Origin of the sequence: Ciceribacter sp. L1K22 (assembly GCF_017599385.1) — a bacterium.
In the GTDB taxonomy this organism is placed as follows: domain Bacteria; phylum Pseudomonadota; class Alphaproteobacteria; order Rhizobiales; family Rhizobiaceae; genus Allorhizobium.
Map to the genome: position 1 here is coordinate 2,865,979 of NZ_JAGFPK010000001.1, position 57,671 is coordinate 2,923,649.

A 57,671-nucleotide genomic window follows, 5' to 3' on the forward strand; every position below is an offset into this window, starting at 1 on the left:
CTCACTCATCCGGAGACCTCATCCATGTCCCTGTTCGGCCTCGGCAGTGATGCCAGCCTCGTTATCGACGCCCTGAACAAATCGCTCGCCATCATCGAATTCACGCCCGAGGGCGAGATCCTCGATGCCAACGAGAACTTCTGCAAGGCGATGGGATATCAACGCTCCGAAGTGGTCGGCAAGCATCATCGCATGTTCATCGCTGTCGAGGAGGCGAACTCATCTGCCTACCGCGACTTCTGGAAACAGCTCGCGTCCGGCCGCTTTGACCGCCGCCAGTACAAGCGTTTCGGCAAGGGCAACCGCCCGGTCTGGATCGAGGCTTCCTATAACCCGGTGATGCGCGGCGGCAAGGTTTTGAAGGTGGTCAAGATCGCCACCGACATCACCGAGGCGAAGCTCAGGGAACTCGACAGCAATGGCAAGATCGATGCGTTGAGCCGTTCCCAGGCCGTCATCGAGTTCACCCCGACGGGCGAGATCCTGACGGCCAACGAGAACTTCCTCCAGACGCTCGGCTACAGCCTGAACGAGATCGTCGGCCGCCATCATTCAATGTTCTGCGAAAAAGACTATGCGCGGTCGGCCGACTACGCCACCTTCTGGTCCCGTCTGGCCAAGGGCGAATTCTTCGTCGACAAGTTCGCCCGCGTCACCAAAAGCGGCGCCCGCATCCATATCCAGGCGAGCTACAACCCGATCGTCGACGACACCGGCAAGGTCTGGAAGGTCGTCAAGTTCGCCTCCGATATCACCGCCCGCGTCAACGCGCTGACGGAACTGGGTGCAGGACTTACCCGTCTTGCCGACTGCAACATCCGCGTCACGATCGACCATCCCTTCCCCGAGGAATTCGAAAACCTCCGGCACAACTTCAACACCTCCATCGGCCGCTTCCAGGAAACGCTTGAGCTGGTTCTGTCCGAGACCGCGCAGCTGACTTCAAACAGCAGCCAGATGCGCAGCAGTTCCGAAAGCCTTGCCCATCGGTCGGAACAGCAGGCCGTATCGCTGGAGCAGACATCGGCCGCCCTCGAACAGATCACCGAGACGATCCGGGAATCCACGGAGCGGACCCGCAGCACCCGCACATTGGTTCAGGATGCCCGCAAGGCCGCGTCGGAATCGGTCGATGTCGTGAAATCCACCGTCGACGCCATGGGCCGCATCGAGACGGCCTCGAAAGAGATCGGCAACATCATCGACGTGATTGACGAGATAGCATTCCAGACCAACCTGCTGGCACTCAATGCAGGCGTTGAGGCGGCGCGCGCCGGCGAGAGTGGCAAGGGCTTCGCCGTCGTCGCGCAGGAAGTCCGCGAGCTTGCCCAGCGGTCGGCCAAAGCGGCTCAGGAGATTGCCCAGCTGATTGCCAAATCAACTTCCGAGGTCCAGGAAGGCGTGCGCCTTGTGGGCGACACGGGGGATGCGCTGAACCGCATCCAGACCTTCGTGCAGTCCATCGACACCAATGTCGAGGCCATCGCCCATGCCGCGCAGGAACAGTCGAGCCGGCTTGGCGAGATCAACGCCGCCGTCAACTCGCTCGATCAGGCGACTCAACAGAACTCGGCCATGGTCGGCGGGATGACGAGTGTCGGTCAGGCGCTGGCGGAAGGCGCCCGCAAACTCACCGAGATCGTCGCGACCTTCAAGCTCAACCGCCGCAAGGCCATCCGCGAACCCGGTTCGGCCGCGGCCGCAGCAGCACCGCAAAGACGAGCGGCCGCCTAGGCCGATCGCTCTCCGGCAGTGTTCACTCCTGTGAGATGTGACACCGCTCCACAAAGCGCGGCAAATCCGGCTGTTGCCCCTTCGCTCATATGCCTGGCCCGCAGCCAGGCATGCACCATCTGCGGCTCCTCCCGGAACCAGACCTCGACACCCGCCCGCGCCAGCCGCGCCGCATAGGCCCGTCCGTCATCGCGCAACGGATCGAAACGTGCGACGGTGATGAACGCGGGCGGTAGTCCTTCGATATCCGCCGCGAGCAGCGGATAGGCGACGGCATCATCCCCAGGCGCCTGCAGCACCTCGCGGTAATAGCGCACGTCGGACGTCGACAGCCCGGGCGCCTCGGCCATCTCCTCGTAGGAACCCGTCCTCAGATCGCCCCCGAGTGCGGGGTAGACAAGCGCCTGCCCGACGATGGCGCCAGACCAGCCCTCCTGCAACGCCCTGACACAGAGGCCGGCCGCCAGATTGCCGCCGGCACTGTCGCCGATGACCACGACCTTCTCTCCCGCGTGCACAAAGCGTCTGAGCACCGCGAGGCAATCATCATGCTGCGAAGGCCAGACATGCTCCGGCGCGAGACGGTAATCGACCGCGGTGAGTTCCGCGCCGACGGCGTCGGCGATCTCCGCACAGATCGAGTCGTGGCTGTCGAGCGAACCGACCACGAACCCGCCGCCGTGCAGATAAAGCAGCCTGACCGCCGTCCTGAGCCGAGAGGGTCGGTACCGCCGCACGGGAATGCGATTATCGATCAGGAAATCGTCGGTGACCACTCCGTCCGGATGCGCCGGCGAAAACTCCGCGCAGAGCGCATTGTACCATTCCCGCTGCTGCCCGATCGACGCATCAACCGCATCGGCGGGATAGAAGGCGTCGCATTTTTCGAGAAAGGCCAGGATGCCCTCCTCGCTCGGCATTGGCTTAATCCCGTCGGTCACTGCTTTCCCCGTGTCGATTGCGCATTGGATCGACAATGTCACGCGACAAACCGGCGTGTCTCGCCAAAAGCGACAGCGACGAGGCCACTGAGCTATGCCCCAGCAGATTCCCGATCAGGTTCAGCGCGCCACGTCACGCCGCATCGTCCACAGCCGCATCCGGCTTAGCGGGAATGTAGTTGAGCACGGGCCCCAGCCACCGCTCCACCTCCCGAACCGCCATGCCCTTCCGTGTCGCATAGTCCTCGACCTGATCGCGCTCCACCTTGGCAACGCCGAAATAGTAGCTGTCCGGATGACCGATATAGAGACCGGACACCGAAGAGCCTGGCCACATCGCCATGCTCTCGGTGAGCGTCACCCCGGTCGCCTTCTCCGCGTCCAGCAGGCGGAACAGCGTGGTCTTTTCCGTATGGTCCGGCTGGGCCGGATAACCGGGCGCGGGTCGGATGCCCGCATAGGGTTCACCGATCAGGTCCTCCGGCGCGTAGGCTTCGTCGGCGGCATAGCCCCAGAACTCCTTGCGCACCCGCTCATGCATGTGCTCGGCAAAGGCTTCCGCGAACCGGTCGGCCAGCGCCTTCACGAGGATCGACGAATAGTCGTCGTTCGCTCGCTCGAACCGCTCGGCGATGGCGATCTCCTCGAAGCCCGCCGTAACGACAAAGCCGCCGACATAGTCCTGAATGCCGCTGTCGAGCGGCGCGACGAAATCGGCGAGCGCAACGTTCGGTCGCCCGTCACGCTTCGACAACTGCTGGCGAAGCGTGAAGAATGTCGCCAGCTCTTCCCGCCGCGACGGATCGGTGAAAAGCCTGATGTCGTCGCCGATGGCGTTCGCCGGCCAGAAGCCGATGACAGCGCGCGGCCGGAACCACTTCTCGGCAATGATCTTCTGGAGCATCGCCTGCGCATCGGCAAACAGCTGCCGTGCCGCCTCCCCTTGCGCCTCGTCATCGAGGATCGCCGGGTAGCGGCCCTTGAGTTCCCAGGTCTGGAAGAACGGCGTCCAGTCGATGTAGCGGGCAAGCTCCGCGAGGTCGTAGTCGTCGAACACCTTCGTTCCAAGGAAGCGGGGCGCCACGGGTTTGTGGGCGGGCCAGTCGATCGTCACCTTGTTTGCCCGCGCCGCCGCCAATGGTAGCCGCTGCTTCTCGGCTTCCGCCCGCGCGTGGGCGTCCGCAACTTTCCGGTACTCATCGCGAATTCCGGCCAGATACGCATCTTTGTTGTCGGGCGAGAGAAGCGATGACACCACGCCGACCGCACGACTGGCATCGGTCACATAGATCGCCTGGTTGCGCCGGTACTGCGGTGAAACCTTAACCGCCGTGTGCACGCGACTCGTGGTGGCCCCGCCGATCAGCAACGGGATGTCGAAGCCCTGCCGCTCCATTTCCGAGGCGACATGCACCATCTCATCGAGCGAGGGCGTGATGAGGCCGGATAGGCCGATGACATCGACCTTCTCCTTGATCGCCGTCTCAAAGATCTTCGTCGCCGGCACCATGACGCCAAGGTCAATGATCTCGTAATTGTTGCAGGCGAGCACGACGCCGACGATGTTCTTGCCGATGTCATGCACGTCGCCCTTCACGGTCGCGAGCAGGATCTTGCCGGCACTTTCACGTTCGCCGCCTCCGTTCGCAAGCTTCTCCGCCTCCATGTGGGGCAAGAGCACCGCCACTGCCTGCTTCATCACGCGGGCGGACTTGACGACCTGCGGCAGGAACATCTTGCCCGAACCGAAAAGGTCGCCAACCACGTTCATACCGGCCATCAGCGGCCCTTCGATCACATGCAGCGGCCGTTCCGCCGAAAGCCGCGCCTCTTCCGTGTCGGCTTCGATATACTCGGTGATGCCATTGACCAGAGCATGTTCGAGCCGCTTCTCGACCGGCCATTCGCGCCAGGCAAGATCCTGCGCCCTCGCCTCCTTGCCGGGACCGCCGCGGAACCGCTCGGCAATCTCCAGCAGCCGCTCCGTCGCGTCGGCACGACGGTTCAGCACCACATCCTCGCAGGCCTCCCGCAATTCCGGTTCGATGCTCTCGTAGACCGCCAGCTGACCGGCGTTGACGATACCCATGTCCATACCGGCCTGGATTGCATGATAGAGGAAGACGGCATGCATGGCCTCGCGCACCGGCTCGTTCCCACGGAAGGAGAAGGAGAGGTTCGAGACGCCACCAGAGATATGCACCAACGGCATCCGCTCGCGGATCGTCCGGGCGGCCTCGATGAAATCGCGGCCGTAATTGTTGTGCTCCTCGATACCCGTCGCCACCGCGAAGATGTTCGGGTCGAAGATAATGTCCTCGGGCGCGAAGCCCGCTTCCTCCGTCAGCAGCCGGTAGGCTCGCTCTGCGATTTCCACCTTGCGCTCGTAGGTGTCGGCCTGCCCCTTCTCGTCGAAAGCCATGACGACGACCGCAGCACCATAATTGCGCACGAGACGGGCTTGCGCGAGAAAGCTCTCCTCGCCTTCCTTCATCGAGATCGAATTGACGACCGCCTTTCCCTGAACGCACTTCAGTCCGGCCTCGATGATCGAGAACTTGGACGAATCGATCATAATCGGCACGCGGGCGATATCCGGTTCGGCTGCGATCAGGTTGAGGAACTCGACCATCGCCTTCTCGGAGTCGATCAAACCCTCGTCCATGTTGATGTCGATGATCTGCGCACCGTTCTCCACCTGGTCGCGCGCGATTGCCAGCGCCGAGGCATAGTCGCCGGCGGTGATCAGTTTGCGGAACTTGGCCGAACCCGTGACATTGGTGCGCTCGCCGACATTCACGAACGGAATGTCCTTGGTCAGCACGAACGGCTCGAGACCGGACAGCGACATGAACGGTTTGTGCTCGGGCACCTGACGCGGCTTGAACGGTGCCACCGCCTCGGCGATGGCCCGGATATGCTCGGGCGTCGAGCCGCAGCAGCCGCCGACCACGTTGACTAGACCGTCTTTCGCGAAACCCTCGATCTGCGCCGCCATCATCTCGGGCGTTTCGTCGTACTGGCCGAATTCGTTCGGCAGACCTGCGTTCGGATAGGCGCAGATGAAGGTATCGGCAACACCGGACAGCTCCTGCAGGTGCGGCCTCATGGCATCGGCGCCCAGAGCGCAGTTCAGACCGACGGTGAAGGGGTTGGCGTGTCGCACCGAATACCAGAAGGCCGATGGCGTCTGGCCGGAGAGTGTACGGCCCGAAAGGTCTGTAATCGTCCCTGAGATCATCACCGGCAGGCGGATGCCTTTCTCGGCAAACCGCTCCTCGCAGGCAACGATGGCCGCCTTCGCATTCAGCGTGTCGAAGATCGTCTCGATCAGGATGATGTCGGCACCGCCGTCGATCAGGCCGTCGATCTGCTCGGCATAGGCGAGCCTCAGATCATCGAAGGATACCGCGCGATAACCGGGATTGTTGACGTCGGGCGAGATGGAGGCTGTCCGGTTCGTCGGTCCGATGGCGCCGGCGATAAAGCGGCGCTTGCCGTCCTCGCGTTCGGCCCGGTACGCGGCCCGCCGCGCGACACGGGCGCCTTCGAGATTCAGGTCATAAACCGCCCCCTCCATCGCGTAGTCGGCCTGCGCGATCTTCGTCGAGGAGAAGGTGTTCGTCTCCAGGATGTCTGCCCCGGCCATGGCGTAGTGAAAATGAATCTCCTCAATCGCGCTCGGCTGGGTCAGGATCAAAAGGTCGTTATTGCCCTTCTGGTGGCAGGCACAACCGAGAAACCGCTCGCCGCGAAACTGGTCTTCGTCGAAGCCGAGCCCCTGGATCTGCGTGCCCATCGCACCGTCGAGGATCAGGATGCGCTCCCGCGCCGCCTTGGCCAAAGCCTCGGCAATCTCCTGCCCATCCCTCAGTCCCCTCTCCGGTCCAAAAAGATTGTTGAGCATGAGCGAATTTCCTTATTCCATAAGCGACACGATTTCAAAAGCACATAAAGACATGTTTATGTCAACATGCCTTTATGCTGTTCGTCAAGTCTTTCCGCCGGCCGACGGCGCCGTGACAAAGCTGCGTAGCGCCGCTATACGAACCATCGGATTGCAGATGCGGCGGAGGAATGCGCATGGAACAGGGCACTATGACGGGCACGCTGCCCAGGCATTGGACCGACCGGCCGCACCACCGCCGCTGGCTCCTGCAGCAGGCCGCAGGTCTTTTTGATTTCTTCCAGTTCGCATCGATCAATCCGAAAGGCGGCTTCTACGACCTCGACCGTCGCGGCAAGCCGCTCAAGCTGGACAATCCGGTGCGGGGCATCCACGCCAGCGCCCGCATGGTCCACTGTTTTGCAATCGGCGATCTCCTCGGCCAGCCGGGCTCCGCCGAGGTCGTCGATCATGGCATAACTTTCCTGTGGAAGCGCCACCGCGATCAGGACAATGGCGGCTACTACTGGCAGGTCGATGACAACGGCGCGATCGATCCGTCGAAGCAGGGCTACGGCCATGCCTTCGTGCTACTTGCCGCCGCCTCCGCGAAATGTGTCGGCCATCCGCTTGCCGACGACATGCTGGCCGATATCACCGAGGTTCTCGAAACCCGCTTCTGGGAGCCGGAGCACGGCGCCATCGCCGAGGAGTTCTCCGCCGTCTGGACGCCGGTGCCCGGCTATCGCGGCCAGAACTCCAACATGCACCTGACCGAAGCGCTGATGGCAGCGTTCGAGGTTACCGGTGAGCGCCATTATCTCGACAAGGCGGAAAGCATCGCCGACCTGATCATCCGCCGCCGCGCCACCGAATGCACCTACCGTCTGCCGGAACACTTCGACGAGCAGTGGACCCTCGACCGGAACTACTATCATCGCAACGAAATGTTCCGACCGGCCGGCACCACGCCGGGCCACTGGCTGGAATGGGCACGCCTCGTGCTGCAACTCTGGACGCTCGGCGGCAAGGTGCACGACTGGATGCCGGAGGCGGCACGCGGCCTCTTCTTCCAGTCGATGAAGCTTGGTTGGGACAAGGAGCGCGGCGGCTTCTATTACACGCTCGACTGGGACAACGTGCCGGATAAGAAGATGAAACTCTGGTGGCCACTCTGCGAGGGGGCCGCAGCTGCGCACTATCTGAACCAGCACGCGCCCAGCGACTTCCACGAGGAAAGCTATCGCAAGATCTGGGGCTTTATCTCGCGCTACACGCTCGACCGCGAGAACGGCGGATGGAACGAGGAACTGAGCGACGACCTGAAACCGTCAAATACGCTCTTCCCCGGCAAGGGCGACATCTACCATGCCCTCCAGGCCTGCCTGATCCCGCTGTTCCCGGCCGAAGGCAGCCTGACGAAGATGATCACGGAAATGCCTGACGCGGCAGCCTGAACGCGCTTACTGCGGCGGCGTGCCGTCCGTGCGGAAGGACGCCACGAAGGACGTGCCCTCGGCCAGCGCACCGACGCACCGGATCGTCACGGGGCCGCGGCTCGGATCGGTATAGCTGCAGCGTCCCGTCGCACGAACCGCCTGTGGCTTCACGGCCTCCTCGCCGGTGTTGAACACAACCCGGTCGATCGGGAAACCACCGCGCTTGTCGGTCGCCTTGCCGCTGAACGTCACGATGTGATTGTTGGCCATCAGGAAATAGATGCCGTTGCGGCCATCCGCGTGCTCGGAGCCGCCCAGCATGCCCGTGCAGGCCGGCGTCATGTCCTGCTTGCCCATGGCGACGCGCAGGCATTGCCCGGAGAACGTGACGAATTCCGGCGCTTTCAGCCCGCTTCTTGCCTGCCCGGTCGAAGGTGCGGCGAGAAGGACTGTGGCGGCCATCAGAGCCAGGGCGATCTTCATTGGCGATCTCCGGATAGATACAATGTGCTTCCAAGACTATCGCGGCCGCCTTTCGTGAAGCTTGGCCAGGCCTCGTCAGATACATACATGCAGCATGTATCAAAAGAAAAAGCCGGACTCTCGCCCGGCTTTCTTCGTGATCGTTGCGACGGCTCAGTTCATCGCGGCGGCGGCTTCCCGCATCCGGCGCTTGGCGCGCCTTGAAAGGAAGACCGGGAACACCGCGACCGCAATGGCCATGCACCACAAAACGATGCAGATCGTGCTGCTGAAGAGGATGGAGACCTCCCCGCCACTGATTGCCAGCGCGTTGCGCAGGTTCACTTCCATGACCCGCCCGAGCACGAAGCCCAGGATGATCGGCGCCATATCGAAGCCTGCCTTGCGCAATAGCCAGCCAGCCATTCCGATCGCGAACATCAGGTAGATCGAGAAGATCGACGCATGGGTGGAGTATACCCCGACGATCGACAGGACCAGGATGCCGGGTACCAGCAGCCAGTTCGGCACCGTCAATACGCGGGCGAAGATCTGCACCAGCGGCAGGTTGAGCGCCAGCAGGATCAGGTTGCCGACGAACAGCGATGCCACGAGGCCGCCCACGATTTCCGGCCGTTCCGTCAGCAGCATCGGACCCGGCTGGATGTTGTAGAGCATCAGCGCGCCCAGCATGACGGCGGTGGTACCGGAACCCGGAACACCGAGTGTGAGCATCGGCACGAATGCGCCGCAGGCCGTGGCGTTGTTCGCGGCTTCCGGCGCGGCGAGCCCACGCACGTCACCCTTTCCGAACGTGCCTTCGGTATCGGAAATACGCTTTGCTGTTGTATATGAGATCGCGCTCGACACCGAAGCGCCCGTGCCGGGAAGAACACCGACGACGAAACCGATGATGGCGCTGCGCACGGTAGTACCGGCGCTTTTGGTGATGTCGGAGAGACGCGCGGTCATCCGGCCGAGTTCGCGGATCACCGTCATCCCACGCCCCTGGTTTTCCAGGATGATGAGCGCCTCGGATATCGAGAACAGACCGATGACGAGAACGACAAACTCGATGCCGTCGCCGAGTTCCGGCTCGTTGAACGTGAAGCGGTAGGCGCCGGACGTCGGATCGAGACCGACGGTCGCCAGCATCAGGCCGAGCGTGCAGCCGATCAGCGTCTTGACCGGCTGGCTGCCGACCATCGAGCCGAGCGTCGCGAACGCGAACACCATCAGCACGAAGTATTCGGCAGGGCCAAAACCGATCGCCAGACCGGAGAGGATGGGCGCAAAGAGCGCAAGACCCGCCGCCCCGAACATGCCACCCACGAACGAGGCGAGACCCGACAGCGCCAGCGCCTCGCCGGCGCGGCCCTGCTTGGCCATCGGATAGCCGTCGAGCGCCGTCATGACGGCACCGGCGTCACCTGGAACGTTGAGCAGGATGGAGGAGATGCGGCCGCCATATTCGGCACCGCAATAGATGGCGGCAAGCAGGATCATCGTGCTTTCCGCCGGCAGGCCCATCGTATAGGCGATCGGCAGGAGAAGCGCGATTCCGTTGATCGGACCGATGGCCGGCAGTGCGCCGACCAGTGTGCCGATGAAGCAGCCGACGAGACCGATCAAAAGGTTCTGAAAGGTGAGCGCGACGGCGAAACCCTGCCAGAGATATTCGAAGTTCATGGAATTGATCCTTTCCGGTTCCGGTCCCGAGCCTCAGCCGAACAATGCGCCGACGGGCAGATAGACCTCCAGAAGATAGGAGAAGACGAACCACCACAGAGCCGCATGACCGACAGCGCCGATAAAGGCCTTGACCGGTGGCGCGCCGAAGATGAGCGCCGCTCCGAAGGTGAGAACAAAGATCGAGATGGCAAAACCGGCCGGCTCGAACAGTGCGACCGAGACGATCAGCAGTACCGGCACCGAGAGGACGCGAACGAGAAGCGCGCCTGAAGGGAAGCCTTCGGCCGATCCCGGCGAAGCGATATACCAGATGCACAGCAGCCCGAGGACGATCGCGAGCGCGACCGGAAAAACCCGGGGGCCGAGCGGATCGGAGGAGAAGGCGTATTCGATCATGCTGCCGCCGATACCGTAGGCGAGTGCAAGCAGGATAAGGCAAAGCGCCGCGCCACGGCCGATCAACTGCACGGCCCGGGCTGATGGATGATGGTTTTCTGACATGGTGTCACCCCCTGTTCTTATGAATAAGCCGCCGGATCGTGATCGCCCGGCGGCGCAGGTCTGGATGAATGTCTTCGCCCTCGTTTCCCTCCGTCACCTGACGATGCAGGTGACGGAGGGCGGTCCGCCTCGTGTCTTGGGAGGATCGTCGAGGGGAGTGGAAATTACATGCCGGCTTCCTTGGCGAGGATCTTGAAGCGCGCCACGTCTTCCTTCACGCGGTCTTCGAAGGCCTTGCCGAGCAGGGTGAACTCGAAGAGGCCGCGCGCTTCGCGTTCCTTGGCGAACTCCGGCGTGGCGGCGGCCGTTTCGAAGGCCTTTACCCACCAGTCGTAGTCAGCGTCGGACACGTCCTTGCCGACGTAGTAGCCGCGCCAGACCGGCCAGTCGATGTCGTAGCCCTGTTCGCGGGCGGTCGGGACGTCGGCCAGTTCACCGGGCAGGCGCTCGGGCGCCATGACGGCGAGGATGCGGACCTTGCCGGCAACGTGGTGCTTGCCCATTTCGGCCGCGTCACCGGAGCCAACCTTGATATGGCCGCCTTCAAGCGCGGTCAGAACGGCTCCGCCGCCCTCCAGCGCAACGTAACGCATGGTCTTCGGATCCTGGCCGGCAGCCTTGGCAAGCAGCGAGCCCTTCATCCAGTCCTGCGAGCCTACGGCACCGCCGCCACCGATCGGGAACTGCGTGGAGTCTGCCTTGAAGGCCTCGATGAGTTCACCGAGCGTTTTGTAGGGCGAATCGGCGGATACGACGAGAACGCCGTAGTCGGCACCGAGCGCGCCGAGCCAGCGGACCGCATTCTCGTCGTACTGGCCGAACTTGCCCTGGGCAATGAGGAGCGCCGAGCCGGAGGAGGCAGCGGTGATCAGATTGCCGTCAGAGCCGCGCTTGCCGATCACATGGTTATAAGCAACGGCGCCGACGCCGCCTTCCATGTAGGTGACCGCCATCGGCTGCGAGATCTGCTTGGTCTCGAGCAGGGCGTTGGCTGCCAGACGGCAGGTCAGGTCGAAGCCACCGCCGGGCTTCGCGCCGGCAAGGCATTCGGGCTTCGAAGGCTCGGCAGCGGCGGTCGCGGCGAAGGCGGCGACAGCAATCGCTGCGCCGAAAAGGGTCTTGCTGAAATCTCGGATCATGGATGTCTCCCGTTTATCCTGTAGCACCGAAAAGAACCGGAAACGGCGACTGGCCCGCTTTTCGCAAGGCAGCGGCGACAAGGCGCACATCCGTTGGGTTCCCTCCCGGACCGGCTTCCTGCTCTCTCCCTGAAACCGGCAGCGCCAAACTAGGACACGTTCCTGTCACCATCCTGTCAAACTTCCGCCCCACCGGTAAACGCGCGTAAACCGGATACTTGCGAGCCCTCGGGCCACATGCGATCATTGCGCGTGCGCATACTTTTGGTCGAAGATACCCTCGATGTGGGCGAAGCAATTTGCCGGCGCTTCCAGCAGACGGGGCATACCGTCGACTGGGAGACCGACGGAGCGGCTGCGGCCGACATTCTGGCATTCACGGAATACGACCTGGTGATCCTTGATGTCATGCTGCCCGGCATGGACGGGTTTTCCGTCCTACGCGGCCTGCGCCAGTCAAAAAGCAGCGTACCCGTGCTCGTTCTGACGGCCCGTTCCGAGATCGATGACCGGGTCGGCGCCCTCGACCTCGGCGCCGACGACTATCTCGTCAAACCCTTCGACTTCCGCGAACTTGAGGCCCGCGCCCGCGTTTTGATGCGTCGGCGCAGTGGCGGGGAATCGACCAACACGATCGTCTGCGGCGACGTGACGTTGGATCGGACCAATCGCTCCGTCACGGTCGGCAAGCGGGAAGTCCAGCTGAAGCGCCGTGAGATGACGCTGCTGGAAATTCTCGCCTCGCGTCCCGGCAAGGTGTTCAGCAAGGAGGAACTGCTCGACCAGTTGTTCGGCTTCGAGGAGGCGGCCGGCGCCAATGCGATCGAGCTCTATATCGGACGCCTGCGCAAGAAGCTCGAAGGCGCGAAGGCCCGAATCGTGACACTGCGCGGTGTCGGTTACCAACTGGTGTCCGATGACTGAATCAAGAAGCTCGCTGTTCTCGCGCCTCATGCGGCGTGTGGCGATCGTGCTCGGACTGGGCGCGGCCTGCCTGATAACCGCTGCATGGTTCTACGCCCGCGCCGCCGCCGACGAGGCCTATGACCGGCTACTGCTCGGCGCGGCATTCCAGATGTCGGAAAATCTGGTTCTGTCGGACGGCGAACTCGATTTCAACTTGCCGCCCTCCGCGTTCGAACTGCTCGGGCTTGCGCAGCGCGACCGGATTTTCTACCGCATCATCACGCCGACCGGCGAGACGCTGACGGGTTACGGCGACCTTTCACCCGACCTCGATCTTGCCGATAGCCGCGCAGTTCCGCTCTTCGGTCGCATCACCTATCGCGGCGTCGAGGTACGGACCGTCACCACCGCGCGGGCCATTACCTACGGCGAGGGCACCGGCTGGGCGTATGTGATCGTGGCCCAGACCACCGATGCGCGCCGCTCGCTCGCCGCGGAACTGACGACCCGCGCCACCCTGCTCGTCCTCGTCATGAGCCTGCTGGCACTCGTCGGCACGGCACTTGCCGTGCGTCATTCGCTGCGCCCGGTCGACGATCTCGGCGAGGCGCTGCGTCAGCGCGACCCGCAGGACCTAACGCCGCTCGCGCTCGCGGTGCCGCGCGAGCTTTCCCCCTTCGTCACCTCGATCAACCATTTCATCACCCGGCTCGACGAGCGCGTGAAACTCCTGCAGCGCTACGTCGCCGACAGCGCGCACCAGATCCGCACGCCGCTGACGGCGCTGACCTCGCAGGTCAGCCTCATCAACGAGACAAAGCTGGCCCCGGAGGACCGGCGGCACTTGGAACGCGTGCGCGACCGCACCGCCGAACTCGCCCGCTTCACCAACCAGTTGCTGAACCATGCGATGGTGATCCACAGGATCGATTCGACCCATCTCGTACCGGTGTCGCTGAACGAGGTGGCGCGCCTCGCCTTCCGCGCTGCCGTGCCGATCACCGTCGATCCGGATATCGTCGTTTCCTTCGAGGCGGCCGAACCGGACGCCTCGGTGCTGGGCGACTCGCTGAGCCTTAGGGAGGCTATCGTCAACATCATCGACAACGCGCTGCGCCACGGCGCAAAAGCCCGGCTCGACGTGCGCGTGACCCGCACCGAGACCCACGGTCTCGTCGAGGTGCGCGACGACGGCCCCGGCATCCCCGCCGCCGAGTGGAGCAACGTGACACGGCGCTTCTATTCCAGTCGCTCCGACAAGGGCGCATCCGGCCTCGGCTTCGCCATCGCAGCGGAAGTTGCGGCCACGCTCAAAGGACGGATCGGCTTTCGCGAGAAGACCGACGACCAGCTCTTCTGCGTCTACATCGAGCTTCCCTTGCTGGAGGAGAGCCCATGAGAACAACGCCGATCTATCTTGCCTTGACGCTCTGCCTCCTTCCCTCCCTCACCCAAGCGCTTGAAGGCGATCGGGAGATATTCTCGGCAAAGGGCGAGGAGACAGCCCGCCTCGTGGTACATGCAGCAACCGATCTGGAGGCCATGCGCCCGCTGATCGAGGATTTTCAGACGAAGGAACCGGGTGTGACCGTGGAATTCGTCGACTACGTCACCAACGACCTGTTCCGCGAGGCGCAGGACGCCTGCGCCGGCAGGGCGCGCGGCGGCGACATCCTGCTGTCGTCCTCCGTCGACCAGCTGGTGCGGCTCGCGAACGACGGCTGCGCCCAGCCGCACACCTCGCGCGAGACGCAGACCACGTCGAGCTGGGCGAACTGGCGGGACGAAATCTTCGGCTTCACCTTCGAGCCGGTCGTCTTCGTCTACGACCGTCGATCCGTGCCGCCGGAAGATGTGCCCCAGAGCCACGAGGCGCTCGCCGACCTTCTGCGGCGCAAGCCCGAGGTCTATAGCGGCCGCATCGGCACCTATGACATCGAGGCCTCCGGCGTCGGCTATCTCCTCGCCTTCAACGATTCGCGGCAGGCGCCAACCGCCTATGGCCGGCTGATCGAAAGCCTGAGCCGAATCGATACGGTAATTCGCTGCTGCAACAACGAGGTGCTGGGCGAACTCGCCGCCGGCCGCGTTCGCCTCGCCTACAACGTGCTCGGCTCCTATGCCTACGGCGCGGCGCTCAAGAACCCCGATTTCGGCATCGTTCTGCCGGAGGATTACACCTTGGTGCTGTCGCGCGGCGCGATGATCCCCTCGACGGCTCCTAACCCTCTGCTCGGCAAGATCTTCTTGGATTACCTGCTCTCGCCGCGGGGCCGCCAGCTGGCGCGCGAAAAATCCTTCTTCTTTGCCGAGGGGCTGGCGCTGCCCAAAGGCGTCGAAGGCCCCCCGTCCCTGATGGAGTCAGGCATCGGCCGCCCCATCCGCATCGGCCCCGCGCTGTTGGCGGCGCAAGACGAGATCCAGCGGAGGCAGTTTATCGAGGACTGGAAGGGATTGATTGGGCGGTAACCGGTCTGGCGGCGAAGTAGCGTTAAAGTGGCTGGGCGATATCGCCGAATATAGTTTGAGTGCAAAACAAATCAGCCCAAAAAACATAGCTGAATGTCGCAATTGACTTTCAAACACGCGTCAAGAAACTGCGTCTCTTGAAAAGAGCGGATCTTGAAGCGGTACTCGATCACAATGTATTAGATCATGATACGCCTCACCGCCTCGATGCCGCATTCCAGTACATAGATGACGATGGCGAGGATAGAGGCAAAATATGAGCAGAGGGACACGCCCTCAGTGTCGATGATGGCCAATAAAGAGTGCGCCCCGAAAAACAAAGGCACAAACTGCAAAAACTGCCCACCTGTATTCATCAATGCTTTCAGATCGAGATTTTTTCTCCCAGCCAATCAATTTCAATTTAGATTTAATTATAGAAAATATTAGATAAACATATCGGGAAAAACAGTCCAGAATACCCACCAAGGATCATGACGATCATGGGTAAATTGGCAACAATCATCCACCGAAACAGAGTTTTCTTCATGCACGTATATTCTTTATAACGAGCGGGCGAATTAACGTGCTTTGAGGAGAATTTAACTTCCCGCCTTACCGAAAAACAACATCCAAGAGTAGTTTCTGTCGCGTTGCAAAGGGTTGACACAAAGCTTGAGATACAAGCCGCCAAAGCCAACTCATCTAGCCGGTTACAAAATCATCGGACACCGATATCTCCACCGACCTCGCCGATATATAAAAATCGCTGAACTGAATATCCTCTAACGTGCCTTCATTTGGGAGATCGCCCCAGCAGTCGAAATTCATATAAAACATGTCATCTGCCTGAAAAAAGGACACCCCGAACGAAACGACGGCCATGCTCGTTTTAGTTGGCTGAAAAAGCTTGTATTCTCCAACATCCGAAAAGAGAATTGTACACCGTTTGCGCCGATGCTGGTCGTCTTGATCGTCTTGGCAAATAAACACGACAGATACAGTTCCGGAAGGTGACGACGCGTAGTCAATACGGATGCTTTCCAGGACGGAATCATTGAAGAAATCAAACCTGTAAAGAACATCGTTGATCAAACGGGAAATCGAGTTAGCCGGTTTACGAAGTTTTGGGTATCTCATCACTCTCTCGGCATGACGCAGCGGGACAAGCGTCCTCGGAAACCAATTCGGTGGCAGCGAGCATAAATGAGTTTTGAACCTCGCCATAGATTTTTCGACACTCTTCTTTCGGAATGGATCGAACGGGTACCGAATGAGCTTGACGTCGATGCCGTCGGCCTGTGGCAGATCGTGGGTTCTGGGCGAGACGGCTTCTCGTTGCAGGGAAAGGAGTTAGCGGACTTCGTAAACGGCTGTGTTCTCGCTTTGCTACGCAATGGCGCGGTCCCTGTGCGACCCAGCGCACAACCGAATGAGTTTTGGCGAAGGGACATTCGCTACGAAGGCTGCGATGAAGAGATTGCCCTCTCAATCGTCAACGAGTGGACCATGTCGGGCAGCGACCCGGATCATGACGGACTGTGGTTTTTTCGCTTCCATTCCGCAGGAATGCAATACCGACGTCAATTGACAATTAAACAAGATCAGAAAACAGAAATGGTGGGCCCGGAGGGACTCGAACCCCCAACCAAGCGGTTATGAGCCGCCGGCTCTAACCATTGAGCTACAGGCCCCGGCCGGCATTGCGCGGCGGTGACGGACAATGGTAACCCGTCGCGGACACGCTCTAACCGAATTCTTAGGCAGCGACAAGCCGTTGCCGTATTCGCTACACAATCGATCGCCAAGACTGCGCCATCATCAAGCCGGAGGACATCCCGAATGAAGACTACCCTGAACGCCACTCTCGCGGCTGCGGCCCTGTTCGGCCTAACCGCGGCGGCAGCGCCAGCCTTGGCGGAGACGCCGCGCGAGGCGACGGTGATCGTCTCCGGCGAAGGCGAAGCGACGCTGACCCCCGACATGGCGATCCTCACCATGGCCGTTGTACGCGAGGCCGAGACGGCCGCGGATGCGCTCTCGGCCAACAACGAGGCGATGGCGGCCGTGCTTGCCGACCTCAAACAGGCGGGTGTCGAAGAGCGCGACGTGCAGACGAGCGGCTTTTCCGTCAGCCCGCGCTACCGTCAGGATCCCTCGACCGACGGCGGCTACGAGGCGCCCGAGATCGCCGGCTACCAGGTGAGCAATTCGGTAACCGTCCGTGTGCGCGACCTCACCGCGCTCGGCGGCATCATTGACCGGTCGGTGAAGCTCGGCGTCAATGACGGGGGCAATATCGCACTCACCAACGACAATCCGGATGCAGCGGTCGCCGAAGCCCGCAAGGAAGCCGTCGCCGATGCCGCCGCCAAGGCAAAGGCGCTGACGGACGCCGCCGGCGTCAAGCTCGGCCGGATCATCGAGATCAACGAGAATTTCGCCCGACCGATGCCGCAGCCGATCTATCGGGCCGCGATGGCCAAGGAGATGAGCGACGCGTCGGTTCCGATCGCGAGCGGCGAAAACAGCTACACTGTCACGGTCAACATCACATACGCCATCGAGCAGTAGACAAGACGGCACTATAGACAAAAGCCGCTCCGGCCGATTGGCGGGAGCGGCTTTTTCATGGGCGTTACCCGGATCAGCGGCGGATCAGCGGGCAGCCGTGACGATTGGCGAACACCATCCGGTCGAAGCGGTGATGCCGGTGGCCAGCCACGACCACTTTATAACGCGAGACGTGCTCCACATGCGCACGGCGCAGGCCGTTCCAGCGGGCCTTCTCGACCGCCATCATCGGCCGGCAACCGCGCTCGCGGTCGCCGTGCCATCCATGGTGTCCGCCGGGGCGACCCGGTCCGCCGATGTGGAAGCTGAAGCCGGGGGCATCGTAGTAGTATCCGCGTCCGCTGGCACTAGCCGTGGTGGCGAATGCGGTCAGCGACATCAGGGCGCCCAGCATGGCTGCGCCGATCTTGATCAAGGTCTTCGTCATGGCTGCTCTCCTCAGGTTCGATCTCCCGCGTCCGTGGCGGTGACAGGGACCCTAGGACAGGCCGGCTGAACGCCCGCGTAACCCTCCATTCAGCCAGGGTTCATTGTAAACGAGATCAGCCGGAAAGATGCAGCACCACCTCGCGCCGGTGCGGCCGGTCGCGATGCTCGAAGAGATAGATCCCCTGCCAGGTTCCGAGGAGCAGCCGGCCACTTGAGACGGGAATCCCGAGCGACACCTGCGTCAGCGCGGCCTTGATGTGGGCCGGCATGTCGTCCGCCCCCTCGTCCCGGTGCACGAGATAGGACATGGTGGGATCCGTTGCCGGCGGCACCAGCCGCGCAAAGAAGGCTTTCAAATCGCGCTGCACGTCCGGATCGGCGTTTTCCTGGATGATCAGCGAGCAAGAGGTGTGGCGCACAAAGACGGTCAAGAGCCCCTCGCCCCGCCCGGTCCTTTCAACGAAGTCGGAAGCGGCGGAGGTGAATTCGTAAAGTCCCTGCCCCCGGGTATCGATCGTCAATTTCGTCTGCGGCATGCGCGTCTATCCCTTTCGCGCAAGGCCGGTGGCAACCGGTTGGCATAGCCTTGCGGTAAAAAGGATAGTGCACGTCGGGGGCTGAGACCATGCTCAACAGACCACGTCAGTCGCTCAACCGCTGGGGCACGGGCGCCAACCGGTATTGCGACCAGAAAAATGCGTTCGCGGCATCCTGGTCGGCCGACAGGTTCGTCGCCTCCACGATCTTGCCGTCCTCGATTCGGTAGATCAGCGCCCAGGTGGTATTAACGTTTGAAGCGCCCTCGACGGTCGAATAGCCTTTGTGGACATCGACGACATACGCGTCATCCGCGCCAAAATAGATCGGCTCCGCCTTGAAGCCGGAAACGGCAAGCTGGCCGAAGAAGGCCAACACCTCGTCACGTCCCTTAAGCGTACCGGAGAGTGGATGGCGACCGGGGATATGCCAGCGAACATCCTCGGCCATCACGGCGGCGATCGCGCCCAGATCGTTTGCCGCATAGGCGGCAAAGAAGTTCTGGACGACCTTTATATTGTCCTCCGGCGTTTGCGCCATGGCTATCTCTCCTTGCAAAAGGCAGGCAACTGCAACAATTGAAAACAGGCAATTTTTCATCTCGGTTTCCTTGATGGTTCAGGAATTGAGCGATGACGTCGGCGTAAGCTAACCTTATGGGCTCGCACGAAAGTCGAAGGCGATTGCGACATGGCCTCGCGCCGAAGCTTCGCGTGCATAGGGGCCGGTATTCTGTTGCGTGAATGTCGTCCGCGCGGCCATCACAATAATGGTTGGAAATGCCGCCACCGCGTTGTCGAGCATGGAGGACGCCTCCAAACCACATCATGGCTTAAGACCTGCACGCGGCGGAAGATGCCTCCTTTGTGTATTGGTGTGTTCTGTAAACTCATGTGCGCCGCAACCATGATGAGTTTAACGAACCACCCGCTCCGTGATTGCAACGCAGCAAACGCTAAAACGAGCACTCGCATCCCGATAGCCCCCTAAAGGCCAACTCTTTCGTGTATGAAATCGAACGATCGGGCCATGGGAGGACAGTTTTGCGATTGCCACTCATCACACTAGAAGTTTTCCTCGCTATCGCGCGCCACGGCAGTTTGCGTGCCGCCGCTGCCGCGCTTGGACTAAAGCCGTCCACGATCAGCCATCAACTCAAATCCTTGGAGGACCAGCTGGAGACAACGCTGTTCATCCGGTCGACACGGGCTTTGAGCTTGACGGAGGCGGGACGCGCGCTTCTCCGGGGCTCCGACCCCGCCTTTCAACAGCTGGCCGTAGCTGTGGAGACTGCTCGCAACACGGGCCGCTCAGCCCGCGGCACCTTAAAACTGACGATGCCTGATTTCGTCTATCACCTGGTCGTGGGCCCTGCGTTGAAATCATTTTCGGCGGCGTATCCGGACATAAAGCTCGAGCTCTCGGTAACGGATGCCTTTTCCGACATCCTTGGGGAGGAACTGCATGCGGGTTTTAGACTGGGCGACAGGATTGCCCCAGATATGGTGGCTGTTCGACTGACCCCGCCATTGAAGCTGGCCGTCCTGGGGAGCCCGGCTTACTTTTCAGCCCACGGGTTGCCGTCTGCGCCCACGGATCTGCTGGGGCACAACTGTATCCGGTATCGCTTTCAGACGTCGGGAAGAATCTACCCTTGGTCGTTTATCGGTGAAGAAGGAGAATATTGTGTCCAAGTCGACGGCACGTTCACCGTCAACACCCTTCCGTCCGTGATCGATCTCGCTGTGAACGGGCTCGGCCTAGCCTATACCTTCAGGGATTTTGCCATACGGGAACTGGAGTCCGCGGCGCTTGTGTCCGTGCTGGAGCCACAAGCTCTTACCGTGCCTGGACTTCACATGTATTTCCCTGGCGAATATCGCAGCATGGTGCCGTTGCGGTTGTTCCTCGATCACCTGAAGGCGCAAACGGCTTTCGGCGGCTTTGACCACGGCACCGATTGAAGGCTATGGCCACTGGCAAATCTGCCCATCCGCTGTCTCGTGCACACCCATTCCGCTTATCCTTCATATCGGTTAGTGTCGCGGCGCAATTGCGATAAGGGAAGGAAAAGGCGTGGCCAGCGAAACCAATCTGATTGACGTTCTTGCGGAACAGGAAACCCGTCTCGTCTTCCCCGCTTTCGATGAAACTGTGGCCTTGGCGGTCGGGCTCGAGCTCGTGGACATCGCGAAAGCGGAAAAGGCACCCGTCGTCATCAACATCCGCACCCCGAACCGCACCCTCTTTCATGCCGCCATGCCGGGCTCGGCGCCGGATAACGATGTCTGGGCCCGTCGCAAGAGCAATGTCACGCTGCGCCTGCACAAGGCGTCGATGTGGGTCGGCGAGAACAACCGGCTGAAGGGCCGCACGCTCGGCCCGGACCATGGCTTCGATCCGATGGACTACGCCGATCACGGCGGCAGTTTTCCGATCCGCGTGAAGGGTACCGGCGTCGTGGCGGCCGTCACCGTCTCAGGCCTGCCATCGGCCGACGACCACGCGATGATCATCAAGGCGCTGGAAGCCCAGCTTTCAACTCGCTGATTTCGATCACGTACACGGAAAGGCCCATGTTTCTCACCAACCAGGACCTCGTCTCGCTGATCGATCTCAGGCACGAGCTGCACCGGTTTCCCGAAGTGTCCGGTGACGAGCGGGAGACGGCCGCCCGCGTCGTGACGTTTCTGAAACCGCTCTCGCCCGCCCGTATTTTGACGGACCTTGGAGGCCACGGCGTGGCGGCCGTGTTCGATAGCGGCTCACCCGGCCCCACGCTTCTGTTCCGCTCGGAGCTCGATGCGCTGCCGATCGAGGAACTGTCGGACGCGCCGCACCGCTCCACCATCGCCGGCAAAGGTCACCTTTGCGGCCATGACGGCCACAGCACGATCCTCACCGCCATGGCGATCGGCCTTTCCCGCCAGCCACCGAAGCGTGGCCGTGTCGTTCTGCTGTTCCAACCGGCGGAGGAAAACGGCGCGGGTGCCGCGGCCGTGATCGCCGATCCGCGTTTTAGCGAGATCGTTCCGGATTTCGCCTTCTCGCTCCACAACATGCCCGGCCTGCCGCTCGGCCACGTGGCGCTGACGGATGGCCCGGTCAACTGCGCCTCGCGTGGCATGCGCATCCGGCTGACCGGAAAGACCTCGCATGCGTCGGAGCCGGAAAAGGGCGTCTCCCCCATGCAGGCCGTCGCGCGCCTGATGCCGGCTCTTGCCGCTCTCTCCCACTCCAGGCCGCCCGCGCCCGACTTCCTACTGGTGACGATCACCCACGCCGAACTCGGAGAACCGGCCTTCGGCATTTCGCCCGGCGCGGCGGAGATCTGGGCGACGCTGCGCACACTGACGGACGACCGTATGGATGCGCTGATCGAAGCCGCCGAGATCCTCGTCCACGACGCTGCACGCAAGGATGGTCTGCAGGTCGAGATCGGTTACGAAGACGTCTTCCACCACTGCGAGAACGCACCGGAAGCCGTGGCGCATCTCGAACGTGCGCTCGCGACGGAAGGAATACCGTTTGGTCCGGGAGACCTGCCGATGCGGGCATCAGAAGACTTCGGCCGGTTCCGCCAGCATGCGCCGACGGCGATGTTTTTCCTCGGCGCCGGTGAACGTCACCCGGCCCTCCACAATCCCGACTACGATTTTCCCGACGACCTGATTTCAACAGGATCACGAGTCTTCATGCGGGTCGTACGCGATATCCTGGGCTGACGACCGGTCCGGTCAGAAGCTCGGAAAACCGCGCCGCGCCCATTCGCTGCGCGGTATGGAAGGGCCGACGTGAAACGCAAACGACAGGACGCGGGTGGCATCCTGATCGACCTCGCAGCGGAAGCTCAGGTCGTGCCACTCGCCCTCTGCCCGGAAGGCCGCACGACGGATTTCGTAGATTGTGCCCTCGCCGAGCCGGTGTGACGGCAGGAGGTCCGGCCGGTAGCGCGGCGTTGAATTCAGGAGCTGCGCGCGGAGCTCCGTTAGGCAAAGCTGATCCGCTCTGACACCCCGCGGTAGGTTGCCCATGGCGGTCATGGCGATCGGATCCTCGCTGACGCGGGTCGAGAACAACCGCTCGGCTCGGTCAAGTGGCGGGTCGTCCGCCGTCGCCTCAGAAGCGTCCGGCTCCGCCTGACCCGTTGCGTCCGATTGCGACGGATCAGGCACGCTTTCTGCGGGCGCCGCCAAACCTGCGTCGGCCTGTCCGCCTTCCGCCGTCAGCAAAGCGAGATCGGTCCGCAACGGCTCTTCCGGCAACGGCTCCTCGGCGTCCGCGTCCTGTGTCTCTGGCTCGACCTCGGCTTCCTCTAGCGTTTCAGCCTCCGGTTTGGCCGCCTCTTCGACCGCCGTTCCGTCAAGCGCCTCACGCCCGCCCTGATCCCGCTCCCCAAACTGCACCACCGGCCTCAACCTCGGAAGAGGAACGCGCGCTGGCGGTGGCGGCTCCTCCAGTGACTCTGCCTGCTGCTGCTCGGTTGGCGATGGAGGCGGAGGCGGTTCTTCCGGCTCGGCCGCCTGCTCTTCCTGCGGCTGTTCTTCCTCCGTCTGTTCCTCCGGCGCCAGCGGTTCTTCCGCCTCCGGTTCCGGTGGTGGCACGAGGGTCACGGCGACTTCGGTCTCCTCCGGCGCAGCCTGCGGCCAGGAGATCGGCACGATCATCACCAGCACGAACAGAGCGTGCAGCGCCAGCGAGCCGGCGATTCCCCATCGCAGGTTCCGCCGCCAGGTGATTTCACTATCGTCCGCCTTCGACAAGAAGCGCCTTTCCGGGAATTGCCTTCGCTACCGCATATAGTGTGCCGCCGACACCGTAGAAACATCTTTTCGGCAGACATGCGGCAGTTCACTACCATGACAGCATTCCGTGCGGCGAATTCCCGGTTGAAATTTTCGCGAGGCGGCATCTGTCGAGAAAGCCATTCGCCGACAGCCAGCTGAAAACCTGTCAGGATCGCGCCAACTCAGATGATTTTCAGGGAGACACGCCATGAGCCTTCGCATCAACCAGACCGCTCCGGACTTCACCGCCGAGACCACCCAGGGCACGATCAGCTTTCACGAGTGGATCGGCGACAACTGGGCCGTTCTCTTCTCACACCCGAAGAACTTCACTCCGGTCTGCACCACCGAACTCGGCACCATGGCCGGCCTTGAAGGCGAATTCCGCAAACGCGGCGTCAAGATCGTCGGCATCTCCGTCGATCCGGTCGAAAGCCATGGCAAGTGGAAGCAGGATATCCGCACCGCCACAGGCTTCGACGTCGAATATCCGCTGATCGGCGACAAGGACCTGAAGGTTGCCAAGCTCTATGACATGCTGCCGGAAGATGCCGGCTCAAGCTCAGAGGGCCGCACGCCGGCCGACAACGCCACCGTGCGATCGGTCTATGTGATCGGCCCGGACAAGAAGATCAAACTGATCCTCACCTACCCGATGACGACCGGCCGCAACTTCGATGAAATCCTGCGCGCGATCGACTCGATCCAGCTGACGGCGAAGCACCAGGTGGCGACCCCCGCCAACTGGAAGCAGGGCGACGATGTCATCATCACCGCCGCCGTTTCCAACGAGGATGCCATCACGCGCTTCGGCTCCTTCGACACGGTGCTGCCGTATCTCAGGAAGACGAAGCAGCCGACGGCTTGAGGCTAATTCGTCCAACAAAAAACCCGGCGCAAACGCCGGGTTTTTTATTACGTAAAGCAGGTTTGCATCAGCTATCCAGGAACGAGCGCAGCTTGCGGCTGCGGCTCGGGTGCTTCAGCTTCCGAAGCGCCTTCGCCTCGATCTGGCGGATACGTTCGCGCGTGACCGAGAACTGCTGGCCGACTTCTTCCAGCGTATGGTCGGTGTTCATGCCGATGCCGAAGCGCATGCGCAGCACGCGTTCTTCGCGCGGCGTCAGCGAAGCGAGGACGCGAGTGGTGGTCTCGCGCAGGTTCGCCTGGATGGCGGCGTCGATCGGTAGCAGCGCGTTCTTGTCCTCGATGAAATCGCCGAGATGCGAATCCTCTTCGTCACCAACAGGGGTTTCGAGCGAGATCGGCTCCTTGGCGATCTTCAGGACCTTGCGGACCTTTTCGAGCGGCATGGCGAGCTTTTCGGCCAGTTCTTCCGGGGTCGGCTCACGGCCGATCTCGTGCAGCATCTGGCGCGAGGTACGCACGATCTTGTTGATCGTCTCGATCATGTGCACCGGAATACGGATGGTGCGGGCCTGGTCGGCGATCGAGCGGGTGATCGCCTGACGGATCCACCAGGTTGCATAGGTCGAGAACTTGTAGCCGCGGCGATACTCGAACTTGTCGACCGCCTTCATCAGGCCGATATTGCCTTCCTGAATGAGATCGAGGAACTGCAAGCCGCGGTTGGTGTACTTCTTGGCGATCGAAATCACAAGACGCAGGTTCGCCTCGACCATTTCCTTCTTGGCGATACGCGCCTCGCGCTCGCCCTTCTGCACCATCGAGACGATGCGGCGGAATTCGGTGATCGAAATGCCGGTTTCCTGGGCGAGATTCTGGATCTCGCCGCGGATGTCGCGGATCGTCTGGTTTTCTTCCTTGGCGAATTCCTTCCAGCCGCGGGCGGCAAGGTTGGAGATCGACTTCATCCAGTTTGGATCGAGCTCGGCGCCCTGGTACTGCTCCAGGAAAGAGTCACGCTTCACGCCATAGGATTCGGCGAGACGCAGAAGGCGTCCCTCGTTCTGCATCAGCCGCTTGGAGATGTCGTAGAGCTGCTCGACGAGCGAGTCGACGCGGTTCTGGTTGAGCGACAGCGACTTTACCGCGGTGATGAGCTGGTCCTTCAGTTCCTTGTAGCGTCGCTCCTGACCGGAAGACAACGTGCCGGCACAGGCCAGACGTGCCTCCACCTGCTGGTCCTGCAGCTTGCGCAGCTTCTTGTAGGTGTCGGCGATGGTGTCGAGGGTCTCCATGACCTGCGGGCGAAGCTCCGCTTCCATGGCGGCGAGCGACAGGTTGCTCTCGTCCTCGTCCTCTTCCTCCTCTTCCGGAGGAGCGCCATCGCCGCCGACATCGGTGATGTCGTCGTCGCTGGACGAAGCGCGGCTCCGGCGAGCCTTTTCCTTTTCCTCGGCGGCCTTGCGGTCGGCCTCGATCTTCTCCGGGCTCTGGAACTGCGGAGCAGCCTTCGCTTCGGGACCCGAATAGGTCGTTTCGAGATCGATGATCTCGCGCAGCAGCGTCGTGCCTTCGTTGAGCTCGTCACGCCAGATGATCAGCGCCTGGAAGGTCAGCGGGCTCTCGCAGAGCCCGGCGATCATCGTTTCGCGGCCGGCCTCGATGCGCTTCGCGATCGCGATTTCGCCCTCGCGCGACAGCAGCTCGACCGAACCCATTTCGCGCAGGTACATGCGCACCGGGTCGTCGGTACGGTCCGTCGGCTCCTTCTTCTTGGTGGTCGCGAGCGCGCCGCCGGTGGAAGTAGCCAGTTCGCCGCCTTCGCTTTCGGTATCGTCGGCGTCATCGCTGTCTTCGGCGGCAGCTTCTTCCGCCTCCTCGTCCTCGATGACGTTGATGCCCATGTCGGAGAGCATGGCCATGGTGTCCTCGATCTGCTCGGAGGTTACTTCCTCCGACGGCAACACCGAATTCAGCTCATCCATGGTCACGTAGCCGCGCTTCTTGGCGGCCTTGATCATCTTCTTGACAGCATCATCCGAAAGGTCGAGAAGCGGACCATCCGTAGCGCCGTCGCGTTCGCCGTCTGCTTCTTCGTTTTCTTTGACTTTCGTTGCCATCTATCTCGTCGCTTTCCCTGACGCGTATCCATGCCATGTTCTTCGGTGAGACGTTACGGGACGATAAGCCCGCCACGAATCCCGCCCATGACCTAGTGGAACGGTATTAATTCCTGCTTAACCACGATGGTTCCCGCCGGCACGTGGTCCCTTTGCGCATCCGATAAACCTGTCATGCTTAGCTGAAAGTGCATGACGTGTTTCACCTAAAAGTGCCTGCAATGGTGATTCCCACAATTTTTCCCGACGTCAAGCTTTTCCGCCGCGAATGCCCATCATTTTTAGAGATTCCGACGGGCTTGCAGCTTTTGCTGCCGAGACAAAACCATCACGTCGACCAGACATTTAGGAAGACTTCAGCAAAGAACAAGGCTGCAATCCCGACAAAGACGACATCAGGCCGCGACGACGGCATCCCATACCGCCCCATAGCGGTCGAAGTCGCTACGATCAGTTATCGTCAGACGCCGTGACTAGACGCAGCGCCCTTCACACGCCCCGACATGATACCGAAGCCGTCGATGATGGCCTCCTGGTTTTCCATCCGGACGATTTCGAGCTGAACCTGCTGAAGCGCGCCGATCAATTGATCCATGCGGTCGGCGTCGCCGTCCTCCGTGGCAGTCGCGACCTCCTGCTCAAGGTCCAGCCGCTGACGCTTCAATGCCTTGGCGCGCTTCTGGAGAGACAACGCTTGGCGGTAGCCTTCCCGTGCATCCTCCAGTGCCGCCACGGTCGTGGCGGTCCACAACCGCGCATTCCGTATCTGCTGGTCGAGACTTGAGAGAATACCGCCTAGCCCCTGCGCTTCCAGTTCGAGGACCAGAGCCTCGCGATCAAGCTTGGCACCGCTCGTCATCGCCACTGTCAGCACCGCGGACCAGAGGCGCTGCAGGTCGCGGTGGTCGAAGTCGATACTGGCGATTTCGTCATACTCTTCCTGCAGCAACTGGGGATGATTGACGATGGTCAGTGCCAGAACGCTGTCGCGCAGCGCCGGGTTGCTTTGGTAGCCCTTCACCAAGCCGGAGCGGGCAAGCCGGTCTGAAATTCCACCTGCGGGGGAGTTGCCGCCCGGCATCCCGCGCCCGGCCCCTTGCCCGCCGCGATTGCCATTGCCTCTTTCGAAGCGCTTTCTCCCGTCACCGCTGAAACCGCCTGCGGGCCGAAACAGGCCGTTGAGCCGGTCGCGCATGTCCTGGGAATAGTGACGTCGGACGCTTTCATCGCCGACCGTCGCGACGATCTGCTTCAGCCGTGCTTCGAGCTCCGCGCGTTTTTCCGGCGTATCGAACCCGCCCTGGCCCGTCTCCCGCATCCAGATCATCTCGGCAAGCGGTCTTGCATCGGCGAGAACGCGGTCGAAGGGTCGTCGGCCCTCATGCCGAACCAGATCGTCCGGGTCCTTGCCCTCCGGCAGGAGGGCAAACTGTACGGAGCGGCCGGGCTTCAGATGTGGCAAGGCCAGATCGGCGGCGCGATTGGCGGCGCGAAGGCCAGCCTGGTCGCCGTCGAAACACAGCACCGGCTGCGGGGAGACCTTCCAGAGGAGGTCGAGCTGGTTCTCGGTCAGAGCTGTACCGAGCGGCGCCACCGCATTTTCGACACCCGCCTGGTGAAGCGCGATGACGTCCATGTACCCTTCGACTGCGATCAACCGTGCATCACCACCGCTTCCCTGCGCGGCACGGCGTGCGCGGGCAAAGTTGTAAAGCACGGTCCCCTTATGAAAGAGCTCGGTTTCCGGCGAGTTCATGTATTTCGCCATGGCATCGGGCGCCATTGCCCGGCCGCCGAATGCGATGACCTTCTCCCGCGACGACAGGATCGGGAACATGATTCGGTCCCGGAACCAGTCGTAGGAAACGGGAATATCGGGCCCGTGACGGACAAGACCGCAGGCTTCGATCTGCTCCTTGGGCACGCCTTTCCCCGCCAGATGCTCCTTCAACGCATTGCGGCTTTCCGGAGCGTAACCGAGGCGGAAGGTTTCGATGGTTCGGCCGGAAAGCCCGCGTTCTCGCAGATAGGCGCGCGCCTTGGCCCCACCTGCTGACTGAAGCTGCTCCTGGAAAAACCGGGTTGCCATCTCCATGACGTCGAGCAGCGTCGTGCGCTCGCGTTCGCGCTGTTCCGCCTGGGGATCGGCCTTGGGCATGGCGATACCGGCCATGTCGGCAACACGTTCGACGGCCTCGGGGAAGTTCAGACCTTCAAGGTCCGTCAGGAAGCGGAAATGATCGCCCGATACGCCACAGCCGAAGCAGTGATAGCGACCCTTGCGATCCTCGCAGTGAAAGCTCGGCGTCTTCTCGCCGTGAAACGGGCAGCAGGCCCAGTAGTCGCCCTTGGCGGCATTGGTCTTGCGCCTGTCCCACGACACACGCGTCCCCACCACGGCCGATATCGGCACGCGGTCACGGATCTCGTCGAGGAAGCTGTTAGAAAAACGCATGAGCGTCCCTGCTGTTGGCTCATTCATATAGAGCTACGAACGAGCAGGCGCCAAGACAATCGGATTGCCTTACCCGCTATTCACAGACCAAAGACCGATGGCAGAAACGAAAACTCCGCCCGAAGGCGGAGTTTAGGGTCTCGACCGTTCAGGCCGGGCTACTTCAAAAGGTCCTTCACCACGCCGGACGCCTTGGCAAAATCCATCTGGCCGGAATAGCGCTCCTTCAGTGTGCTGATGCACTTGCCCATGTCGCGCAAGCCTTGCGCGCCGGTTTCGTTGATGACGGCAGCGCAGAGTTCGCGCACCTTCTCCTCCGGCAACTGCTCCGGCATGAAGCTCTTGATGATCTCGATTTCCTCGCGCTCCTGGGCAGCGAGTTCCGGACGGGCGTTGTCCTCGTAGATCTTGGCGGACTCGTCGCGCTGCTTGATCATCTTGACGAGGATTTGCATGATTTCGTCGTCGCTGACGGGGTCCTTGCCCACGCCGCGATTGGCGATGTCGCGGTCCTTGATCGCCGTCTGGATCAGACGGACAGTCGAGGTGCGGCGAACATCCTTGGCTTTCAGAGCGTCCTTGAGGACATTGGCGAACTTGTCGCGCAGCATGATTTTTCTCCATGAAAAGCCCGTTTCCGGGTTCGCCGAATTGTGGCTTTTCCTTGTCAATTTTGCCGAAGTCATAACGACAGCCGCGCGGCCACGCAAATCAATTAGCCAAGCCTTTGAATTTCATTGGAAGAAATTCCACGCTTTCCACAAACGCGAATTGACCTGTCGAGCCTATGCGACTATTTTCCGGCACCTGCACCAAATACAGTCGGGACGAACCGGCGCGACTTCGCGCCTCCCTTTGCCTGCGCTTAAATGGCCCTCCGCCGCCCGTCCTTCAAGGGCGGCCGCGATCGGCCGGAAACGGATTAGACCATGACCACGACAGCCCCGTGGACCTCCCGCAAGCCCACCGCCCTGCTCGTTCTCGCCGACGGCACCGTCATCGAGGGACAGGGCATCGGCGCCACCGGCAAGGTCCAGGCCGAAGTCTGCTTCAACACCGCCCTCACCGGCTACGAGGAAATCCTGACCGATCCCTCCTATCTCGGCCAGATCGTCACCTTCACATTTCCGCACATCGGCAATGTCGGCACGAATGACGAGGACATCGAAGACCTGACGCCCGCCGCCCGCCACGGCGCGGTTGGCGTCATCTTCAAAGCCGATATCACCGATCCCTCGAACTACCGTGCCGCCAAGCACCTCGACGCGTGGCTTAAGGCGCGCGGCGTGATCGGCCTTTGCGGCGTGGACACGCGTGCGCTGACTGCCTGGATTCGCGAAAACGGCGCGCCAAATGCCGTGATCGCCCACGATCCGAACGGTGTCTTCGACATCGAGACGCTGAAAGCCGAAGCCAAGGCCTGGAGCGGCCTCGAAGGCCTCGACCTCGCCAAGGTCGCTTCATCCGGCCAGTCGTCGCAGTGGTCGGAAAAGCCATGGGTCTGGGACGAAGGCTTTGCCGAGCTGAAGCCCGAAGATGCGAAATACCATGTGGTCTGCATCGACTACGGCGTCAAACGGAACATCCTGCGCCTGTTCACCGGCCTTGATTGCAAAGTTACCGTCGTCCCCGCGACCACGAAGGCGGAAGACATCCTGGCGCTCAAGCCGGACGGCGTGTTCCTGTCGAATGGACCCGGCGACCCGGCAGCGACCGGCGAATATGCCGTTCCTGTGATCCGCAAGCTGATCGATAGCACCCTGCCCGTCTTCGGAATCTGCCTCGGCCACCAGATGCTCGGCCTCGCGGTCGGCGCCAAGACCGAAAAGATGCACCAGGGCCATCACGGCGCCAACCACCCGGTGAAGGACTACACCACCGGAAAGGTCGAGATCGTCTCGATGAACCACGGTTTCGCGGTCGATACGAAGACCCTGCCGGAAGGTGTAGAGGAAACTCACATCTCGCTGTTCGACGGCACCAATTGCGGGCTGCGCATCGTCGGCAAGCCGGTCTTCTCGGTTCAGCATCATCCCGAGGCTTCACCCGGCCCCCAGGACAGCCACTACCTCTTCCGCCGCTTCGTCAACATGCTGCGTGAGAAAAAGGGCGAGCCGGCGCTCGCAGAGCGCTGATAAGACTCATCTTATCGGAATGGTACAAACGGCTGGCGCCTCAGGCGCCGGCCGTTTTCATTTCGTGCCGGACCAGCAGAACGAAGCGAAGGCTGAGCATCAGCGCAGCGCTCGCAAGACCGATGAGAAAGCCGAGCCAAATGCCGATGCCGCCGAACTCGAGCGGAAATGCCAGGAGCCAGGCGAGGAAGAACCCGATTGGCCAGTAAGAGACCAGCGCCAGCAGCATCGGCACGCGCGCGTCTTTCAGGCCCCGGAGCAAGCCGGACGCAACAGCCTGCAGACCATCCATCAGCTGGAAGAAGCCTGCCACCACAATGAACGGTCCGGCGATCTCCAGGACGCGCGCGGCATCCGCCGTGCTGGTGTTCAGGAATGGGCTTCCGAGCGTCGTCGGAATCGCCGCAAACAGGATGCCGCCCACCAGCGCGATCAGCATCGCAATGAGCGTCACCGTGATCGCCGCCCGCACAAGGTTCGGATAGTCGTTCCGCCCGTGGGCGATACCGATGCGGACAGTGGCTGCCTGCGACAGACCCAGCGGGATCATGAACGCGATGGATGCCAGTTGCAGCGCGATACCGTGTGCCGCGAGCTCCAGCGTGCCGATGCGCCCCATCAGCAGCGATGCTGCTGCAAACAGGCTGACCTCCGCCAGCACGGTGACGCTGATCGGTAGCCCGAGATGAATGACCTCCCAAAGCGCGTGCCAGTCCGGCCGCCAGAAGCGGACGAACAGTTCGTATCCCCGGGTCTCGGGTCGCCTCTGCAGATAGACGACGAGGAAAAAGAAGCTCGCCCAGTGGATGACCGCGGCGACGATCGCCGCACCCAGCATTCCGAGCGCCGGCAGGCCGAAATGGCCGAGCACCAGCGCGTAGGCAAGGATGGCGTTCATCACCAACATCACCAGCGTCGCATAGAGGATGATCCCCGCCTTGCCCGTGGCACTGATAAGCGATCTGAGAACGGCAAACAGCAAAGCCGGCAACAGCCCGAGATGCACGATACGGACATAGTCGGCGGCCAGTGTGGCGACGTCAGTCTTCTGCCCGAGCGCGAGCAGGATGGCTTCCGCATTGTAGAACAGCGGCGCCGTCAGCAGCGTGTAACCGATCGATGCCCACATGCCCATGCGGATCGAGCGGCGGACGGAAACGGCATCGCCACGGCCATAGGCCTGGGCGACCATCGGCACAACGGCGATTGAAAAGCCCGAACCGAAGATGAAGATCGTGAAGAAGAACTGTCCGGCGATCACCATGGCGGCGAGCGGCACGGGACCGAGCTGGCCGACGATGACCACATCCGTCGTGTGAATGCCGAGCTGGGCGAGTTGGGCCCCGATCAACGGCACGCCAAGCGATAGCGTCGCGCGAACGTGCGCCATCCAGCCGTCCGCCACCTGTTTGGGGCGCAGAAGTGTGGCGGTGTGATCCATGATCGCGTTTCCAGAACGAAAAAAGCCGCTTTCCAGATCGGGCTGGCGGAGCGGCGGTCCCCACCTCGATAGTTGAACAAAATTTAGGCCGCAAGCCCGAAAACCAATCAAGAAATAATATTGGCCGCACGATCACGCCGATTGATGCATCGCTGCAATGTCACAGCCGGTCGACAACATTGAGGAAAACGACTCTTCCCATCCAGAAGCTGCGATTCTTAACTTGACTATTTTTATCTTGTTTAAATAGGTTCCGCCCACGGCGACGGTGCGGCCTGCTGTCGCCACATGATTGATCAAGGAAGGGACAATAGAATGACGACGGAACGGGGCAAGGTTCTGATAAGGCGACTAACGGCGAGCAGTGCGATAATGACGATCGCGTTGCTGGGCATCAGCGGGTTCGCCAGCGCCCAGGACGCAACCGAGCTTCAGACGATTGTCGTCGATGGCAAGTCGAATCGCCCGGTTGGCCCGGACACCACGATCGTAGCCGAACAGGCCGCGACAGGCACCAAGACCGACACCCCGGTCATCGACGTCCCTGCCTCGGTGTCTGTGGTAACGCAACAGGAACTCGAGAAGCGCCAGGTGGACAGCCTGCAGCAGGCAATCGGCTATACATCCAGCGTATTCGCCGATGAGTTCGGCAGCGATGATCGCTATGACTACTTCCGCATCCGCGGTTTCGACCAGACCACCTTGGGAACCTACCGTGACGGTCTCGCGGCCCGCATTCCCGCCTGGTTCACGGCAAGCCGGCTCGAGCCCTACGGCCTGCAGCGAGTAGAGGTGCTCAAGGGATCGACATCGACCCTGTTCGGCCTCAACGGTCCCGGCGGTCTTGTCAATGCAATCACCAAGCGCCCGCAGGATGAAAAGCACGGCGAGGTGTTCACGTCCTACGGCGACGGCACGAAGACGGTCGGCGTCGATTTCGGCGGACCGATCGACGAGGAAGGGATCTGGAGTTACCGCCTCACCGGTTTGGCAAAGGAAGGCGATCTTGGCTGGGACTATTCGAATGATGACCGCATGTACGTCGCGCCAGCCCTTACAATCAAACCCGAAGAAGGCACGTCGCTGACGATCCTGACCGACTATTCCAAGCGCGACGGCACAGGCGCGCGCGGCTTTCCGACCGGTGCTGATATCGACATCGACACGTTCACGGGCGAACCGGACTTCAACCGCTTCAACACCGAGCAGGTCGACATCGGCTACCAGTTCGAGCACGAGTTCAACGAAAGCCTGACGTTCCGCTCCAACGGCCGCTATACGCATCTCGATCTCGACTATGCCGAGGTCTACGGCGCTTCCACGGATCCGACGGCCGACCGCACCGCCTTTTCCGTCGATGGCATGTCCAATCGATACGCCTTCGACAATCAGTTGCAGTACGACGCGAGTTGGGGTCGCTTGGATAGCAAGACACTCGTCGGTGTCGACTACACCAACGACAACACGCGCGAGGAGATCCTCTACGGCACCGCCGGTCCGATCGACATCTATGATCCCCAGTATTGCGGCATGTCGTGCATCGCCGTTGGGCCCTACGTGAACTGGCAGGTCAAACAGGAGGCCGTTGGCGTCTACGCGCAGGAGCAGTTGACGATCGACGACCGGTGGATCGTGACGCTCGGCGGACGCTGGGATCACGTCAACACCGTCGCCGACTATCTGGACACCGGAACCCGGGATGACGAGACAGCCTCCGCCTTCACCTCCCGCGCCGGATTGACCTACAAGGTGACGCCGGGGCTCGCACTCTACGCGAACTATTCCGAGAGCTTCCAGCCGCTCGTGGCCCCCACGGCAAACGGCTATGCCGTCGACGGCTCGTTGAAACCTCAGGAGGGTGAACAGTTCGAGGTGGGACTGAAATATAAGCCGGAGGGCTTCGACGGCCTCTTCACAGTTTCCTTCTTCGACCTCACCCAGACCAATGTCCCGAGCTATGTCTCGCCGACGGAACAGCGGCAGATCGGCAAGGTCGGCGTTCGCGGGATCGAACTCGAGGGCAAAGCCGCGTTGACAGACAATGTGAATATCACCCTCGCCTATTCCTATTGGGATGCGGAAATCCTGGAGGACGGTATCAGCGGAAATGTCGGCAACAGACCTGAGCGGGTGCCGCAGCAACTCGCATCGGCCTGGCTCGACTACACCATTCCGGGCGACGGGCAGCGCGGCGACCTGACGATTGGCGGCGGCGTGCGCTACATCGGCCAAACCTACGGCGATGCAGCGAACACTGTTTCGGTGGAGGGTTACACCCTCGTGGATGCAGCGGTCAGCTACAAAGTCACAGAAGACGTCACCCTGGCCGTCAATGCTACCAACTTGTTCGACAAGGAATACGTCTCGACCTCCTACTACGGCACCGAATACTACGGTGACCGTCGCAAGGTGATCGGCACGCTGAAATACACCTGGTAGGAGCGGCTGGCTTCTGTGAAAGCAATCCGGTCCCGGAGGCAATGTCTTCGGGACCTCCATCAGCGACGTTCCGCAGCCTTCCCCTCCTGCCGCACGAAATCGACGAACGCCTTCAACGGCGCCGGCATGTATTTTCGGCTCGGATAGTAAAGATACGGCCCGGTAAAAACCTCGGTCCAATCGTCCAGGATGGACACCAGACTGCCGTCGTCGAGAGCGGGACGGACAAATTCCTCGAAGGTCGCCAGAATTCCCAGGCCTGACACAGCCGCGGCAAGCTCGACCTCGAACGCTTCACATATCAGTCGCGCCGGCGGCGTGACTGTCAATGACTCCTCTCCACGCTCGAAATACCAGTTGAGCATCCGTCCGTTGGGGAAGCGGTGAAGGACCGACCGGTGGGCGACCAGATCGCGCGGATGAGCCGGACGACCGTACTCGGCAAGATAGGTAGGCGATGCCGCGCAAACATAGCGCTGCCGCCGCGGCCCGATTGGAACGGCAATCATGTCCTGATGCAGGGATTCCTCATAACGGATTCCCGCGTCATACCCCTCGGCCAGGACATCAACGAGCGTGTCGTTCACGGAAAGCTCGACCACGATATCCGGATAGTCCGCCAGGAAACGCGACAGGATATCCGGAAGGAATGTCCGCGACGCCGCGCCCGGCACGTTGAGGCGCAGCCGGCCCATCGGCCGGTCGCGAAATTCGTTGACGTCATCGAGCGCTGTTTCCAGTTCGCTCATCAGCGGAGCCACGCGATCGAGAAGCCGCATGCCTGCATCCGTCAGTGTCACGCTGCGGGTCGTGCGGTTGAACAACCGGACTCCAAGCCGTTCCTCCAGCCGCCGCATCGCCTCGCTGAGCGAGGAAGCGGAAACGGCTCTCACCTTGGCGGCCCCACGGAAACTGCGAAGCCGTGCGACGGTCGCAAAGGCATCAAGGTCGGCAAGGGGAATATCGCGCATTGTTCTATTTTCCGCACAACTTGTACAAATAATGCATGATTATCTCACAATCCAAGCTGGAGTAAAACCCCTTCCGTTCCCGATGCGGGTTCGACGAACCCGCCAACGCCTGATGGAGACCCCTATGAAGACGACAAAACTTGGCCAGACTGGCCCGAATACCTCTCGCATTGGCCTCGGCTGCATGGGCATGTCCGATATGTACGGACCCTCCGACCGGACGGAGAGTATCGCCACCATCCATTCGGCGCTCGACGCCGGTATCACTCTGCTCGACACGGGCGATTTCTACGGCATGGGCCACAACGAGATGCTGATTGGCGAGGCGGTCAGCGGCCTCAGCCGCGATGCGTACCAGCTTAGCGTCAAGTTCGGCGCACAGCGCGATCCGTCGGGAGCCTGGATCGGCTACGACGCCAGCCCCAACGCCTTGAAAACAGCTCTCACCTATACGTTGAAGCGGCTTGGTGTTGACCATATCGACATCTATCGACCTGCGCGCCTCGACCCGAAGGTGCCGATCGAGGACACAGTCGGCGCCATAGCCGAGATGGTGAAAGCGGGATACGTGCGCCACATCGGCCTCTCGGAGGTCGGCGCCGACACGATCCGCAAGGCGGCGTCCGTCCATCCGATCGCCGACCTACAGATCGAATATTCTCTGGTATCCCGCGGCATCGAAGACAAGATCCTGCCTGTTTGCCGAGAACTGGGAATTTCAATCACCGCCTATGGCGTCCTCTCGCGCGGCCTCATATCAGGACACTGGGATCCGTCGAAGGTCGGCCAGACCGATTTCCGCGCCCACGGCCCCAGGTTCCAGGGAGAAAACATGGAGAAGAACCTGGCGCTTGCCGCGGCGCTCGGCCGGATCGCCGCCGCCAAGGGCATGACGACGGCCCAAGCCGCCATCGCCTGGGTTCTTGCTCAGGGTGAGGATATCGTCCCGGTCATCGGAGCCCGCCGTCGCGACCGGCTGGCGGAATCGCTCGGTTCCCTTGATCTGGAACTCACTCAGGCAGACCTCGAGAAGATCGAAAACGCCGTACCAAAGGGATCGGCATCTGGCACCCGCTATGCCGAGGCGATGATGTCCCACCTCGATAGCGAGAAGTGATCAACACCGAACGCAGGGCGCAACCACGTTCGCGCCCTGCGTCTTATACCTCGGCAAATCACACGGGTCCGGAGAATGTATCGCAATCGGAAAAGCGTCCGCTCTCAAAACCGCGACGGAACCACTTTGCCCTTTGCTCGGAGGTGCCGTGGTTGAAGCTGTCGGGCACGACATAACCCTGGCTGCGTTTTTGCAAGGTGTCGTCGCCGATCTGGTGGGCGGCGTTGAGCGCCTCCTCCAGATCGCCCTGCTCCAGCAGCCCCTTCTGCTCGGTGAACTTGCCCCAGATACCCGCGAAGCAATCGGCTTGCAGTTCGACACGCACGGACATCTGGTTAGCCTCGACTTCGCTCATCGAGCGGCGCATCTCGTTGAACTTCGGTAAGACGCCGGTGAGGTTCTGCACGTGATGGCCAACCTCATGCGCGATCACATAGGCCTGGGCAAAATCGCCGGACGCACCGAACTGCCGGTCAAGTTGGCGAAAGAAGTCCGTATCCAGATAAACCTTCATATCCGCAGGACAGTAAAACGGCCCGGTGGCCGACGATGCGGCCCCGCAAGGCGAGGACGTTCGGTCGGAGAACAGGACCAGTGTCGGCTCGCGGTAGGTTTCGCCGTCGGCCTGGAAGATGCCATGCCATACGTCTTCGGTCTCGGCCAGTACCGTCCGCACAAAAGCCGTCATCTCGTCGCTTGCAGGTGAGCTCGGCTGCGACCCGGCCGACTGCTCGTATCCGCTACCGGAGTTCGAACCATCGTCGAGCACCTGCAGCATGTCGATACCCATCATCTTCAGGACGAAGTAGATGACGACGAGGAAGATGATCGTCGAAATTGACAAACCGCCACCGCGCCCACCCGTCGGAATACGCATGCCCCGCCCGCCGAACGGATTGCCGCCCATGCGCCCGCGACCGAGCGAGGTCCCGCGCCGGTCCTCGACATTGTTGGATTGCCGACGGCCTCTCCATTCCATCTTTCTGCCCTCTCCTGAAGCACACGAGCCCGAAGAACAATCTACAGGTCAATGGGTTCCGGGCGCCACCGGAAAAAATCCGTCAAAAGCGACGTCAATCCGCAGCCCGCAGCGACTATGCCCTGCAACCATTGAAGCAAGGGTTTGTTAACGACGTTTACCTACCGTTGTCGCCGGCTGGATCCAATCACCGAGGGAGCGAGGGGTGTCATGATATTCAGGTCGGCGACAAGCAGGAACGTGTTCTCGATCGTTGCCCTGGGATTGGCGACAACCATGACGGCGGCCGGAGCACTGCTCTACGTCACCTATTCCGGCATTCGCGACGCAAGCATCACCGAGATGACGCTCGCTGCGGCACAAAACGCAGCCGAGATCGAATCCGACCTGCGCAAGGACTATCAGCTGGTTGCGGACATGGAAGCCGCGATCAGTGCCGTTCGCACTTCCGGCACCGCGACGCGCGACAACGTCATGGCCTTGATGCAGGAATTCCTGGCCCGCGCACCGAACCTGGTGGGTGTGTCGACCGGCTGGGATCCCGACACCTTCGACGGCAAGGACAGCGAGTTCGTCAACGCCCCCGCACACGATGCAAGCGGACGCTTCGTGCCGTATATCTTCCGAAGCGGTGGCGCGATCCAGACGGATGTGCTGGTCGATTACGACAAACCGGGTGCCGGCGATTACTACATCCTGCCGCACGATACCGGCAAGCCCGTCCTGCTCGAACCCTATGTCTATCCGGTCGACGGCAAGGACGTCTTGATGACGACGATCTCTGTGCCGGCAAAAGCCGACGGCAAGGTCGTCGGCTATGTCGGAGCCGATATCGATCTCGCCGAAGCCTCGCAACAGCTTGCGGAAAAGAAACCCCTTGGCGACGGCTTCATCGCCATGCTTTCCGCCGCCGGCGCCGTTGTAGCCCATCCCGACAGCACGATCGTCGGCAAAAGCCTCGCCGAGTCCGGCCTGGATGCCGCCGCCTGGCAAAAGGTTGTCGCGACCCCCGGCGATGCTGTGGCCCTGCCGGCAAAGGACGGAACACCCCTTCTCGCCGTGGCAGTGCCCATCGAGCCCTTTGAAGGTGCAAGCTGGTTTGCCATCGCCGCGGTGCCGGAAGCCACCGTCTTTGCCAAACTGAATAGCCTCATCGCAACGGCCGCCCTGATCATTGTCGCGGGCGTCGTCGTCCTCAGCGTCGCGGGTTGGCTGATCGCGCGCCGCTTCGTGCGCCGGATCGCCGATGTCGTCGACCAGACCACGCAGATTGCCGAAGGCCGCTTCGATGTCACGCTGACCAATGTCGATCGCACCGACGAACTTGGCGACCTGTCGCGATCACTGGAAATCCTGCTCAACAACAGTCGCGAAAAGCTCGAACTGGAGAAGAAGGACGAGGCCCGACTGGAGCAGGAGGAACTCGATCGTCAGGAACGCTCCAAGGAGCACCGCGCCCGCGAAGCCGATATCCGTTTCGTCGTCGACGAATTGAGCGCCGGGCTTTCGCGTCTGGCAAACGGCGATATGACTGTTCGTCTCGAGCGTCCGTTTACCGCCAACCTCGATTCGGTTCGCACCGATTTCAACCAGTCTATCGAGAAGCTGCAGGCGGCGATGGTGTCGTTCTCGGAAAACGCCGCGACCATCCGCAGTGGCTCGGAAGAAATCAGTGCGGCTGCCGATGACCTCGCCAAGCGAACCGAGCAGCAGGCAGCGTCTGTCGAGGAAACTGCGGCCGCGCTCGACGAAATCACCAAGTCGATCAAGGATTCCACCCGGCGCGCGGAGGATGCCGGTGAGCTTGTGAACCGCACCAAGGATGGCGCGGAGCGCTCGGGCGAGGTCGTCCGCCGGGCTGTTGCCGCCATGAGCGAAATCGAACAATCGTCCGAGTCGATCTCCAACATCATCGGCGTGATCGACGAGATCGCCTTCCAAACCAACCTGCTGGCGCTCAATGCGGGCGTCGAGGCCGCTCGTGCCGGGGAAGCAGGCAAGGGCTTCGCCGTCGTGGCTCAGGAAGTTCGCGAACTCGCCCAGCGTTCCGCCAATGCCGCCAAAGAGATTAAGTCGCTGATCACCGCCTCGGGCGACCATGTCAAACACGGCGTGGCTCTTGTCGGAGAAACCGGCGAAGCGCTGGAAGCCATCGTTGCGGAAGTGCAGGACATCAACAGCAACGTCCAGGCCATCGTCATGGCCGCGCGCGAACAGTCGACTTCGCTCCAGGAAATCAACACCGCGATCAACGTCATGGACCAGGGCACGCAGCGCAACGCCGCGATGGTCGAGGAAACGAATGCCGCCTCCCACACGCTGGTGCAGGAGGTGTCTGCACTTTCCAACCGTCTGGCCCAGTTCAACCTGGGCCTCGTTGGCGCGTCGCAGCCCGCGGCGATGCCTGCGAGGGGGGCGCCCGCCGCACCCGCAAGCCCGTCTGTCGCCGGCGCCCAGTCCCGTCCCGCGCCATCGCCGGCACGTGCGCTCGGCAACAAGATTGCCGCGGCCTTCACCAAGACCGCCGGCGGGAACACCGCCGAAGAATGGCAGGAGTTCTGACGACCAACCGCGGAACGCGTGGCAGCCGGCGTGACCGGCGGCCTTGCGTCTTAACAGCGGTCAAGTCTCCGAATAGGCGTAGAGCCCTCCCCGCTCCAGTGCCCGACTGTAGGCGCCACGGGAGCGGATTGCGTTAAGCCACGCACGAAGATTTCGGGTATCAGCCGCCCCCGCATAGCGGCTCATCGCCGTCTCCACCGGAAAGCTCATCGCGATGTCTGCCGCCGAAAACGCCTCACCCGCGAAGTAGCCGCCGCGCGATACCTCGCTCTCCCAGAACGCCAGATGGTTGGCGAGTTGCGGGTCGAGAAGCTTCGCCGACACGCCGTTCGAAATCAGGCCTGCAACGGGACGAATGAGGAGCGGCACCTGTCCGGGCAGCTTCGAGAAGATCAGCTTCATCACCAGAAGCGGCATGGCCGAGCCTTCCGCGTAGTGAAGCCAGTACGTGTAGCGCAGCGCCTCATCTGTTCCCGGTCTTGGTCGCAGGGCGTCGCCGCCATAGGTCTGCACCAGATATTCGATGATCGCACCGCTTTCGGCAATGGTCCTGCCGTCATCCTCGATCACCGGCGACTTGCCGAGCGGATGCACCGCCTTCAATTCCGGCGGCGCCTGCATGTCAGGACGGCGCCGGTAGACGTTCACCTCGTAGGGAACCGCGAGTTCCTCCAGCAACCAGAGTATCCGGTGGGCACGTGAGTTTTCGAGATAGTGAACGAGGATCATGAAGGTCTCCGGTGTTGGCCGGAGATGATCCGGCGGCGATGAGGGGTGCACCTTAATACGCCCGAGACCGGCCTGCGGTTTCCGAACCGTCCGTTTCCGTTCAGCCGGACACCGGCAACACGATGAGTTCCTCAAAGTGGTTCATGTCCTCAAATGAACAGAATGTCGGCGGCTTCAGCTCCAGAACGGGTGCGCGCCGTTGGATATCCTTAGCAACCTCGTCGAGCATCGCATGCCACCGCGCCAGCGCCTCCTCGTCGAACCAATCGGTGACATAGGCGAAGGTGATATGGAAGACATAGGTATCGTGGTCGGGATGACGGTAGCCGAACAGATCTGCGAGACGGTTGCGCCAGTCCATCAAAGCCCTGCGGTCAGCCTCCGTCGCGCCCTCGAGCGTCAACCCGGTCGGCAGCGCCTCGACGACTTTCATCTGGAAGGCCGGACCGGGGGAGAAGCCCGCCACCCTTTGCGCCAGGATCGCCGTCATATCCTCGATCGGAGTCTCTAGCGGCACATCCACCGGCCAGTAACCCTCCGTCCGCCGATACTCGATGATCCCCTGAAAGAGCGTCATGTGCAGGCTGGAGAGCGGTGTGAACGCCAGCTGCCTTGCCTCCGGCATGTCGAGATATCTCTGACGCGCATCTGCGAGCGCCCTTTCCGTCTCCGTTCCCGGCATCAGGTGGCAGACGACCGTATTACCCGGTTCGGGCAGGAAAGTGCCGCTCGCGTCGTACCGCGTGCCGAAATGCCGGGGCGGCGCAGCGTTGCTTTTCCTTGCGTATGTCTGGAGGCGGGCGGCGAGACTGGTCTGGTCCATGATCGTTCCTGCTTGAACTGGAAAATGCCGTCTAGGCAAACAGTGCAACGTCGGTGTGACGCCTTCAGAAATCACATCGTCAGATGCGCGAATAAATCATGCGGGATTCGTCATTTCCGGGGTTCCGCTCCGGCAAACATTTCCCTATAAGCCGCTTCTAGCCTGAAAAGACCCTCCTTGCGCGCCCCGGCCGGTAAATTGCCCTGGCCGGTTTTTCGCGCAACAAGAAATTGGAAGACGCCGATGCCGAAGCGCCAAGATATCAAGTCCATCCTCATCATCGGCGCTGGACCGATCGTCATTGGCCAGGCATGCGAATTCGATTACTCCGGCACGCAGGCCTGCAAGGCGCTAAAGGAAGAAGGTTACCGGGTCATCCTGGTGAACTCCAACCCGGCGACGATCATGACCGATCCGGGCCTCGCTGACGCGACCTATGTCGAGCCTATCACCCCTGAGGTTGTCGCCAAGATCATCGCCAAGGAGCGCCCGGACGCGCTGCTGCCGACCATGGGCGGCCAGACCGCGCTCAACACCGCCCTCTCCCTGAAGCGCATGGGCGTTCTGGACCGCTACAATGTCGAGATGATCGGCGCCAAGCCGGAGGCGATCGACAAGGCGGAAGACCGCGCGCTCTTCCGTGAGGCCATGGCGAAGATCGGGCTCGAAACGCCCCGCTCCATGCTGGCCAACGCCACCGACATCAAGGATGCAGACCGCAAGACGCATGAGGCCGCTCGCGCCGAACTGCGCGCCAAGCTCTCCGGCGCAGATCTCGACAAGGCGCTCGACGAACTCGAAAATCAGTGGAACCTCGGCGAGAGCGACCGCAAGCAGCGCTACATGAGCCACGCTATGGCGATCGCCGCCCAGGCGCTCGACCATGTCGGCCTGCCGGCCATCATCCGGCCCTCGTTCACGCTCGGCGGCACCGGCGGCGGTATCGCCTACAACCGCTCGGAATTCTTCGACATCGTCGGCGGCGGTCTCGATGCGTCACCGACGACAGAAGTGCTGATCGAGGAGTCCGTGCTCGGCTGGAAGGAGTATGAGATGGAGGTCGTCCGCGACAAGGCGGACAACTGCATCATCATCTGCTCGATCGAGAACATCGATCCGATGGGCGTCCACACCGGCGATTCCATCACCGTCGCGCCGGCGCTGACGCTGACCGACAAGGAATACCAGATCATGCGCAACGCCTCGATCGCGGTGCTGCGCGAGATCGGCGTCGAGACCGGCGGCTCGAACGTTCAGTTCGCCGTCAACCCGAAGGACGGCCGCCTCGTCGTCATCGAGATGAACCCGCGCGTCTCGCGCTCGTCCGCCCTTGCGTCGAAGGCGACCGGCTTCCCGATCGCCAAGATCGCCGCCAAGCTCGCGATCGGCTACACCCTCGACGAACTGGAAAACGACATCACCGGCGGCGCGACGCCCGCTTCGTTCGAACCCTCGATCGACTACGTCGTCACCAAGATCCCGCGCTTCGCCTTCGAGAAATTCCCGGGCGCCTCGCCTGTGCTCACCACCGCCATGAAGTCTGTCGGCGAAGTGATGGCGATCGGCCGTACCTTCGCGGAATCGCTGCAGAAGGCGCTGCGTGGCCTCGAAACCGGGCTGACCGGCCTCGACGAGATCGAAATCCCCGGCCTCGGCGCCAACGGCGACGGCGCCGACGACAAGAACGCCATTCGTGCCGCGATCGGCACGCCGACCCCGGATCGCCTCCGCATGGTCGCCCAGGCGCTGCGCCTCGGCATGTCTGAAGCCGAAGTGCATGAAGGCTGCAAGATAGATCCGTGGTTCATCGCCCAGTTCAAGGCGATCGTCGACATGGAGGCACGCATCCGCGAGCACGGCCTGCCGCAGGATGCCGAAAACCTGCGCATGCTGAAGGCCATGGGCTTCTCCGACGCGCGCCTCGCCTCGCTGACCGGCAAGCGTCCGAAGGAAGTTGCCGAGCTGCGCAACGGTCTTGGCGTGCGTCCCGTCTACAAGCGCATCGACACCTGCGCCGCCGAGTTCGCCTCGCCGACGGCCTATATGTACTCGACCTACGAGACGCCCTTTGTCGGGGCAACGCGCTCCGAGGCGCAGGTCTCCGATCGTAAGAAGGTCGTCATCCTCGGTGGTGGTCCCAACCGCATCGGCCAGGGGATCGAGTTCGACTACTGCTGCTGCCATGCCGCCTTCGCGTTGAAGGACGCCGGCTATGAGGCGATCATGGTCAACTGCAACCCGGAAACAGTCTCGACCGACTACGACACCTCCGACCGTCTCTATTTCGAGCCGCTGACGGCCGAAGACGTGATCGAGATCATGCGTGCCGAGCAGGAAAAGGGCGAACTGGTCGGCGTCATCGTCCAGTTCGGCGGCCAGACCCCGCTGAAGCTTGCCGAAGCGCTGGAAAAGAATGGCATCCCGATCCTCGGCACCGCGCCTGACATGATCGATCTCGCCGAAGACCGCGACCGCTTCCAGAAGCTCCTGACGAAGCTCGACCTGACCCAGCCGAATAACGGCATCGCCTACTCGGTCGAGCAGGCACGCGTGGTCGCAAGCGAGATCGGCTTCCCGCTCGTCGTGCGTCCGTCCTACGTGCTCGGCGGCCGCGCCATGCAGATCATCCACCAGGAAAGCCAGTTGCAGGCTTACCTGCTCGATACCGTTCCAGAACTCGTTCCCGAGGATATCAAGCAGCGCTATCCGAACGACAAAACCGGCCAGATCAACACGCTTCTCTCCAAGAACCCGTTGCTGTTCGACAGCTACCTGACCAACGCCATCGAAGTCGATGTCGACTGCCTGTGCGATGGCACGGACGTCTATGTCGCCGGCATCATGGAGCATATCGAGGAAGCTGGCATTCACTCGGGCGATAGCGCCTGCTCGCTGCCGCCGCGCACGCTGTCGGCGGAAATGACCGACGAGCTTGAACGTCAGGCGAAGGCCATGGCGAAGGCGCTGAATGTCGGCGGCCTGATGAACGTCCAGTTCGCCATCAAGGATGGTGTTGTCTACGTTCTCGAGGTGAACCCGCGCGCCTCGCGCACCGTGCCCTTCGTCGCCAAGACCATCGGCGCGCCGATCGCCAAGATCGCCGCCCGCGTGATGGCCGGCGAAAAGCTCGATCCGGTCTTTAAGGCCTATGGCGAGAAGCCCGATCCGCGCGCGCTGAAGCACATCGCCGTCAAGGAAGCGGTGTTCCCGTTCGCCCGCTTCCCAGGCGTCGATACGCTGCTCGGCCCGGAAATGCGCTCGACCGGCGAGGTCATCGGTCTCGACACGAACTTCGCGCTCGCTTTTGCCAAGAGCCAGCTCGGCGCCAATGTCGAACTGCCGCGCGACGGCACCGTCTTCGTGTCCGTCCGCGACGAGGACAAGGAGCGTGTTCTGCCCGCCATCCGCATCCTGACCGAAATCGGCTTCAAGGTCATGGCGACCGGCGGCACCCAGCGCTTCCTTGCCGAAAAGGGCATCGAAGCGATCAAGATCAACAAGGTGCTCGAGGGCCGTCCGCACATTGAGGACGCAATCCGCAACCGCCAGGTTCAGCTGGTCATCAACACGACGGACGGCAACAAGGCGATCTCGGATTCGAAGTCGCTGCGCCGCGCCGCGCTGATGCAGAAGGTGCCCTACTACACCACGATGGCCGGCGCGCTGGCCGCGGCGGAAGCGATCCGCGCGCTGAAGAGTGGCCAGCTTGAAGTGCGCCCGCTGCAGAGCTACTTCTGAGAAAACACCGCCAACTCATTGAAAAGGCAGGTCTCAAGCCTGCCTTTTTTGTTTTGCGAGAATGGCGAACGCAATACCGCCAAGGACGACAGCACCTGCGATAACAAAATGCAGCGTCAGGCTCTCTCCAAGCAATAGGATCGCACCGGCCGCCGCGATGACGGGAACCGAAAGCTGGATCAGTGCTGCCCGGAAGGTCGTCAAACCACGAAGCGCGCTGTACCAGACTGCATAGCCGAGACCGGAGGCGACGATACCAGAGGCGAGCGCAAGCGTGACGCCGGCGGTTGTCGCAGTTTCGTCAAACACCGCATAAAACCCAAGCGGGATGCAGAACGCGGAGGCACGAGCGAAATTGCCTGCGGTCTCCCCTAGCGGATCGACAGAACCACGACCAAGCAGCGTATAGGCTCCCCAAGCCACGCCAGAGACGATCATCAACAGACTGCCAAAGAGATCCGGGCGGCCTGCGCCCGGAAGGACGAGATAGACGAAGGCAGCGAACGCGACGGCAAAACCGAGCGCCTCGTTAAGGTTGGGCCGATCGCCCCGCGCGACGGCATAGACCAGCATCGTCGCCTGTACCGAGGAAAACAGGATCAGCGCGCCCGTTGCCGCACCCAGGTCGACATAGGCCGCCGAAAACGCGATGGCATACAGAAACAGCGCCAATGCCGCCGGCCAGCTTCCGGGAATGCTGCCACCGTGGGTCAGTCCGCGCCTCCGCCGAAACAGCAGGAAGAGAACAATAGCGCCGGAGATGACGCGCAGCGCCGTATAGCCGGCGGGATCGATCGCTGGCACGCCAAGTGCTTGACGGGCCAGAAGCGAATTGGCCGCAAAGGCGACCATGGCCACCGCTGTCAGAATAAATGTCGACCGCAAACATCCCTCCCGCTCCGTCACGGGGGCGGCTTTCCTCGTCCGGCGACTATCTCCACACCTCATCTCGCTGTCAAATCGGATGCGTGTTGACACAAGGTTTTTTCGACACTAATTAGCTATCAGGTTAATTAACCGATGAGATAACTATGGCTCCGGATCCTCTGTCGGAAACCCTCTCCGCCCTCGCCGACCCAACCCGTCGTGCCATCCTGGCGCGCCTGGCTCAAGGCGAAGCGACAGTGAACGAACTCGCTTCGCCCTTCTCGATGAGCCTTCCGGCGATTTCCAAGCACCTGAAGGTTCTGGAACGCGCCAAGTTGATCTCGCGTGGCCGCCATGCCCAGTGGCGACCATGCAAACTTGAGGCGGAACCTTTGCAGGCGGTGGACGGCTGGCTCGCGGACTACCGCAAGCTCTGGGAGGACCGGCTGGAGCGCCTCGATACCTATCTCGCGACTTTGCAGGACAAGCGCACACAGAAGGGCGACATCAATGACTGACAAGATTGAAATCCTCAACGACCGCCTCTTCCCGGTCAGTCGGCAAACGCTGTTCGACGCCTTCGCCGACCCGCAAACGCTGGAAATCTGGTGGGGACCTGACGGCTTCACAAACCGCATTACCGCATTCGACCTGCGGCCCGGCGGCGACTGGCTCGTCACCATGATCGCATCGAACGGCGACGAGTTTCACAATCGCTGGAGCTTCGAGGAGGTGGTCGCCGGAGAGCGGATACGGGCATTCCATCACGGACCTGTCCACGCCTTTCCGCTGGAGATGACCTTCGTAGAAGAACCGGACGGCACACGTCTTTCCTGGCGCATGGTGTTCGAGCGGACGGAGGAAAACCTGGAAATCGAACGCTTCCTCCACGCCGCCAACGAACAGAACTTCGACAGGCTCCAGGTCGTTCTTGAAAAGGGAGCAAACTGACATGTCCGCCGAACTCGATCCCGCCAAGATCCTCCGCGTCGAACGCCTGGTGTCGGCACCCCGGCCACTCGTGTTCGAAGCCTTTTCCGACGCCAGGCATCTGGACGCCTGGTGGGGACCAGACGGCTTCACCAACGATACACATGAGATGGAATTTTCGGTCGGAGGCCTTTGGCGCTACACGATGATCGGGCCAGACGGAAAACACTGGCCCAACTGGATTCGCTACACCGAAATTTCCCCGCCCTCCCGCATCGTCTACGACCATGGTGGCGAGATGGGAGAACCGGCGCATTTCATCGGAATCGTCTCGTTAGAAGAACGGGGAGACAAGACCATGGTCTCGCTGACGCTGGTCTTCCCGACGGCAGAAGCCCGTAACGCAACGCTGAAGTTCGGAGCCGTGGATGGCGGCCGCCAAACGCTCGCGAAACTGGATGCTTACGTCCAGAAACGGGCCGCCTGACGCTCATCCAGCGGCCGATAAGGCCGCCATACGCCCGGCGATCGCCCGGAAATCCTGCCGGAAACGTTCCATCTCCTGCATACGGCGATCCTCATCCGGCAAACGCAAAAGGTAGGAGGGATGGACGGTGACGAACAGCCGCCGCCCATCCTCCAGCATGCGCTCGCCCCGCATGTCGCCCAGTGGCCCGGTCTCGCCGGTCAGGGCGGCGACAGCGGTCGCGCCCATAGCGACGACCATGCGCGGTTTGACGAGGTCGATTTCCTTGGTTAGCCACCACCGGCATTTCTGCACCTCGCCCGCATTCGGACGCTGGTGGATGCGGCGTTTGCCGCGCGGTTCGTACTTGAAGTGCTTGACGGCATTGGTGAGATAGAGCGCACGGCGGTCGATTCCGGTCTCCTCCAGCACGCCATCGAGCAACCGGCCGGCCGGCCCGACGAACGGCCGACCCGCAAGGTCCTCCTCGTCGCCCGGCTGCTCCCCGACCAGCATGACGGAAGCTCGCTCTGGCCCCTCGCCGAAGACGGTCTGGGTCGCCTTGCAATGAAGCGGGCACAAGGTGCAGGTATTCGCCTCCTGACGCACCGCTTCCAACGTCTCCCCCGCGACGACGGGCGCGGGTTCCTCCTCCCGTCGCAGTCGGTGATGAAATGCCGGCGGCATCGTCGGCGCCTGGGCCGCCATTTCGATGACGCGCGCCTCCGCCGAGGCGATGAGGCCGGGAATGAGATCGGCCTCCGGCAGGTTCTTCCAGTATTTCTTGGGCATCTCGGTCGTCATCATTTTGACCTTTAGCCGCGCCGGATTGAAGATCGAGGCATAATAGGTGCGCCAGAGATCGTCGGTGTCATCCGACAGATCGGGTTTCTCCGCACCCTCGTCTGTCGCCCGCAACGTCGCCCCGTCCCACGATGCCGACCCTTTGGGAGATGCGATCAGCCAGTCCATGTCGGTGAACCGGCGCTGGAAGAACGGTGCGGTGCGGGCGACGATGAAATGGTCCGGCTCGAACCATGCCACGAACCGTCGCCGCCCCGCCTCTCCCGGCGCAAGCGGCATCTCCTTGAACCGCACAAACGCCGTCATCTTATGGCAATCCCGTCGCACCGATTTTGCCAGCCGATGCGCCGCCACCACGTCCACGTCCGTGCGCATGCCGAGCAGAGCACGGTCACCGGCCAATCGCCACAGCAGACGATAGAGCAGCGAAAAGCGTCCAGGATCGGAATGACAGATGACCGCTTCGGCCAGGTGAACGAAGGGCGCCGGAACCGTGGGCGGCCTCGCACCGGGTCGCGGTGAGGGCAAGACGCTGCCCGCGCTTGCGAACAGCCCGCCGCCCGCTCTGTCCGCACACAGCCAGGAGACCTTGTCTGGTTCGATCTCCCCCATCAGCAGAGCTCTGGCGGCGTCACGCCATTCCGCAAAATCACCCCTGCCCCTGAGCACGACCTCCTGCATCAGAACAACGCAAGCTGCTCGGGCGGCGGCGCGAAAAGCCCGCGAAGATCGCCCCGATCGGCAAGCCGCATCGGCGTCCAGCTCTCCGCGACAATGAACGGGCGCACCTTCTTCAGCGACACCCCGAGACGTTTCAGGTCATCAAGCCGCAACCGCCGGAAGCGGCGCGCCGCCAGAATGCCTGCCACCGTCTTCGTGCCGAAGCCAGGCACCCGCAGCAGCATCTCCTTCTCCGCCCGGTTGACGTCGACCGGAAAGCGGTCCCGGTGCGAGAGCGCCCAGGACAGTTTCGGATCGAGGTCGAGATCAAGCATGCCATCAGGTCGCGCGGACGTGATCTCGCCGATGTCGAAGCCGTAAAACCGATAGAGCCAGTCCGCCTGGTAGAGCCTGTGCTCCCGGATCAGCGGCGGCTTGACCAATGGCAGCTTGCTCGAGGCATCCGGGATCGGACTGAAGGCCGAATAGTAGACGCGTTTCAGATGGTAGCTGCCGTAGAGCCGCGCACTCGTGCCGAGAATGGTGGCATCGCTTGCCCCATCGGCACCGACGATCATCTGTGTACTCTGCCCCGCAGGCGCGAACACGCGCCGGCGTTTGGTCTTCAGCGTCGGCTCCGCCATGTCCTCGATCTTCAGCCGCAACGCGCCCATCGACCTGCGAATACCGGCCGGCTGTTTTTGCGGCGCGTAATCGGTAATTCCCTTGTCTGTCGGCAGTTCGATGTTGATCGACAGCCGGTCGGCATAAAGCCCCGCCTCCTCGATCAGCGCCTGCGATGCCTCAGGAATGGTCTTCAGGTGGATGTAACCGCGAAAATTATGGGTCGTCCGAAGCTCCCGCGCCACCCGCACCATCTCCTCCATCGTATGATCGGAAGAGCGGATGATGCCCGATGATAAAAACAACCCCTCGATATAGTTGCGTCGATAGAATTCGAGCGTCAGCCAGATGACCTCGTCAGGTGTGAAACGCGCCCGCGCAACATTGCTGGAGGAGCGGTTGATGCAATAGGCGCAGTCATAAATGCAGAAATTGGTGAGCAGGATCTTCAGCAACGAAATGCATCGTCCATCCGGCGCGTAGGCATGGCAGATGCCGGAGCCCTCCGTCGAACCGAGCCCTCCGGAGGCGGAGGAATTGCGCTTCACCGTGCCGCTGGATGCACACGATGCATCATATTTCGCCGCATCCGAAAGGATCGCGAGCCGTTCTTTCAGCGTCTTTACAACCATGTATGTTCACTATATGTTCCATTTCTAAAAGTCAAACATCGAAAGGTTGTGTTGTGATGGCTCTCGCCCGCTGTACGCCGCCCGGATCCGTGTCTGCTGACATCGTCTGTCACCATTGGCCTCTAGGAGACTTTTGATCGCTGTCGCCGTCGCGGGGATTCAATCAAAATTTCATATTTGTCCATTCACGCGCCGCGAGGCACTCTCCACGCCTCATCAAGGATTGCGCCATGCAGATCAGCAACGCCCGAGCAGCGACACCAGCCGGAAAGCGCGAATGGACCGGGCTTTTCATCCTGTCCATCGCCTGTCTCGTCTATTCCATGGACCTGTCGGTTCTGTTCCTTGCGATCCCGGCGATCACCGCCGACCTCGACCCATCGGCCGCCGAACTACTGTGGATCAACGACATCTACGGCTTCATGGTCGCAGGCTTCCTGGTCACCATGGGCACCCTCGGCGATCGCATCGGTCGACGCAAGATCCTGATGATCGGCGCCGTCGGCTTCGGCCTCGCCTCGCTGCTCGCCGCCTTCTCCTCCACTGCACAGATGCTGATCATCTCCCGCGCGCTTCTCGGCATCGCCGGCGCGACGATCGCGCCCTCGACGCTGTCGCTGATCGTCAACCTGTTCTCGGTGGAATCCGAGCGCAACCGTGCCATCGGCATCTGGGGCACCGCCTTTGCACTCGGCGGCCTGGTCGGCCCGCTCATCGGCGGCGTGCTGCTGGAATTCTTCCACTGGGGTTCCGTCTTCATTATCAACGTACCGATCATGCTCGGCCTCGTGTTGAGCGCGCCGTTCCTGCTGCCGGAATTTCGCAGCGACGACACCGCGAAGCTCGACCTACCTAGCGTCGGCCTTTCCATGGCAACCGTCCTGCCAGTCATCTATGGGCTAAAGCACATCGCCACCGACGGCTTTCAGGTCATTCACCTCGCACCCATTGCCGCCGGCATGCTGCTGGGCATCATCTTCATACGGAGGCAGAAAAAGCTCGAAAACCCGCTGATCGATCTATCGCTGTTCGCGATCCCGTCCTTCACGGCATCGCTTTTGGTAAACCTCTTCGGCGTGTTCTTCGTCTTCGGCATCTTCCTGTTCCAGAACCAGTTCCTGCAGCTGGTGATCGGCCTCTCTCCGCTGGACGCCGCAATCTGGTCGGCTGCGCCGGGCCTCGTCTTCACCATCATGTCGCTACAGGCCTGGCGCATTACAAACCGTCTCGGTTCCGTCAGGACGGTGCTCATCGGCCTCGTCGTCAACGCTTTGGGCGCAGCCGTCATGGCGGTCGCCGCCTATCAGCAAAACCTCTACCTCGTGCTGTTTGCGAGCATGATCATCGGTCTCGGCTTCGTGCCCGTGGTCTTGACCACGACCGGCCTGATCGTCGGCTCCGCCCCGCCCGAACGGGCCGGTGCCGCCTCGGCGATTTCCGAGACAGGCGCGGAATTCGGAGGCGCCATGGGTGTGGCGCTGCTCGGCAGCCTCGGCACGGTCATCTACCGCTTGACCATGCAGCCGGTCGATTTCGGTGAGGTGCCGCCCGCGCTCGCGGAAGGCGGGCGCTCGACACTCGCCAGCGCGCTTGAGACGGCAAAGACGTTCGGACTGACCAACGCCGGATGGCTGGAAGCGGCAAGGCAAGCCTTCTCCGCCGGTTTCGCGGTTTCCTGCGCCGTGGCGACTGTCACACTGCTTCTCCTCGCGCTGCTTGCCCGGCGCGTCTACGCCAGCGGAGCACCCCTCAATCCACAGGCAGTGCACGGACATGGCTGAACGGACATGCGCGTGTGTGACAAAAAATCTGGCAATTGCCGCGCACGTTCTGCTATAGTTTGAGCAAGGTTGATTTGAAACATGGTTCCGTAGCTTCGCTCCGGAGCCTGTTTTTCTTTTGTGTCTGCGGCAAAGCGGACAGGATAATGCAAAGGAAAAGGACATGGTAGAAAAGGTACCCATGACGCAGGGCGGCTTCACCAAGCTGCAGGAGGAACTGCGTTGGCGGCAACAGGAGGAGCGTCCGCGGATCATTGAAGCGATCGCGGAAGCCCGTGCCCATGGCGACCTGTCCGAAAACGCCGAGTATCACGCCGCCAAGGAAGCGCAGAGCCACAACGAAGGCCGCATCACCGAACTCGAGGATCTGATCGCGCGCGCGGAGGTCATCGACCTCTCCAAGATGTCCGGCGACAAGATCAAGTTCGGCGCGACGGTGAAACTCGTCGACGAGGACACCGACGAGGAAAAGACCTACCAGATCGTCGGCGATCAGGAAGCAGACGTGAAATCCGGCCGCATCTCGATTTCCTCCCCGATCGCGCGGGCGATGATCGGCAAGGAAGTCGGCGACTCCATCGAGGTCGTCGCCCCCGGCGGCTCCAAGGCCTACGAGATATTGGCCGTCAACTGGGGTTGATGGAAGGAGCAGTCCTCTGTCCAGCAGCCTAGAGCACACGAACGGCGACGATCGTCGCCGTGTCGTGAAGATCATGGGGCGTGTCGATCGCGGTCCGGGCAGGAACCCCCTCGCCCGCCAGATCCTTCAAGGCTTTGCCGAGCAGCGCGGTCTGCGCTTCACCTTCGATCCTGAGGCCCGCGACTACGACTGGTTGGCGGTTTACGAGAACCTGCCCGCAGCCGAAGGCGAGCGTCGTCCAGTCCGGGTCGAAGAGCTCGCATGCCCGCAGGAAAACACCATCCTCTTCACGACGGAACCGAGCGGCATCAAGATCTATGGCCGCACGTTCACCCGCCAGTTCGGTCACGTGGTCACGAGCCAGGAGCCGTTCGCGCTACGCCACCCGGGACGGATCTGGAGCCAGGCGGGCCTGCGCTGGTTCTATGGGAACGGCAGCAAGCACCTGATGACGGCTGACGAGATCCGCGATCATTTTCCGGAAAAAACCCGGATGATCGGCACCGTCTGCTCCACCAAGCGGCAGGGTCATACGCTCCATCGGCTGCGCTACGACTTCACGCAGGACATGGCCGCCCGCATGCCGGAACTCGACGTTTTCGGACGCGGCCACCGCCCCGTCGACGACAAGGCGGAGTCGATCGACCCCTACAAATATCACATCGCCATCGAGAACCATCTTGCCCAACATCATTTCACAGAGAAGCTGAGCGATGCCTTCCTCGGCCTCTCGCTACCGTTCTATTTCGGGGCGCCCAATGCGGCCGACTATTTCCCGTCCGACAGCTTTATCGCGATCGACATCCGCAAGCCTGACGAAGCACTGCGAGTCATGAAGCAGGCCATGGCGGACGGCGAATACGAGAAGCGGCTGCCAGCCATAAAAGAGGCCCGCCGCCGTGTGCTCGAGGATCACAATATCATCACGCTTATCGCCAACATAGTTGACGCAAATCCGGGCGGAAGCGGCGCCAAAAGAGGCGGCGGCACGATTAAAAGCCAACGCGCGGCGCGGCAGGGTCATCCCTTTCTGGCGGCGGGCGACTTCGCGTTTCGCGAGATCCTTCACTTCCGGAACCGCGTCGCTGGGTGGCTCTCCAGGTAGACCAGGCTTGCGCCGCCGCCCGGCAAAGCACCTCCTGCCTGATTGATCGGCCGCCCATTCTGGTCTAAGCCGCTCCAACTTTGCTGGAGAACCGAATTGTCCAAGAAACCCGTGGCACTGATAACCGGCGTGACCGGCCAGGATGGCGCCTACCTCGCAGACTTGCTCCTCGCCAAGGGCTACATGGTCCACGGCATCAAGCGCCGGTCATCCTCGTTCAACACAGGCCGGATCGAGCACATCTACGAGGATCCGCACGAACCGGACCAGCGCTTCGTTCTCCACTACGGCGACATGACGGATGCGACCAATCTCGTGCGCATCGTTCAGCAGACCCAACCGGATGAAATCTACAATCTGGCTGCGCAGAGCCATGTCCAGGTCAGTTTCGAGACGCCGGAATACACGGCAAACGCAGACGCGATCGGGACGTTGCGCATGCTCGAGGCCATCAGAATCCTCGGATTGGAGAAGAAGACCCGCTTCTACCAGGCCTCAACGTCTGAACTCTACGGAAGGGCGCAGGACGTTCCGCAAAGCGAAACGACGCCCTTCTACCCGCGCTCTCCCTACGCCGCCGCCAAGCTCTACGCCTACTGGATCGTGGTGAATTACCGGGAGGCCTATGGCCTGCACGCGTCCAACGGTATCCTCTTCAACCACGAAAGTCCGCTACGTGGCGAAACCTTCGTGACGCGCAAGATCACCCGCGCTGTGGCCGCCATTACGCTCGGCGTCCAGGACCAGTTGTTCCTCGGCAATCTCGACGCCAAGCGCGACTGGGGCCATGCGCGGGAGTATGTGCGCGGCATGTGGATGATGCTGCAGCAGCCGCAAGGCGACGACTACGTCCTGGCAACCGGCACCACGACGACAGTGCGCGAGTTCGTTCAATGGTCCTTTGCCGAAGCCGGCATCGACATTCGCTGGGAAGGCAAGGGACGCAATGAGAAGGGTTTTGATGCGAAGACCGGCAAGCTGCTCGTCAGCGTCGACCCGCGCTACTTCCGCCCGACGGAGGTCGATCTGCTGTTGGGCGATCCTTCCAAGGCTCACAAAGTCCTCGGCTGGCGCCACGAGACGAGCGCGCGGGACCTTGCCAGCGAAATGGTGCGCGAAGACATCAAGCTGATGCAGCGGGAACTGACGAACAAGGGTCGTGACTGATGTACGAGCTTTCGGGCAAGCGCGTATGGGTTGCAGGTCATCGCGGCATGGTCGGCAGTGCCGTCGCGCGGCGACTGGAGAGCGAAGGGTGCGAGGTTATCATCGCACCGCGGGACAGGATCGATCTCGAACGCCAGACTGATGTCGAACGCTTCGTCGACGAGACACATCCCAATGCCGTAATCATGGCCGCCGCCAAGGTCGGCGGCATTCTCGCAAACGACCGGCAACCCGTTGAATTTCTTCAGCGAAACCTGTCGATGGAGTTGAACGTCATCAAGACGGCTTATGATTTCGGCGTGGAAAAACTGCTGTTCCTCGGTTCCAGTTGTATCTATCCGAAACTCTCCGCGCAGCCCATTGAGGAAAGCGCCCTTCTGACCGGGCCACTCGAACCGACCAACGAATGGTACGCGATCGCCAAGATCGCCGGCATCAAGCTGTGCCAGGCCTACATGAAGGAAAGAGGCGCTCGGTTTATCTCGGCGATGCCCACCAACCTCTATGGACCCAACGACAACTTCGACCTGCAGACCAGCCATGTCCTGCCGGCCCTTATCCGCAAGGCACACGAGGCGAAGCGGGCAAACCTCGACCACGTGACGATCTGGGGCACCGGCTCACCTCTCCGCGAGTTCCTGTTCGTCGAGGACTGCGCAGACGCGCTGGTCTTTCTGATGCAACGTTACGAGGACTACGAGCACGTCAATGTCGGATCCGGCACTGACGTATCGATCCTCGAACTGATGACGATCGTCGCCGAGGTCGTCGGCTTCACCGGCCGGATCGAGACCGATCCGTCCAAGCCGGACGGAACGCCACGCAAGCTGATGTCCAACGCCAAGCTGGCGGGCATGGGCTGGACGCCGAAAACGAGCCTGCGCGATGGAATTTCACGGACATATGACTGGTATCTGACGACGCTGCAACCCCGACCGAACGGCAGCGTCTCCACACGGCCTACCGCCAGTTCTCGGTGATCCAGGGCGTTGGGCGCACGTGCTTGTAGAGTTTCTTGTACCACGCACTTGCTGGCCAAACGCCGATCTCGGCCTCGTCGGGATCCGGCTTCCCCGTAAAGGCGACCACCCGCGTTGCCGGCGGCAACGGCGCGACCTTGAAGAAGTTCATCGGCCATTTGGGCAGGAGCGTGTGCTTGAAGCTGACGCACCACTCCGCCGGCCAGTAGGTCATGCTGTCGACGGAGCCCGAAACATAGCGCTGCGAGATGCCGTACTTGGCAAACGGTGTTTCGGCATCCCTGTTGAAGTCGTCGAAGATATGGGTGTTGGTACCCACGCGCCAACGATAGACGGACGTGTTGCCGATCCCCTTGCCCGGCTGCGTCCAGTTCTCAGCGATGCAGAAGGTCTTGTCAGGCTTGTAATCGAAGAAATCGTCGAGCGGACCGGTTATTACGACGTCGAGATCGAGAAAGAGTACATCGCCTTCGAGATCGGCCAGCGGCGCCTGCCACAGCGAGATCTTGCGCCACGGCTTCCATGCGATCTTCGCCGGAATGTTGATCTCCGGCAACGGAAACACATGAACGGCCGGGTCGATGCCGGTGGCATCCTCGGTGAAGCAGACGAGCCGGGTCGGGCGCCGCGTGTTGCGCTTGATCATCGACCAGAGCCGGTTGACATAGTCACCGGGATAGCGCGTTCCCCATTTCATGCATACGATGGTCTGCACCACTTCACCGCTCCTGATACGCAGGCACAAGAGAATGGCCCGCTTTTAAGGCGCCTCATTAGACCATTTGCGCGCTGGAAGAAAGCGTGCGCACCGTCGGCTTCCGCGGTTGCTTGCTTCAGCGACGGTGGCTTGCTAGCGGAGTTCTCAGACGACACAGGAATGGTAAAAATCGATGAGTGATCCGCGTATACTCCAGCTGCTGCCGGCCCTTGGCGACGGCGGCGTCGAGCGGTCGGCGCTGGAGATGGCCGAATTCCTGAGTGGGCGCGGGATCAAGAACTGGGTCGCCAGTGCTGGCGGACCGCTGGTGGAGGCGGTCGAGGCAGCAGGCGCGGTGCACGTCACCGTACCCGTGGGAACCAAGGCGCCCTGGCGCATGATCTCGGCAGCACGCGCGGTGGCGAGACTGGTCGACACGGAAGGAATCGATATCTTACATGCCCGCA

The 57,671-nt window shown here is 61.7% G+C and carries 49 protein-coding genes and 1 tRNA gene (1 of these 50 running past the window's edge); 25 read left to right on the forward strand and 25 right to left on the reverse strand.

The window, feature by feature from the left end:
- Positions 1-24 precede the first annotated feature (24 nt).
- Positions 25-1,734, forward strand: coding sequence for a PAS domain-containing methyl-accepting chemotaxis protein (locus J5J09_RS14240; protein WP_208551546.1), 1,710 nt, complete (start codon positions 25-27; stop codon positions 1,732-1,734).
- Here the strand turns inward: J5J09_RS14240 and J5J09_RS14245 are convergent.
- Together J5J09_RS14245 and metH are read right to left on the reverse strand one after the other, a co-directional pair.
- Positions 1,731-2,654: an alpha/beta hydrolase gene (locus tag J5J09_RS14245; RefSeq protein ID WP_208553591.1), complete on the reverse strand. Its 924-nt coding sequence runs from the start codon at positions 2,652-2,654 to the stop codon at positions 1,731-1,733. The genes J5J09_RS14240 and J5J09_RS14245 overlap by 4 nt on opposite strands.
- 154 nt (positions 2,655-2,808) lie before the next feature.
- Entirely contained in the window at positions 2,809-6,582 is a 3,774-nt protein-coding gene (gene metH, locus J5J09_RS14250) for a methionine synthase (protein WP_208551547.1), read from the reverse strand.
- A gap of 176 nt (positions 6,583-6,758) precedes the next feature.
- Between metH and J5J09_RS14255 the strand changes: the two genes are divergently transcribed.
- Positions 6,759-8,018: an AGE family epimerase/isomerase gene (locus J5J09_RS14255; protein ID WP_246745846.1), complete on the forward strand. Its 1,260-nt coding sequence runs from the start codon at positions 6,759-6,761 to the stop codon at positions 8,016-8,018.
- A gap of 6 nt (positions 8,019-8,024) precedes the next feature.
- Here the strand turns inward: J5J09_RS14255 and J5J09_RS14260 are convergent, their stop codons facing one another.
- The 4 genes from J5J09_RS14260 to J5J09_RS14275 all read right to left on the reverse strand — a co-directional run bounded on the left by J5J09_RS14260 (position 8,025) and on the right by J5J09_RS14275 (position 11,794).
- Positions 8,025-8,483 carry a hypothetical protein gene (locus tag J5J09_RS14260; RefSeq protein ID WP_208551548.1) on the reverse strand — a complete coding sequence of 153 codons (459 nt, stop codon included), beginning with the start codon at positions 8,481-8,483 and terminating at the stop codon, positions 8,025-8,027.
- A gap of 153 nt (positions 8,484-8,636) precedes the next feature.
- Complete coding sequence (locus J5J09_RS14265) at positions 8,637-10,151, reverse strand: tripartite tricarboxylate transporter permease (RefSeq protein WP_208551549.1); 1,515 nt, start codon at positions 10,149-10,151, stop codon at positions 8,637-8,639.
- Between the two features lie 33 nt (positions 10,152-10,184).
- On the reverse strand, positions 10,185-10,655 hold the full coding sequence (locus J5J09_RS14270) for a tripartite tricarboxylate transporter TctB family protein (protein ID WP_208551550.1): 471 nt from the start codon (positions 10,653-10,655) through the stop codon (positions 10,185-10,187).
- A 164-nt stretch (positions 10,656-10,819) separates the two neighbouring features.
- Entirely contained in the window at positions 10,820-11,794 is a 975-nt protein-coding gene (locus J5J09_RS14275; protein ID WP_208551551.1) for a tripartite tricarboxylate transporter substrate-binding protein, read from the reverse strand.
- Positions 11,795-12,046: 252 nt separating this feature from the next.
- Between J5J09_RS14275 and J5J09_RS14280 the strand changes: the two genes are divergently transcribed.
- The 3 genes from J5J09_RS14280 to J5J09_RS14290 are packed head-to-tail and all read left to right on the forward strand — an operon-like array spanning position 12,047 to position 15,169.
- Positions 12,047-12,718: a response regulator transcription factor gene (locus J5J09_RS14280; RefSeq protein ID WP_208551552.1), complete on the forward strand. Its 672-nt coding sequence runs from the start codon at positions 12,047-12,049 to the stop codon at positions 12,716-12,718.
- The gene (locus J5J09_RS14285) at positions 12,711-14,099 is read left to right on the forward strand and encodes a sensor histidine kinase (protein ID WP_208551553.1); all 1,389 of its coding nucleotides are present in this window, start codon (positions 12,711-12,713) and stop codon (positions 14,097-14,099) included. Before J5J09_RS14280 ends, J5J09_RS14285 begins: the two co-directional genes overlap by 8 nt.
- On the forward strand, positions 14,096-15,169 hold the full coding sequence (locus J5J09_RS14290; protein ID WP_208551554.1) for an ABC transporter substrate-binding protein: 1,074 nt from the start codon (positions 14,096-14,098) through the stop codon (positions 15,167-15,169). Before J5J09_RS14285 ends, J5J09_RS14290 begins: the two co-directional genes overlap by 4 nt.
- 684 nt (positions 15,170-15,853) lie before the next feature.
- Here J5J09_RS14290 and J5J09_RS14295 read toward each other — a convergent pair.
- Together J5J09_RS14295 and J5J09_RS14300 are read right to left on the reverse strand one after the other, a co-directional pair.
- Positions 15,854-16,288, reverse strand: a complete 435-nt coding sequence (locus J5J09_RS14295) for a hypothetical protein (RefSeq protein ID WP_208551555.1) — start codon at positions 16,286-16,288, stop codon at positions 15,854-15,856.
- A 478-nt stretch (positions 16,289-16,766) separates the two neighbouring features.
- A tRNA-Ile gene (locus J5J09_RS14300) sits at positions 16,767-16,842 on the reverse strand.
- Positions 16,843-16,990: 148 nt separating this feature from the next.
- Between J5J09_RS14300 and J5J09_RS14305 the strand changes: the two genes are divergently transcribed.
- Entirely contained in the window at positions 16,991-17,722 is a 732-nt protein-coding gene (locus tag J5J09_RS14305; RefSeq protein ID WP_208551556.1) for an SIMPL domain-containing protein, read from the forward strand.
- 73 nt (positions 17,723-17,795) lie between these two features.
- Here the strand turns inward: J5J09_RS14305 and J5J09_RS14310 are convergent, their stop codons facing one another.
- The 4 genes from J5J09_RS14310 to J5J09_RS14325 form a co-directional block, all read right to left on the reverse strand.
- A complete protein-coding gene (locus J5J09_RS14310; RefSeq protein ID WP_208551557.1) occupies positions 17,796-18,149 on the reverse strand; it encodes a hypothetical protein in 354 nt (117 codons plus the stop codon).
- Between the two features lie 115 nt (positions 18,150-18,264).
- Entirely contained in the window at positions 18,265-18,687 is a 423-nt protein-coding gene (locus J5J09_RS14315; RefSeq protein WP_208551558.1) for a secondary thiamine-phosphate synthase enzyme YjbQ, read from the reverse strand.
- 106 nt (positions 18,688-18,793) lie between these two features.
- Positions 18,794-19,228 carry a nuclear transport factor 2 family protein gene (locus J5J09_RS14320; protein ID WP_208551559.1) on the reverse strand — a complete coding sequence of 145 codons (435 nt, stop codon included), beginning with the start codon at positions 19,226-19,228 and terminating at the stop codon, positions 18,794-18,796.
- Between the two features lie 114 nt (positions 19,229-19,342).
- Positions 19,343-19,492: a hypothetical protein gene (locus J5J09_RS14325; protein WP_208551560.1), complete on the reverse strand. Its 150-nt coding sequence runs from the start codon at positions 19,490-19,492 to the stop codon at positions 19,343-19,345.
- Positions 19,493-19,737: 245 nt separating this feature from the next.
- On the opposite strand from J5J09_RS14325, the gene J5J09_RS14330 reads away from it, so the two are divergent.
- From J5J09_RS14330 to J5J09_RS14340, 3 genes are all read left to right on the forward strand, one after another.
- The gene (locus tag J5J09_RS14330; RefSeq protein WP_208551561.1) at positions 19,738-20,652 is read left to right on the forward strand and encodes a LysR family transcriptional regulator; all 915 of its coding nucleotides are present in this window, start codon (positions 19,738-19,740) and stop codon (positions 20,650-20,652) included.
- Positions 20,653-20,764: 112 nt separating this feature from the next.
- Complete coding sequence (locus J5J09_RS14335; protein ID WP_208551562.1) at positions 20,765-21,238, forward strand: heme-degrading domain-containing protein; 474 nt, start codon at positions 20,765-20,767, stop codon at positions 21,236-21,238.
- 26 nt (positions 21,239-21,264) lie between these two features.
- Positions 21,265-22,413 carry an amidohydrolase gene (locus tag J5J09_RS14340; RefSeq protein WP_208551563.1) on the forward strand — a complete coding sequence of 383 codons (1,149 nt, stop codon included), beginning with the start codon at positions 21,265-21,267 and terminating at the stop codon, positions 22,411-22,413.
- Positions 22,414-22,425: 12 nt separating this feature from the next.
- On the opposite strand, the gene J5J09_RS14345 is transcribed toward J5J09_RS14340, so the two are convergent.
- A complete protein-coding gene (locus J5J09_RS14345) occupies positions 22,426-23,451 on the reverse strand; it encodes a DUF930 domain-containing protein (protein WP_208551564.1) in 1,026 nt (341 codons plus the stop codon).
- A gap of 232 nt (positions 23,452-23,683) precedes the next feature.
- Here J5J09_RS14345 and J5J09_RS14350 point away from each other — a divergent pair, with 232 nt between their 5' ends.
- Positions 23,684-24,343 carry a peroxiredoxin gene (locus J5J09_RS14350; protein ID WP_208551565.1) on the forward strand — a complete coding sequence of 220 codons (660 nt, stop codon included), beginning with the start codon at positions 23,684-23,686 and terminating at the stop codon, positions 24,341-24,343.
- A 67-nt stretch (positions 24,344-24,410) separates the two neighbouring features.
- Here the strand turns inward: J5J09_RS14350 and rpoD are convergent, their stop codons facing one another.
- Complete coding sequence (rpoD, locus tag J5J09_RS14355; RefSeq protein WP_208551566.1) at positions 24,411-26,462, reverse strand: RNA polymerase sigma factor RpoD; 2,052 nt, start codon at positions 26,460-26,462, stop codon at positions 24,411-24,413.
- A gap of 221 nt (positions 26,463-26,683) precedes the next feature.
- Between rpoD and J5J09_RS14360 the strand changes: the two genes are divergently transcribed.
- Positions 26,684-26,935: a hypothetical protein gene (locus J5J09_RS14360; protein WP_208551567.1), complete on the forward strand. Its 252-nt coding sequence runs from the start codon at positions 26,684-26,686 to the stop codon at positions 26,933-26,935.
- Here the strand turns inward: J5J09_RS14360 and dnaG are convergent.
- Both dnaG and J5J09_RS14370 read right to left on the reverse strand, forming a co-directional pair.
- Positions 26,923-28,917, reverse strand: a complete 1,995-nt coding sequence (gene dnaG / locus J5J09_RS14365; RefSeq protein WP_208551568.1) for a DNA primase — start codon at positions 28,915-28,917, stop codon at positions 26,923-26,925. The genes J5J09_RS14360 and dnaG overlap by 13 nt on opposite strands.
- Before the next feature lie 158 nt (positions 28,918-29,075).
- The gene (locus J5J09_RS14370; RefSeq protein WP_208551569.1) at positions 29,076-29,528 is read right to left on the reverse strand and encodes a GatB/YqeY domain-containing protein; all 453 of its coding nucleotides are present in this window, start codon (positions 29,526-29,528) and stop codon (positions 29,076-29,078) included.
- 318 nt (positions 29,529-29,846) lie between these two features.
- Between J5J09_RS14370 and carA the strand changes: the two genes are divergently transcribed.
- Entirely contained in the window at positions 29,847-31,052 is a 1,206-nt protein-coding gene (gene carA / locus J5J09_RS14375; protein ID WP_208551570.1) for a glutamine-hydrolyzing carbamoyl-phosphate synthase small subunit, read from the forward strand.
- A 40-nt stretch (positions 31,053-31,092) separates the two neighbouring features.
- On the opposite strand, the gene J5J09_RS14380 is transcribed toward carA, so the two are convergent.
- On the reverse strand, positions 31,093-32,493 hold the full coding sequence (locus J5J09_RS14380) for an MATE family efflux transporter (protein ID WP_208551571.1): 1,401 nt from the start codon (positions 32,491-32,493) through the stop codon (positions 31,093-31,095).
- A gap of 315 nt (positions 32,494-32,808) precedes the next feature.
- Between J5J09_RS14380 and J5J09_RS14385 the strand changes: the two genes are divergently transcribed.
- A complete protein-coding gene (locus J5J09_RS14385; RefSeq protein WP_208551572.1) occupies positions 32,809-34,932 on the forward strand; it encodes a TonB-dependent siderophore receptor in 2,124 nt (707 codons plus the stop codon).
- Positions 34,933-34,991: 59 nt separating this feature from the next.
- Here J5J09_RS14385 and J5J09_RS14390 read toward each other — a convergent pair whose 3' ends face one another.
- Positions 34,992-35,903 carry a LysR family transcriptional regulator gene (locus J5J09_RS14390; protein ID WP_208551573.1) on the reverse strand — a complete coding sequence of 304 codons (912 nt, stop codon included), beginning with the start codon at positions 35,901-35,903 and terminating at the stop codon, positions 34,992-34,994.
- A 124-nt stretch (positions 35,904-36,027) separates the two neighbouring features.
- Between J5J09_RS14390 and J5J09_RS14395 the strand changes: the two genes are divergently transcribed.
- Positions 36,028-37,020 carry an aldo/keto reductase gene (locus tag J5J09_RS14395; RefSeq protein ID WP_208551574.1) on the forward strand — a complete coding sequence of 331 codons (993 nt, stop codon included), beginning with the start codon at positions 36,028-36,030 and terminating at the stop codon, positions 37,018-37,020.
- Between the two features lie 58 nt (positions 37,021-37,078).
- On the opposite strand, the gene J5J09_RS14400 is transcribed toward J5J09_RS14395, so the two are convergent.
- Entirely contained in the window at positions 37,079-37,999 is a 921-nt protein-coding gene (locus J5J09_RS14400) for a neutral zinc metallopeptidase (protein ID WP_208551575.1), read from the reverse strand.
- 210 nt (positions 38,000-38,209) lie between these two features.
- On the opposite strand from J5J09_RS14400, the gene J5J09_RS14405 reads away from it, so the two are divergent.
- On the forward strand, positions 38,210-40,561 hold the full coding sequence (locus tag J5J09_RS14405; RefSeq protein ID WP_208551576.1) for a methyl-accepting chemotaxis protein: 2,352 nt from the start codon (positions 38,210-38,212) through the stop codon (positions 40,559-40,561).
- Positions 40,562-40,621: 60 nt separating this feature from the next.
- Here J5J09_RS14405 and J5J09_RS14410 read toward each other — a convergent pair whose 3' ends face one another.
- Entirely contained in the window at positions 40,622-41,290 is a 669-nt protein-coding gene (locus tag J5J09_RS14410; RefSeq protein ID WP_208551577.1) for a glutathione S-transferase, read from the reverse strand.
- Positions 41,291-41,390: 100 nt separating this feature from the next.
- Positions 41,391-42,113, reverse strand: coding sequence for a DUF1868 domain-containing protein (locus tag J5J09_RS14415; protein ID WP_208551578.1), 723 nt, complete (start codon positions 42,111-42,113; stop codon positions 41,391-41,393).
- A gap of 243 nt (positions 42,114-42,356) precedes the next feature.
- Between J5J09_RS14415 and carB the strand changes: the two genes are divergently transcribed.
- Positions 42,357-45,851, forward strand: coding sequence for a carbamoyl-phosphate synthase large subunit (carB, locus tag J5J09_RS14420; RefSeq protein WP_208551579.1), 3,495 nt, complete (start codon positions 42,357-42,359; stop codon positions 45,849-45,851).
- Between the two features lie 33 nt (positions 45,852-45,884).
- On the opposite strand, the gene J5J09_RS14425 is transcribed toward carB, so the two are convergent.
- Positions 45,885-46,736, reverse strand: a complete 852-nt coding sequence (locus tag J5J09_RS14425; protein ID WP_208551580.1) for a DMT family transporter — start codon at positions 46,734-46,736, stop codon at positions 45,885-45,887.
- A gap of 146 nt (positions 46,737-46,882) precedes the next feature.
- On the opposite strand from J5J09_RS14425, the gene J5J09_RS14430 reads away from it, so the two are divergent.
- The 3 genes from J5J09_RS14430 to J5J09_RS14440 are packed head-to-tail and all read left to right on the forward strand — an operon-like array spanning position 46,883 to position 48,135.
- Complete coding sequence (locus tag J5J09_RS14430) at positions 46,883-47,236, forward strand: metalloregulator ArsR/SmtB family transcription factor (RefSeq protein WP_208551581.1); 354 nt, start codon at positions 46,883-46,885, stop codon at positions 47,234-47,236.
- Positions 47,229-47,669, forward strand: a complete 441-nt coding sequence (locus J5J09_RS14435; protein WP_208551582.1) for an SRPBCC domain-containing protein — start codon at positions 47,229-47,231, stop codon at positions 47,667-47,669. Before J5J09_RS14430 ends, J5J09_RS14435 begins: the two co-directional genes overlap by 8 nt.
- Position 47,670: 1 nt before the next feature.
- Positions 47,671-48,135 (forward strand): SRPBCC family protein, encoded by a 465-nt coding sequence (locus J5J09_RS14440; RefSeq protein WP_208551583.1) that lies wholly within the window; start codon positions 47,671-47,673, stop codon positions 48,133-48,135.
- Between the two features lie 3 nt (positions 48,136-48,138).
- Here the strand turns inward: J5J09_RS14440 and J5J09_RS14445 are convergent, their stop codons facing one another.
- Both J5J09_RS14445 and J5J09_RS14450 read right to left on the reverse strand, forming a co-directional pair.
- Positions 48,139-49,599, reverse strand: coding sequence for a UdgX family uracil-DNA binding protein (locus J5J09_RS14445; protein ID WP_208551584.1), 1,461 nt, complete (start codon positions 49,597-49,599; stop codon positions 48,139-48,141).
- Positions 49,599-50,834, reverse strand: coding sequence for a putative DNA modification/repair radical SAM protein (locus J5J09_RS14450; RefSeq protein WP_208551585.1), 1,236 nt, complete (start codon positions 50,832-50,834; stop codon positions 49,599-49,601). Before J5J09_RS14450 ends, J5J09_RS14445 begins: the two co-directional genes overlap by 1 nt.
- A gap of 230 nt (positions 50,835-51,064) precedes the next feature.
- Here J5J09_RS14450 and J5J09_RS14455 point away from each other — a divergent pair, with 230 nt between their 5' ends.
- The 5 genes from J5J09_RS14455 (at position 51,065) to J5J09_RS14475 (ending at position 56,507) form a co-directional block, all read left to right on the forward strand.
- On the forward strand, positions 51,065-52,615 hold the full coding sequence (locus tag J5J09_RS14455; protein ID WP_208551586.1) for an MFS transporter: 1,551 nt from the start codon (positions 51,065-51,067) through the stop codon (positions 52,613-52,615).
- Between the two features lie 163 nt (positions 52,616-52,778).
- Positions 52,779-53,255 (forward strand): transcription elongation factor GreA, encoded by a 477-nt coding sequence (gene greA, locus J5J09_RS14460; RefSeq protein WP_208551587.1) that lies wholly within the window; start codon positions 52,779-52,781, stop codon positions 53,253-53,255.
- A gap of 73 nt (positions 53,256-53,328) precedes the next feature.
- Positions 53,329-54,360 carry a glycosyltransferase family 10 gene (locus tag J5J09_RS14465; protein WP_210387963.1) on the forward strand — a complete coding sequence of 344 codons (1,032 nt, stop codon included), beginning with the start codon at positions 53,329-53,331 and terminating at the stop codon, positions 54,358-54,360.
- Between the two features lie 96 nt (positions 54,361-54,456).
- A complete protein-coding gene (gene gmd / locus J5J09_RS14470; protein WP_208551588.1) occupies positions 54,457-55,527 on the forward strand; it encodes a GDP-mannose 4,6-dehydratase in 1,071 nt (356 codons plus the stop codon).
- Positions 55,527-56,507 carry a GDP-L-fucose synthase gene (locus J5J09_RS14475; RefSeq protein WP_208551589.1) on the forward strand — a complete coding sequence of 327 codons (981 nt, stop codon included), beginning with the start codon at positions 55,527-55,529 and terminating at the stop codon, positions 56,505-56,507. The genes gmd and J5J09_RS14475 overlap by 1 nt, the downstream gene beginning before the upstream one ends.
- On the opposite strand, the gene J5J09_RS14480 is transcribed toward J5J09_RS14475, so the two are convergent.
- A complete protein-coding gene (locus J5J09_RS14480; RefSeq protein WP_348646464.1) occupies positions 56,488-57,222 on the reverse strand; it encodes a hypothetical protein in 735 nt (244 codons plus the stop codon). The genes J5J09_RS14475 and J5J09_RS14480 overlap by 20 nt on opposite strands.
- A gap of 175 nt (positions 57,223-57,397) precedes the next feature.
- On the opposite strand from J5J09_RS14480, the gene J5J09_RS14485 reads away from it, so the two are divergent.
- Positions 57,398-57,671 carry the beginning of a glycosyltransferase family 4 protein gene (locus J5J09_RS14485; protein ID WP_208551591.1) on the forward strand. The gene runs 875 nt beyond the window's last position, so 274 of the gene's 1,149 nt are visible here — the first part of the coding sequence; its start codon is at positions 57,398-57,400; its stop codon lies beyond the right edge, outside the window.

Excerpts from the sequence above, each read along its gene's own strand:
- J5J09_RS14270 (WP_208551550.1), bottom strand. The coding sequence starts at position 10,655 with ATGTCAGAAAACCATCATCCATCAGCCCGGGCCGTGCAGTTGATCGGC.
- J5J09_RS14430 (WP_208551581.1), top strand. The coding sequence starts at position 46,883 with ATGGCTCCGGATCCTCTGTCGGAAACCCTCTCCGCCCTCGCCGACCCA.
- J5J09_RS14395 (WP_208551574.1), top strand. The coding sequence starts at position 36,028 with ATGAAGACGACAAAACTTGGCCAGACTGGCCCGAATACCTCTCGCATT.
- J5J09_RS14240 (WP_208551546.1), top strand. The coding sequence starts at position 25 with ATGTCCCTGTTCGGCCTCGGCAGTGATGCCAGCCTCGTTATCGACGCC.
- J5J09_RS14285 (WP_208551553.1), top strand. The coding sequence starts at position 12,711 with ATGACTGAATCAAGAAGCTCGCTGTTCTCGCGCCTCATGCGGCGTGTG.
- J5J09_RS14310 (WP_208551557.1), bottom strand. The coding sequence starts at position 18,149 with ATGACGAAGACCTTGATCAAGATCGGCGCAGCCATGCTGGGCGCCCTG.
- J5J09_RS14255 (WP_246745846.1), top strand. The coding sequence starts at position 6,759 with ATGGAACAGGGCACTATGACGGGCACGCTGCCCAGGCATTGGACCGAC.
- J5J09_RS14385 (WP_208551572.1), top strand. The coding sequence starts at position 32,809 with ATGACGACGGAACGGGGCAAGGTTCTGATAAGGCGACTAACGGCGAGC.
- J5J09_RS14435 (WP_208551582.1), top strand. The coding sequence starts at position 47,229 with ATGACTGACAAGATTGAAATCCTCAACGACCGCCTCTTCCCGGTCAGT.
- J5J09_RS14415 (WP_208551578.1), bottom strand. The coding sequence starts at position 42,113 with ATGGACCAGACCAGTCTCGCCGCCCGCCTCCAGACATACGCAAGGAAA.
- J5J09_RS14265 (WP_208551549.1), bottom strand. The coding sequence starts at position 10,151 with ATGAACTTCGAATATCTCTGGCAGGGTTTCGCCGTCGCGCTCACCTTT.
- metH (WP_208551547.1), bottom strand. The coding sequence starts at position 6,582 with ATGCTCAACAATCTTTTTGGACCGGAGAGGGGACTGAGGGATGGGCAG.
- J5J09_RS14275 (WP_208551551.1), bottom strand. The coding sequence starts at position 11,794 with ATGATCCGAGATTTCAGCAAGACCCTTTTCGGCGCAGCGATTGCTGTC.
- J5J09_RS14445 (WP_208551584.1), bottom strand. The coding sequence starts at position 49,599 with ATGCAGGAGGTCGTGCTCAGGGGCAGGGGTGATTTTGCGGAATGGCGT.
- J5J09_RS14405 (WP_208551576.1), top strand. The coding sequence starts at position 38,210 with ATGATATTCAGGTCGGCGACAAGCAGGAACGTGTTCTCGATCGTTGCC.
- J5J09_RS14455 (WP_208551586.1), top strand. The coding sequence starts at position 51,065 with ATGCAGATCAGCAACGCCCGAGCAGCGACACCAGCCGGAAAGCGCGAA.
- J5J09_RS14290 (WP_208551554.1), top strand. The coding sequence starts at position 14,096 with ATGAGAACAACGCCGATCTATCTTGCCTTGACGCTCTGCCTCCTTCCC.
- J5J09_RS14475 (WP_208551589.1), top strand. The coding sequence starts at position 55,527 with ATGTACGAGCTTTCGGGCAAGCGCGTATGGGTTGCAGGTCATCGCGGC.
- J5J09_RS14360 (WP_208551567.1), top strand. The coding sequence starts at position 26,684 with ATGGTGATTCCCACAATTTTTCCCGACGTCAAGCTTTTCCGCCGCGAA.
- J5J09_RS14390 (WP_208551573.1), bottom strand. The coding sequence starts at position 35,903 with ATGCGCGATATTCCCCTTGCCGACCTTGATGCCTTTGCGACCGTCGCA.
- J5J09_RS14450 (WP_208551585.1), bottom strand. The coding sequence starts at position 50,834 with ATGGTTGTAAAGACGCTGAAAGAACGGCTCGCGATCCTTTCGGATGCG.
- J5J09_RS14340 (WP_208551563.1), top strand. The coding sequence starts at position 21,265 with ATGTTTCTCACCAACCAGGACCTCGTCTCGCTGATCGATCTCAGGCAC.
- rpoD (WP_208551566.1), bottom strand. The coding sequence starts at position 26,462 with ATGGCAACGAAAGTCAAAGAAAACGAAGAAGCAGACGGCGAACGCGAC.
- J5J09_RS14440 (WP_208551583.1), top strand. The coding sequence starts at position 47,671 with ATGTCCGCCGAACTCGATCCCGCCAAGATCCTCCGCGTCGAACGCCTG.
- J5J09_RS14325 (WP_208551560.1), bottom strand. The coding sequence starts at position 19,492 with ATGCTCGACAACGCGGTGGCGGCATTTCCAACCATTATTGTGATGGCC.
- J5J09_RS14320 (WP_208551559.1), bottom strand. The coding sequence starts at position 19,228 with ATGGCGCAAACGCCGGAGGACAATATAAAGGTCGTCCAGAACTTCTTT.
- J5J09_RS14305 (WP_208551556.1), top strand. The coding sequence starts at position 16,991 with ATGAAGACTACCCTGAACGCCACTCTCGCGGCTGCGGCCCTGTTCGGC.
- J5J09_RS14315 (WP_208551558.1), bottom strand. The coding sequence starts at position 18,687 with ATGCCGCAGACGAAATTGACGATCGATACCCGGGGGCAGGGACTTTAC.
- J5J09_RS14410 (WP_208551577.1), bottom strand. The coding sequence starts at position 41,290 with ATGATCCTCGTTCACTATCTCGAAAACTCACGTGCCCACCGGATACTC.
- carB (WP_208551579.1), top strand. The coding sequence starts at position 42,357 with ATGCCGAAGCGCCAAGATATCAAGTCCATCCTCATCATCGGCGCTGGA.
- J5J09_RS14400 (WP_208551575.1), bottom strand. The coding sequence starts at position 37,999 with ATGGAATGGAGAGGCCGTCGGCAATCCAACAATGTCGAGGACCGGCGC.
- carA (WP_208551570.1), top strand. The coding sequence starts at position 29,847 with ATGACCACGACAGCCCCGTGGACCTCCCGCAAGCCCACCGCCCTGCTC.
- J5J09_RS14465 (WP_210387963.1), top strand. The coding sequence starts at position 53,329 with ATGGGGCGTGTCGATCGCGGTCCGGGCAGGAACCCCCTCGCCCGCCAG.
- J5J09_RS14245 (WP_208553591.1), bottom strand. The coding sequence starts at position 2,654 with ATGCCGAGCGAGGAGGGCATCCTGGCCTTTCTCGAAAAATGCGACGCC.
- J5J09_RS14370 (WP_208551569.1), bottom strand. The coding sequence starts at position 29,528 with ATGCTGCGCGACAAGTTCGCCAATGTCCTCAAGGACGCTCTGAAAGCC.
- J5J09_RS14260 (WP_208551548.1), bottom strand. The coding sequence starts at position 8,483 with ATGAAGATCGCCCTGGCTCTGATGGCCGCCACAGTCCTTCTCGCCGCA.
- greA (WP_208551587.1), top strand. The coding sequence starts at position 52,779 with ATGGTAGAAAAGGTACCCATGACGCAGGGCGGCTTCACCAAGCTGCAG.
- dnaG (WP_208551568.1), bottom strand. The coding sequence starts at position 28,917 with ATGCGTTTTTCTAACAGCTTCCTCGACGAGATCCGTGACCGCGTGCCG.
- J5J09_RS14350 (WP_208551565.1), top strand. The coding sequence starts at position 23,684 with ATGAGCCTTCGCATCAACCAGACCGCTCCGGACTTCACCGCCGAGACC.
- J5J09_RS14295 (WP_208551555.1), bottom strand. The coding sequence starts at position 16,288 with ATGAGATACCCAAAACTTCGTAAACCGGCTAACTCGATTTCCCGTTTG.
- J5J09_RS14380 (WP_208551571.1), bottom strand. The coding sequence starts at position 32,493 with ATGGATCACACCGCCACACTTCTGCGCCCCAAACAGGTGGCGGACGGC.